This is a genomic window from Enterobacter sp. ku-bf2 (assembly GCF_001742765.1).
Taxonomy (GTDB): Bacteria; Pseudomonadota; Gammaproteobacteria; order Enterobacterales; family Enterobacteriaceae; genus Enterobacter; species Enterobacter quasiroggenkampii.
Genome location: NZ_MDVW01000001.1, coordinates 1419458 through 1477128, shown reverse-complemented (window position 1 = coordinate 1477128; position 57671 = coordinate 1419458). Strand labels below are relative to the sequence as shown.

Below are 57671 nucleotides of genomic sequence, written 5' to 3'. Positions count from 1 at the left end.
ATGAGGCCCAGCCGGTTTAACAAATGGAGGGTGCACTGCCGTACAGGCAGCTTAGAAAGGTGGTCGTAACCAGCAAGTACGACCGACAACGTGCACTGCCGTACAGGCAGCTTAGAAATAGCACATCTGTTCGTATTCGGTAACCCGCCCGTGCACTGCCGTACAGACAGATTAGAAAGGCAACAGCCAGCTCACGCGTAGGGAAAGAAGGTGCACTGCCGTACACGCAGTTTAGCAAAATAGAAAATAAGGTCTCCCTTTACTCTCTACACTGTCGAACAGACAGCCCTGAAGCTGGAACGAACGGCTAAATAATTGTTCAAATAATCAACTGCACCACAAAAAAATAAAGCCGGGGAAAACCCCGGCCTTATTTAATATTCATCTGCCATTACAGGCGAAAACAATTAGCGACTACGGAAGACAATGCGGCCTTTGCTCAGGTCGTACGGGGTCAGTTCAACAGTCACTTTGTCGCCCGTCAAAATGCGGATGTAGTTTTTGCGCATTTTACCGGAGATGTGCGCAGTTACCACGTGACCGTTTTCCAGCTCTACGCGAAACATGGTATTAGGCAACGTATCAAGTACGGTACCCTGCATTTCAATATTGTCTTCTTTGGCCATCTAATCCTCTGGGGTATCACTACCAAGTTTTGAACCGGCAAGATAATGCCGAAATTCATCAATTAAGTAAAGAATTGCGCGATTAAAACGCAGCAAAACAGTTTCGGCGCATTGCCCAAGCGTCACGGTACAACCGAACAGGAAGCGCATTCGTAAAGGGGAGACAACAGGATAAACGTCAGGACGTTATCTGAAGCGAGGGTCCCAAACGGCGGCGGGGCAACAGGCAGAAGCTACTCTGCGGCATAATTATAACACCCTCACAAAAAATATGCGGAAAACATTTAGGCATTGGGCATAAAGAGCGTTCTCGGTATCCAGAAGTCGCGGGGGAGCTTCTCCTGACGACTGGCATCCAGATGCTCGATGTACTGGCGTCTCGGGATCTCAACGGCGCCGAGAGAAGCCGTGTGCTCATTGAGCACCTGACAATCGATCAGGCGTCCACCGCGCTGGGCAAATGCCTGGCTGAAGACCAGCAGCGCCGTTTTCGAGGCATTCACCGCGCGGGAGAACATCGACTCGCCGCAAAACAGCGTCCCCTGTGCCACGCCATACATGCCGCCGACGAGTGCTCCACCGTCCCAAACCTCGATGGAGTGAGCGTAGCCAAGCTCATGAAGCTGGTGGTAGGCGGTAACGATATCGCGGGTTATCCATGTTCCCTCAAAGCGGTCTTCGGCACAGCCTTCAATGACCTGTCCAAAGGCGTGGTTGAGGGTGACGCGGTAGGGGGATTTCGCATGGAAACGCTTCATGCTGCGGCTCAGGTGAAACTGCTCTGGCCACAGCACGGCACGCGGATCGGGAGACCACCATAAAATGGGGTCGCCGGGAGAAAACCAGGGGAAGATACCGCGCTGGTACGCCATCAATAGCCGCGCAGGGCTGAGGTCACCGCCAAGGGCCAGCAGCCCATTGGGCTCACGCAGCGCCCCTTCCGGAGAAGGGAACGCGATATTATGACGAGAAAGCTGGACCAGGCGCATGACAGCAAAACTCCAGTACGCGAGTGAGGACGCTACAAATATAGTCTACAGACGCTGTTTAAACTGGTAGTAGCGACCCTGTTTCGCCAACAGCTCTGCGTGACTACCTTGCTCAATAATGTGTCCGTTGTCCATCACAATTATCCGATCAAAACTCGCCAGTCCGCGCAGGCGGTGCGTGACCATCAGGACGGTTTTACCGGTCATGACATTGGCCAGCAAATCAAGGATTTGGCTCTCGGTCGTGGCATCCAGCCCTTCGGTGGGCTCGTCAAGCAGCATCAGCGGCGCATCGTGCAGCAACGCGCGCGCAATGGCCAGACGGCGCAGTTCACCGCCGGAGAGTTGACGGCCACCTTCGCCCAGCCAGCTGTTCAATCCCTCGTCCTCAAGCAGCTTATGCAGACCGACCTGTTCCAGCATGGCGCGAAGCGCATCATCCGTGGCCTCTGGGGCTGCCAGCAGCAGGTTATCGCGCAGGGTGGCGCTAAACAGATGCACGCGCTGCGGAACGACGCTGACCGTTTTGCGCAGTGCCTGCTCGCTGAAATCAGTCAGCGACGTGTTATTAAAACGAATCTGGCCGCGCTGCGGATCCCAGGCACGGGTCAGCAGCTGAAGCAGCGTCGATTTACCGCAGCCGGTACGGCCGAGGATCGCAATCCGCTGACCGGCATTAACAGAAAGGGTAATACCGTCCAGCGCGTTCTGCGCCTGTTTGTCGTAGCTGAAGGTGACATCTTCAAGCGTCAGCGCAACCTGCCCAGGTACCACGGTCTGCCCGGCACTGAACGTGACTTCAGGTTTCTGCTCGGCAATCTGGGTGATGCGCAGGGCAGAAGCGATGACCTGCCCCAGATGCTGGAAGGCGCCCGTCACCGGGGCCAGCGCTTCAAACGCGGCCAGCGCACAGAAGACGAAAAGGGCAATAAGCGGACCCGGCTGTGTATTTCCCCCGATATCGCCGGATGCCAGCCACAGCATGGCTATCACCGCCACGCCGCCGATCAGCATCATCAGCGCCTGAGAGAAGGCCGTCAGTTCCGACTGGCGGCGCTGGGCTTCATGCCAGTTCAGCTCCGTACTTTCCATGCGGGCGCGGTAGCGCTTGCTGGCACCAAAAATGGTCAGCTCCGCCTGCCCCTGAAGCCAGGCGGTCAGCTGCTGACGGTAGTCCCCGCGCAGGCGCGTCAGGTTTTCCCCGGTGGATTTCCCGGCGCGGTAAAACAGCGGCGGCAGAATGATAAGCGTCAGCAGCATGATCCCACCCAGCGTCAGCGCAACGGGGACATCCAGAACAGACAGCCCCAGCGTGACCACCACAATCACCACAAACGCGCCCACGATCGGGGAAATCACCCGCAGGTAAAGGTGATCCAGCGTGTCGACATCCGCCACCACGCGGTTAAGCAACTCGCCCTGACGAAAACGCGCCAACCCGGCAGGGGAGAGGGGCAGCAGTTTGCTAAAGGTATAGATACGCAGGTGCTGCAGCACGCGGAAAGTGGCGTCGTGGCTGACCAGCCGTTCGAAATAGCGTCCGGCAGTACGGGTGATGGCGGTACCGCGAACCCCGGCAGCCGGAAGCATGTAGTTGAAGCTGTATAAACCGGCGAACCCCGCGACGGCCGAGGCCGACAGGAACCAGCCGGAAAGCGTGAGCAGGCCGATGCTGGCGAGCAGCGTGACAATAGCCAGCACAATACCCAGCGTCAGCATCCATTTGTGGCGTTTATAGAGCGCCAGGTAAGGTAGCAGAGCGCGCATCAGATATCCTCCTGACGGTTCGCCAGCAGGGTAGCAAATGGCCCCTGGGCGGCAACGAGAGAGGCGTAATCGCCTTGCTCAACAATACGGCCGTTTTCCATGACCCAGATCTGGTCCCAGTCGGCAATCCCTTCCAGCTGGTGGGTGACCATCAGGGTGGTTTGCTGCAGGGAGGCGGCGTTAAGCGCTTCCATGACGCGCTGCTCGCTGTGTGCGTCAAGGCTGGCTGCAGGCTCGTCCAGCAGCATCAGCTGGCATGGGTTGAGCAGCGCGCGGGCAACGGCCACACGCTGCGCCTGCCCGACCGACAGCCCGGCGGACTGGTCGCCGACAACGGTATCCACCCCTTGCGGCAGCAGCGGCAGAAACTCGCTGACCCAGGCGCGGTCGAGAACCGACTGCAGTTCATCTTCACGCGCGTCAGGGCGCGCCAGTAGCACGTTTTCACGCAGCGTAGATGCCGGGAGCTGGGGATTTTGGCCTACCCAGCTGAGCTGTTTACGCCAGGCGTCAGGGTCGAGATTGCGCAGTTCGGTTTTGTTGATCCGAAGTGAACCGGTGTAGGCCATAAAACCGGACAACGCGTTCAGCAGAGAACTTTTCCCGGAACCGCTGATGCCGACAAGGACCACGCGTTGTCCGGCAGGTAAGGTAAAGTTCAGCGGACCGGCGAGCACTTTGCCTTCGGGCGACAGAATGGAAAAGTCCTGCGCTTCAATGGTCACCGGATCTTTCGCATTCAGCGTCACGTCACCGCGCTCCGGGTGGGCTAGCGGCGTTTCCAGGAACGTTTTAAGGCTATCGGCGGCGCCAACCGCCTGAGCTTTGGCGTGATAGAAAGTTCCCAGATCGCGAAGCGGCTGGAAAAATTCCGGCGCCAGGATCAGCGCCAGGAAACCGGCGGAAAGGGTCACCGCCGTGCCGTAATGGCCGAAATCCAGCGCACCGAGGTAGGAGAAGCCGAAGTAGACCGCCACAAGGGCAATCGACAGCGAGGTGAAGAATTCCAGAACGCCTGAAGACAGGAAGGCGAGGCGTAGTACTTCCATGGTGCGCTGACGGAAGTCCTGTGACGCCAGGCGAATATTTTCGGTTTCCGCTTCACCGCGGCCAAAAATGCGTAACGTCTCCATGCCGCGCAGACGATCGAGGAAATGACCGCTTAAGCGACCCAGTGCGAGGAAGTTACGGCGGTTGGCATCCGCAGCCCCCATGCCGACCAGCGCCATAAACAGCGGGATCAGCGGGGCGGTGCCCATCAGAATCAGCGCCGCCATCCAGTTCACCGGGAAGATGGCGATCACGATCAGCAGCGGAACGAAGACGGCAAGGGCCATCTGCGGCAGATAGCGCGCATAGTAGTCGTGCATATCGTCAATCTGCTCAAGGATCAGCGTCGCCCAGCTACCGGCTGGTTTACCCTGGATCCACGCGGGCCCGGCTTCCTGAAGCCTGTCGAGCACCTGACGGCGGATCTCGTAGCGGATGTGCTGTCCGGCGTGAAAACCGACACGCTCACGCAGCCACACCACCCAGGCGCGCAGGATAAAAATCAGGATCAGGACAATAAAGGGCAGCAGGAGCGCTTCGCGTGGAATGTTCTCCATGATCATGTGATTAAGAATGCGGGCCAGCAGCCATGCCTGGGCAACAATCAACAGACCGCTAACGAAACCCAAAAGACGGGAAATCGTAAGCCAGCGGCGGGAAAGAACGCTTTGCTGTTTCAGCCAGCGTGTTAACTCTTGTTGACGGGTTTTTTCCATTGCGTACTTTGCAGGTGACGTTATTAGAAGTTGGGCAGCGCAATGTTACAACGGGGAGACAATAAAGGCGACTTATCGCCGCCTTTATTTACGTTTGTTACTGACTTGTAAAGATTATTTACCTTGTTCAGCCAGTCCATCGAGGTAGCGTTCAGCGTCCAGCGCGGCCATACAGCCGGTGCCCGCAGAGGTGATCGCCTGACGATAAATATGGTCCATCACGTCGCCAGCCGCGAATACGCCCGGGATGCTGGTTTGAGTCGCATTACCGTGAATGCCGGACTGCACTTTGATGTAGCCGTTTTCCAGCTCAAGCTGACCGTCGAAGATTGCGGTGTTCGGGCTGTGACCGATGGCCACAAACAGACCCGCCACTTCCAGCGTTTCGACATTATCGGTGTTCTGGGTATCACGAATACGCAGACCGGCAACGCCCATCTGGTCGCCCGTCACCTCTTCCAGCGTACGGTTGGTGTGCAGCACGATGTTGCCGCTCGCCACTTTGTCCATCAGACGTTTGATCAGGATCTTCTCCGCGCGGAAGGTCTCGCGGCGGTGGATCAGGTGCACTTCAGAGGCAATGTTCGCCAGATACAGCGCTTCTTCCACGGCAGTGTTGCCGCCGCCGATGACCGCGACCTTCTGATTGCGATAGAAGAAACCGTCGCAGGTGGCGCAGGCAGAAACCCCTCGGCCTTTAAACGCTTCTTCGGATGGCAGGCCGAGATAGCGGGCAGAGGCACCGGTTGCAATGATCAGCGCGTCACAGGTGTATTCACCGCTGTCACCCGTCAGGCGGAACGGACGGTTCTGCAGGTCGACCTTATTGATGTGATCGAACAGAATTTCGGTTTCGAATTTAGCGGCATGCTCGTGCATACGCTCCATCAGCAGCGGCCCGGTCAGGTCGTTCGGGTCGCCTGGCCAGTTTTCCACTTCGGTGGTGGTGGTCAGCTGACCGCCTTTTTCCATGCCGGTGATTAATACCGGGTGCAGGTTAGCGCGTGCAGCATAGACCGCCGCGGTATATCCCGCAGGTCCAGAACCAAGGATTAGCAGCTTACTGTGTTTGGCCGTGCCCATGAGATCCCCATTGTTGTTGGCAGACATTTTGCTGGATTGTAGGGAATTTGTTGTCGTAAAAAAAGAGCGCAGCAATTTTGATATCAATCTGTGTAATAGCCATGGACGATGAATCGCGCCCGATAACATCACGCTTTCTCCAGAAAAGCGGTCGTTTGTAAGGCAATAAAATGAGGATTAATACCCTGCCGCAATGAATATCCGGCATGTTGTACTAAAAAACGATGTTTTGCTTTGACAATCCCCTGCGCTTTTGCGAAAACATTCAAGGAAGAAAAAAAACCGCGTTAACCGTATGCCGCATAGGCATGCACGTAAATGCCATTTTTACCGGGTCAGTGAAATCTACGCATGGCGTGGACAGACGCCATACGTGATGTCGGTGACTGCCTTCGGGCAACGGTCTTCTTACCAACAGAACCCGAATCCGCATCGCGTCTATTACATAATCAGGCGATGTGATGACTAACGGGTACAGGCTCTGAACAGTGATGTGCACAGGGTCCAGGCAGGAGTAGGGAAGGAATACAGAGAGACAATAATAATGGTAGATAGCAAGAAGCGCCCTGGCAAAGATCTCGACCGTATCGATCGTAACATTCTTAATGAATTGCAAAAGGATGGGCGTATTTCCAACGTCGAGCTTTCAAAACGTGTGGGACTTTCCCCGACGCCGTGCCTTGAGCGTGTGCGCCGACTGGAAAGACAGGGTTTTATTCAGGGCTATACGGCTCTGCTGAACCCGCATTATCTGGATGCCTCACTTCTGGTATTTGTTGAGATTACTCTGAATCGTGGTGCGCCGGATGTGTTTGAGCAATTTAACGCCGCTGTACAAAAACTTGAAGAAATTCAAGAGTGTCATCTGGTGTCCGGTGATTTCGACTACCTGTTGAAAACCCGTGTGCCTGATATGTCCGCCTACCGTAAGCTGCTGGGGGAAACCCTGTTGCGTCTGCCGGGCGTGAACGACACCCGTACGTACGTGGTGATGGAAGAGGTCAAACAGAGCAATCGTCTGGTTATTAAGACGCGCTAACACGGAACAGGTGCAAAATCAGCGTAGTTTGATTACACTCCTGTTAATCCATACAGCAACAGTGCCGGGGAGTCCCGGCGCTGTTGTCCGTTTTAGCAAACAGGCAGGATATGCCTGATACCTGGAGAGCCTTTCTTGAGCCAGGAATACACTGAAGACAAAGAAGTCACACTATCGAAGCTAAGCAGCGGACGTCGTCTCCTCGAGGCTTTGCTGATTGTTATTGCCCTTTTTGCCGTCTGGCTGATGGCAGCCTTACTCAGTTTCAACCCCTCGGATCCCAGCTGGTCACAAACTGCATGGCATGAGCCTATCCATAATTTGGGCGGTGTCCCCGGTGCCTGGCTTGCGGACACGCTGTTCTTCATTTTCGGTGTGATGGCCTACACCCTTCCCGTCATTATCATTGGCGGATGCTGGTTTGCGTGGCGTCATCGTCAGAACGATGATTACATCGACTATTTCGCCGTCTCGCTGCGCCTGATTGGCGCGCTGGCGCTGATCCTCACCTCCTGCGGGCTGGCGGCGATTAACGCCGATGATATCTGGTACTTCGCCTCTGGCGGGGTGATCGGCAGCTTATTAAGTTCTGCGCTGCAGCCGATGCTGCACAGCAGCGGCGGCACGCTGGCGCTGCTGTGCATCTGGGCCGCCGGGCTGACGCTGTTTACCGGCTGGTCCTGGGTGAGCATTGCCGAGAAAATTGGCAGCTTTATCCTCACCATTCTGACTTTTGCCAGCAATCGTACCCGCCGTGACGATACGTGGGTGGATGAAGATGAATACGAAGATGAAGAGGAAGACGATGCGCCTGTGCAGCGTCGCGAGTCTCGTCGTGCCCGAATTCTGCGCGGCGCGCTGGCGCGTCGCCAGCGTGTGGCCGAGAAATTTGCCAACCCACTGGGCCGTAAAACCGATGCGGCGCTCTTCTCCGGTAAACGCATGGATGAAGACGAGCAGGTGGCGTATCGCGCTGCGGGTGTCGCCGTCGATCCTGACGATGTGCTCTTCTCCGGCAGCCGGGCCACGCCCGGGGACTTTGACGAATACGACCCGCTGTTAAACGGCCACTCGGTCACCGAACCGGTAGCAGCCGCGGCCGCCGCGACGACTGCAGCCCAGGCGTATGCCGCGCCTGTCGACGCCGTGATGCCATCCGCGCCGGTCCCGCCACCGGAATCCGTTATTCAGCAGCCTCAGGTTGAGTGGCAGACTGCGCCGGGTGTTCACACGCCAGAGCCCGTTATTGCGCCTGAACCTGAAAGCTACATCCCCGTGCAGCAGGAACAGTGGCAGCAGCCTTATCAGCCGCCGCAGCCTGAGTATGAACCGCAGCAATATCAGCAGCCAGTGGCTCAACCGTATCAGGAGTACGTGCCTGAACCGGTTGAACCTGTGCAGCCTTACGTTGCACCGCAGCCTGAACCTGAGCCTGAAATCGTGGAAGAGGTGAAGCCTGCCCGTCCACCGCTGTACTATTTTGAAGAAGTCGAAGAGCGCCGCGCGCGTGAGCGCGAACAGCTGGCCGCCTGGTATCAGCCTGTGCCTGAACCGGTGCAGGAGCCGGTTACGAAAGCGCCTTCTGTTTCTGTTCCACCTGTCGACCCGACGCCTGCTGTTGCACCCGTAGCGGAAAGCGTGAAGCAGGCTACCGCAGCGGCGGCCGTGGCTGCACCCGTCTTTAGCCTGGCAACCGGGGGTGCACCTCGTCCTCAGGTGAAAGAGGGGATTGGTCCGCAGCTGCCTCGTCCTAACCGCGTCCGCGTGCCAACCCGCCGTGAGCTTGCTTCTTATGGCATCAAGCTGCCTTCCCAGCGTATGGCTGAAGAAAAAGCCCGCGAGTCTGAGTACGACGATGATGCTGATGAAATGCAGCAGGACGAGCTGGCCCGCCAGTTCGCTGCCCAGCAGAATCAGCGCTACGGTGAAGAGTATCAGCACGATGAACCGGCGCTGGAAGACGACGATGATGCCGCAGAAGCGGAACTGGCGCGTCAGTTTGCCGCCACCCAGCAGCAGCGCTATTCTGGTGAACAACCGGCTGGTGCAAATCCGTTCTCGCTGTCGGACTTTGAATTCTCGCCGATGAAAGATCTGGTGGATGATGGCCCAAGCGAGCCTTTATTTACCCCGAGCGTGATGCCGGAAGCTGAGCCTGTGCGCCAGCCACCGGCACCGCAGGCCTACGCGCAGCCGCAACAGCCCGTTCAGCAGCCGTATACACAGCCGCAGCAGCCACCACAGCCGCCGCAGTTCCAGCAGCCTGCGCCTCAGCCTCAGGAGAGCCTGATTCACCCGCTGCTGATGCGTAACGGTGACAGCCGTCCGCTGCAGCGTCCAAGTACGCCGCTGCCGTCTCTGGATCTGTTAACGCCGCCGCCGTCAGAAGTTGAACCGGTTGATACCTTCGCGCTGGAGCAGATGGCGCGTCTGGTGGAGGCCCGTCTGGCTGACTTCCGTATCAAGGCGGACGTGGTGAACTACTCACCGGGTCCTGTGATCACCCGTTTTGAACTGAACCTGGCGCCGGGCGTAAAAGCCGCGCGTATTTCCAACCTGTCCCGCGACCTGGCGCGTTCGCTGTCGACCGTGGCGGTGCGCGTGGTGGAAGTGATACCGGGTAAACCTTACGTTGGTCTTGAGCTGCCGAACAAGAAACGTCAGACCGTTTACCTGCGTGAAGTGCTGGATAACACCAAGTTCCGCGATAACCCATCCCCGCTGACCGTGGTGCTGGGTAAAGATATCGCTGGCGATCCGGTGGTGGCAGACCTCGCAAAAATGCCTCACCTGCTGGTCGCGGGTACTACCGGTTCCGGTAAGTCCGTCGGTGTGAACGCCATGATCCTCAGCATGCTCTATAAAGCGCAGCCGGAAGATGTGCGTTTCATCATGATTGACCCGAAAATGCTCGAACTGTCGGTCTATGAAGGTATTCCTCATCTGCTGACCGAAGTGGTCACCGACATGAAAGACGCCGCCAACGCTTTGCGCTGGAGCGTGAATGAGATGGAGCGTCGCTACAAGCTGATGTCTGCGTTGGGCGTACGTAACCTGGCCGGCTATAACGAGAAAATCGCTGAAGCGGCGCGTATGGGACGTCCGATTCCGGATCCATACTGGAAGCCGGGTGACAGCATGGATGCCCAGCATCCGGTGCTGGAAAAACTGCCTTATATCGTGGTGCTGGTCGATGAATTCGCTGACCTGATGATGACCGTCGGTAAGAAAGTGGAAGAGCTGATTGCCCGCCTGGCGCAGAAAGCGCGTGCGGCCGGTATTCACCTTGTGCTGGCGACCCAGCGTCCTTCCGTGGACGTCATCACCGGTCTGATTAAAGCGAACATTCCGACGCGTATCGCCTTTACCGTATCGAGCAAAATTGACTCGCGTACTATTCTTGACCAGGGCGGTGCAGAGTCGCTGCTGGGTATGGGTGACATGCTCTATTCCGGTCCGAACTCTACCTCTCCGGTGCGTGTTCACGGCGCGTTCGTGCGCGACCAGGAAGTGCACGCGGTTGTGCAGGACTGGAAAGCGCGCGGTCGTCCGCAATACGTCGATGGCATCACCAGCGACACGGAAAGTGAAGGTGGCGGCGGTGGCTTTGACGGCGGTGAAGAGCTGGATCCGTTATTCGATCAGGCGGTTAACTTCGTTACCGAAAAACGTAAAGCGTCTATCTCCGGCGTACAGCGTCAGTTCCGCATCGGCTATAACCGCGCTGCGCGCATCATCGAGCAGATGGAAGCGCAGGGCATTGTGAGTGAGCAGGGGCATAACGGTAACCGCGAGGTGCTGGCACCGCCACCGTTTGATTAACCTTCCGCAATTGCAAAGAAGGGTAAATCAGCCAAAATTAAGCATTTTCTTCTGTCGCCTGCCTTCGGGCAGGTCCAGAATAGAAGACGGAACCCCCCTATCGGGAAGACGTATTTTAAGGAATAACAATGAAAAAAATCGCCATCGCCTGTGCATTACTCACCAGTTTTGTCGCCAGCAGCGTCTGGGCTGATGCGGCCAGCGACCTTAAAAGCCGACTGGATAAAGTAAGCAGCTTCCACGCCAGCTTCACTCAAAAAGTGACGGACGGCAGCGGCAACGCGGTGCAGGAAGGTCAGGGAGATTTGTGGGTAAAACGCCCCAATCTCTTCAACTGGCACATGACCCAGCCGGATGAGAGCATCCTGGTCTCTGACGGTAAAACCCTATGGTTCTTCAACCCGTTCGTTGAGCAGGCCACGGCGACCTGGCTGAAGGATGCGACCAGCAATACGCCGTTTATGCTGATTGCCCGTAACCAGGCCAGCGACTGGCAGCAGTACAATATTAAACAGACAGGTGACGAATTTGTCCTGACGCCGAAAGGCAGCAACGGCAACCTGAAGCAGTTCACCATCAATGTCAGCACCAACGGTACCATTAATCAGTTCGGCGCGGTTGAGCAGGACGATCAGCGCAGCAGCTATCAGCTCAAGTCTCAGCAGAACGGCGCCGTTGATGCATCGAAATTCACCTTTACCCCGCCGAAGGGCGTAACGGTGGACGACCAACGCAATAAGTAAGAGGCGTGAGTGGGCAATCTGTCGCTCGATTTTTCAGATAACGCGTTTCAACCTCTGGCCGCACGTATGCGGCCAGAAAATTTAGCGCAGTACATCGGCCAGCAGCACCTGCTGGCTGCCGGTAAGCCCTTGCCGCGCGCCATTGAGGCGGGGCATTTGCACTCCATGATCCTCTGGGGGCCACCCGGCACCGGTAAAACGACCCTCGCTGAAGTGATTGCCCGCTATGCCAACGCAGACGTCGAACGTATCTCGGCGGTGACGTCCGGCGTGAAGGAGATCCGCGAAGCGATCGAGCGTGCGCGGCAGAACCGCAATGCCGGGCGGCGCACCATTCTCTTTGTGGACGAAGTCCACCGCTTCAACAAGAGCCAGCAGGATGCCTTCCTGCCGCACATTGAAGACGGCACGATCTTCTTCATCGGCGCGACCACCGAAAACCCGTCGTTTGAGCTGAACTCGGCGCTACTTTCCCGCGCGCGCGTTTACCTGCTCAAATCGCTGACGACCGAGGATATCGAAAAGGTTCTTACTCAGGCGATGGACGACAAATCGCGCGGCTACGGGGGGCAGGATATCGTTCTGCCTGACGAGACGCGTCGTGCGATTGCGGAACTGGTTAACGGCGATGCGCGTCGGGCGCTGAACACGCTGGAGATGATGGCCGATATGGCCGAGGTCGACGATGCTGGCAAGCGGGTGCTAAAACCGGAACTGCTCACCGAAATTGCCGGGGAACGCAGCGCGCGTTTCGATAATAAAGGTGACCGTTTTTACGATCTCATTTCGGCCCTGCATAAGTCCGTGCGCGGCAGCGCGCCGGATGCAGCGCTGTACTGGTACGCGCGTATTATCACTGCGGGCGGCGATCCGTTATACGTCGCGCGCCGCTGTCTGGCAATTGCCTCAGAAGACGTCGGCAATGCCGATCCTCGCGCCATGCAGGTCGCGCTGTCGGCCTGGGACTGTTTCACCCGGGTTGGACCTGCGGAAGGCGAGCGCGCCATTGCGCAGGCAATTGTCTATCTGGCCTGTGCGCCGAAAAGCAATGCCGTCTATACCGCGTTTAAGGCCGCGATGTCTGACGCACGCGAACGCCCGGACTACGATGTACCGGTTCATCTGCGTAATGCGCCGACCAAACTGATGAAAGAGATGGGGTATGGGCAGGAGTACCGCTACGCTCATGATGAACCCAATGCCTACGCCGCCGGGGAGGAATATTTCCCGCAGGAGATGGCACAAACGCGCTATTATCACCCCACAAACAGAGGTCTTGAAGGCAAGATTGGTGAAAAGCTCACCTGGCTCGCCGGACAGGATCAAAATAGCCCTATAAAACGCTACCGTTAGTTCAGTCGTTGCGGTAATGTTGGCAATTGTATCCTTGTGACCGCAGGCTGTGGTCACATTTCCTATTTTAATTCGATAAGCACAGGATAAGCATGCTCGATCCCAATCTGCTGCGTAATGAGCCAGACGCAGTCGCTGAAAAACTGGCACGCCGGGGCTTTAAGCTGGATGTAGATAAGCTGCGCGCTCTTGAAGAGCGTCGTAAAGTTCTGCAGGTACAAACTGAAAATCTGCAGGCAGAGCGTAACTCTCGATCGAAATCCATCGGCCAGGCGAAAGCGCGCGGGGAAGATATTGAGCCATTACGCCTGGAAGTGAACAAGCTGGGTGAAGAACTGGATCAGGCGAAAGCGGAGCTGGATGTTCTTCAGGCCGAAATTCGTGATATTGCCCTGGCTATCCCGAATATTCCTGACGACAGCGTGCCTGTCGGCAAAGATGAAAACGACAACGTTGAAGTGAAACGCTGGGGTACGCCTCGTGAGTTTGACTTTGAAGTGCGCGATCACGTGACGCTGGGCGAAATGCACGCGGGCCTGGATTTTGCGGCAGCGGTTAAGCTGACCGGTTCTCGCTTCGTGGTGATGAAAGGCCAGATTGCCCATCTGCACCGCGCGCTGGCGCAGTTCATGCTGGATCTGCACACCGAGCAGCATGGCTACAGCGAAACCTACGTGCCGTATCTGGTCAACCACGATACGCTGTACGGTACGGGCCAGCTGCCGAAATTTGCCGGCGATCTGTTCCATACCCGTCCGCTGGACGAAGAAGCAGACAGCAGCAACTACGCGCTGATCCCAACCGCGGAAGTGCCGCTGACTAACCTCGTGCGTGATGAGATCATCGACGAAGACGATCTGCCGATCAAACTGACGGCGCACTCTCCGTGCTTCCGTTCTGAAGCCGGTTCTTACGGTCGCGACACGCGCGGTCTGATCCGTATGCACCAGTTCGACAAGGTTGAGATGGTGCAGATCGTTCGTCCTGAAGAGTCCATGGACGCGCTGGAAGAAATGACCGGCCACGCGGAGAAAGTGCTGGAGCTGCTGGGTCTGCCGTACCGTCGTATGGCGCTGTGCACCGGTGATATGGGCTTTGGCGCCTGCAAAACCTTCGATCTGGAAGTGTGGGTGCCTGCGCAGAACACCTACCGTGAAATCTCCTCCTGCTCTAACGTCTGGGATTTCCAGGCGCGCCGCATGCAGGCACGCTGCCGCAGCAAATCTGACAAGAAAACCCGTCTGGTGCATACCCTGAACGGTTCTGGTCTGGCTGTGGGCCGTACCCTGGTTGCCGTGCTGGAAAACTACCAGCAGGCAGACGGTCGTATCGAGATCCCTGAAGTGCTGCGTCCATACATGAAAGGCCAGCAGTACATCGGTTAATATTTGCCTTAAAACAAAAAAGCGCCTCGGGGCGCTTTTTTTATGCCTTTGATTTGATACGACGCAATAACCCCTCCCTCTAAAGTAGTAATACTCCTCCGAATGAAAGTCAGCATAAAACGCTGATAACGAAAAAATTCGTTATATATAAAACTACATAGCGGTTTGCGCCGCCTCTCTTTTCTTTGTGAGCAACCAAAGTGAGTCTCTATGAAAATCAACGCGCCTGAAGCATTAATGGCTGCCGAGGTCACTCGCCGTGGGTTGATGAAAACCACGGCCATAGGCGGCCTGGCCGTAGCCAGCAGTGCCTTCACGCTCCCCTTTACCCGACTGGCGTCTGCGGCAGAGGCTCTGTCTCCGGCCACTTCGCCGGAAAAAGTGGTGTGGAGTGCCTGTACCGTCAACTGCGGTAGCCGTTGTCCGCTGCGTATGCATGTGGTGGACGGTGAAATTAAATATGTCGAAACCGACAATACCGGGGATGATAACTACGAAGGGTTACATCAGGTCCGTGCCTGCCTGCGTGGTCGTTCCATGCGTCGTCGCGTCTATAATCCGGACCGTCTGAAATACCCGATGAAGCGCGTCGGTAAGCGTGGGGAAGGGAAATTCGAGCGGATTAGCTGGGACGAAGCCTACGATATCATCGCCACCAACATGCAGCGTTTGATTAAAGAGTACGGTAACGAATCTATCTACCTGAACTACGGTACCGGGACGCTTGGCGGCACGCTGACCCGCTCCTGGCCACCGGGAAAAACGCTGGTGGCGCGCCTGATGAACTGCTGCGGCGGTTATCTTAATCACTATGGCGACTACTCCTCTGCGCAGATCGCGGCAGGACTGAACTACACCTACGGCGGCTGGGCTGACGGCAATAGCCCGTCCGATATCGAAAACAGTAAGCTGGTCGTGCTGTTCGGTAACAACCCGGGTGAAACCCGCATGAGCGGTGGCGGGGTGACCTACTACCTCGAACAGGCACGCGCCAAATCCAATGCCCGCATGATCATCATCGATCCGCGCTATACCGACACCGGTGCCGGACGTGAAGACGAGTGGATCCCAATCCGTCCGGGTACCGATGCCGCGCTGGTCTCCGCGCTCGCGTGGGTGATGATCACCGAAAACCTTGTTGATCAGCCTTTCCTGGATAAATACTGCGTCGGCTATGACGAGAAAACGCTGCCCGCCAGCGCGCCGGCAAACGGTCACTACAAGGCGTATATTCTCGGACAGGGCAGCGACGGCGTGGCGAAAACGCCGGAGTGGGCCTCCACCATCACCGGCATCCCGGCAGAGCGTATCGTTCAGCTGGCGCGTGAGATTGGCTCAGCCAAACCGGCCTATATCAGCCAGGGCTGGGGTCCGCAGCGTCATGCGAACGGCGAAATCGCGACCCGTGCCATCTCCATGCTCTCCATTCTGACCGGCAACGTCGGCATTCACGGCGGTAACACCGGCGCGCGTGAAGGTTCATATGAAGTGCCCTTCGAACGTATGCCGACGCTGGATAACCCGGTTCAGACCAGCATCTCCATGTTTATGTGGACCGATGCGATTGAGCGCGGCCCGGAAATGACCGCTCTGCGCGACGGCGTTCGCGGCAAGGACAAGCTGGACGTGCCGATCAAGATGATCTGGAACTATGCCGGTAACTGTCTCATCAACCAGCACTCTGAAATCAACCGCACCCATGAAATCCTGCAGGACGACAAGAAGTGCGAGATGATTGTGGTGATCGACTGCCACATGACCTCCTCGGCAAAATATGCCGATATCCTGCTGCCGGACTGCACCGCCTCTGAGCAGATGGATTTCGCGCTGGACGCCTCCTGCGGCAACATGTCCTACGTGATCTTTACCGACCAGGCGATTAAACCGCGCTTTGAGTGCAAAACCATTTATGAGATGACCTCTGAGCTGGCGAAACGTCTTGGCGTTGAGCAGCAGTTTACCGAGGGACGTACTCAGGAAGGGTGGATGCGCCATCTGCATGAACTCTCCCGCAAGGCGATCCCGGACCTCCCTGACTTCGATACCTTCCGCAAGCAGGGGATGTACAAACAGCGCGATCCGGAAGGGCACCACGTGGCGTACAAAGCGTTCCGTGAAGATCCGCAGGCGAACCCGCTGACCACGCCGTCGGGCAAAATCGAAATCTACTCCGAAGCGCTGGCAAACATTGCGTCAACCTGGGAGCTGCCGGAAGGGGACGTCATCGATCCGCTGCCGATCTACACGCCGGGTTTTGAAAACTATAACGATCCGCTGACGGCGAAATTCCCGCTGCAGCTGACCGGCTTCCACTACAAAGCGCGTGTTCACTCTACTTACGGTAACGTCGACGTGCTGAAGGCCGCCTGCCGCCAGGAAATGTGGATTAACCCGATGGACGCGAAAGCGCGCGGCATCAGCAATGGCGATCGCGTGCGTATCTTCAACGGTCGCGGCGAGGTGCATATTGAAGCCAAAGTCACCCCACGCATGATGCCCGGCGTGGTGGCGTTAGGGGAAGGGGCCTGGTACAGCCCGGATGCCAACCGCATCGACCAGGCAGGCAGTATTAACGTACTGACCACACAGCGTCCGTCGCCGCTGGCGAAGGGTAACCCATCCCACACAAACCTTGTCCAGGTTGAAAAGGTTTAAGGAGTAACCGATGACAACTCAGTATGGATTTTTTATTGATTCCAGCCGTTGTACCGGGTGCAAAACCTGCGAGCTGGCCTGTAAAGACTACAAAGACCTGACGCCGGACGTGAGCTTCCGTCGCATCTACGAATACGCCGGGGGCGACTGGCAGGAAGATAACGGCGTCTGGCATCAGAACGTCTTTGCGTATTACCTGTCGATTGCCTGTAACCACTGTGAAGATCCTGCCTGCACGAAGGTTTGTCCGAGCGGGGCGATGCACAAGCGCGAAGATGGCTTTGTGGTGGTGGATGAAGATGTCTGCATCGGCTGTCGCTACTGCCATATGGCCTGTCCATACGGCGCGCCGCAGTACAACGCTGCCAAGGGCCATATGACCAAATGCGATGGCTGCCACACCCGCGTAGCGGATGGCAAAAAGCCGATTTGCGTCGAGTCCTGTCCGCTGCGCGCGCTGGACTTCGGCCCGATTGAAGAGCTGCGTCAGAAACACGGTCAGCTCGCCGCCGTGGCACCGCTGCCGTCTGCGCACTTCACGAAGCCGAGTATTGTGATTAAACCTAACGCCAACAGCCGTCCTACAGGTGATACCACCGGCTACCTGGCAAACCCGAAGGAGGTGTGAGATGGGAAGTGGATGGTATGAATGGCCGCTGATGATCTTCACGGTCTTTGGTCAGTGCGTGGCGGGCGGCTTCATTGTTCTCGCGCTGGCGTTGTTGAAAGGTCAGCTCAATGCTGAACAGCAGCAGCGTTTAGTGTTGAGCATGTTTGGCCTGTGGGTGCTAATGGGGATTGGCTTTATCGCCTCAACGCTGCACCTGGGCTCGCCGATGCGCGCGTTTAACTCTCTGAACCGCGTGGTGGCCTCATCACTGAGTAACGAGATTGCCAGTGGCGCAATTTTCTTTGCCGTCGGTGGGCTAGGCTGGCTGCTGGCCGCTATGAAGAAGTTGCCTGCGGGTCTGCGCAGCCTGTGGCTGATCCTGACCATGGTGCTGGGCGTGGTGTTCGTGTGGATGATGGTGCGTGTCTATAACACCATTGATACCGTCCCCACCTGGTACAGCGTCTGGACGCCAATGAGCTTCTTCCTGACGATGTTTATCGGCGGGCCGCTGCTGGGCTACCTGCTGCTGCGCGTGGCGGGTGTCGACGGATGGGCTATGCGTTTGCTGCCCGCTGTTTCGCTTCTGGCGCTGGTAGTGAGTGCGATGGTCGCTCTGATGCAGGGTTCTGAACTGGCAACCATTCACAGCTCTATCCAGCAGGCCTCTGCCCTGGTGCCGGACTACGGTGCGCTGATGGCCTGGCGTATCGTCCTGCTGGTCGCTGCGCTGGTATTCTGGATTGCTCCTCAGCTTAAAGGCTATCAACCTGCGCTGCCGCTGTTGTCACTGGCTTTTGTGCTGGTACTGGCGGGTGAACTGATTGGTCGCGGCGTGTTCTACGGGTTGCATATGACTGTAGGTATGGCTATCGCCAGTTAATGTTGTATTTGGTTATATCAAGCCGGGCCTGAGTGCCCGGCTTTTTCTTTTTTCGATCATGAAATTTTTCGACTGTCGTGTTGTTTTAATTTTGCCCATTAATAAATGAAAACAGAGACATAATTAATATCTATAGCAGGCGTGGCATTAGCAGGATAAGTTTTTTAAATCGACAGGGAACATATTGTGCGAGGCGGCTAAATCAGTGGATTGACTTTGTTTTTGCCAGTGGCATGATGCGCACGAAATCTGAACTTCCTCACGGCTTTTTAATCCATGACCACCTATACCCGGCCAGTGCTGCTGTTGCTCTGTGGCCTGCTTCTGTTGACCCTGGCGATCGCAGTGTTAAATACGCTCGTCCCGCTGTGGCTCGCCCATGAAAACTTACCGACCTGGCAGGTGGGTATGGTCAGCTCATCCTTTTTTACCGGGAACCTGCTGGGGACGCTGGTGACCGGGAGCCTGATCAAGCGCTTTGGCTTTAACCGCAGCTATTATCTGGCTTCGCTGATTTTCGCCGCCGGATGTGCGGGGCTGGGCCTGATGGTCGGCTTCTGGAGCTGGATGGCATGGCGCTTTTTCGCCGGTGTCGGCTGCGCGATGATTTGGGTGGTCGTTGAAAGTGCGCTGATGTGCAGCGGCACCTCCCGCAACCGCGGTCGCCTGCTGGCTGCCTACATGATGGTTTATTACGTCGGCACCGTGCTGGGACAACTGATGGTAAGCAAGCTGCCAACCGACCTGATGAGCGTTCTGCCGTGGGTGACCGGTATGGTGCTGGCCGCGATCCTGCCGCTGCTCTTTACGCGCATTGTGAACCAGAACAGCGAACACCAGGAAGCAACCCACGTCTGGCCAATGCTGAGACTGCGTCAGGCGCGTCTGGGCGTTAACGGCTGCATTATCTCGGGGATTGTACTGGGCTCGCTCTATGGCCTGATGCCACTCTATCTGAACCATCAGGGCGTCAGCGACTCCGGAATTGGCTTCTGGATGGCGGTGATGGTGAGTGCGGGTATTGTGGGGCAGTGGCCAATTGGCCGTCTGGCTGATCGCTTTGGCCGTCTGCTGGTGCTGCGCGTTCAGGTCTTCGTGGTGATCATGGGCTGTCTTGCCATGCTCAGCAACGCTGCGATGGCGCCTGCGCTGTTCATTCTCGGGGCTGCTGGCTTTACGCTCTATCCCGTCGCGATGGCCTGGGCCTGTGAGAAAGTTGAGCATCACCAGCTGGTGGCAATGAACCAGGCGCTGTTACTGAGCTATACCATCGGCAGCCTGTTAGGGCCGACGTTTACCGCGATGCTGATGCAGAATTACTCCGACAATTTACTGTTTATCATGATCGCCAGCGTGTCGTTTATTTATCTGTTAATGCTGCTGCGTAAAGCGGGCGAACATCCAACGCCGGTGGCACATGCCTGATGAATTAAAAGCCTGTCGATGACAGGCTTTTTTGTCCCCATCACAACTCAGAGTTTTACTTATTGTTTGTTTATTGCGCCGGACGATAATTCAGGTGAGTCCTACCACAATAAGGCAGCAATCATGTCTATTCGTCGTTTTTCCACTACCGCACTGGCCGTAGTGTTGTCTTTAACGTTTGCAACGGCTCCGGTCATGGCTAATCCTGGCAACGGGAATGGCAATGGTCACGGAAACGGAGGCGGACAGGGTAACAGCGGCAATCATGGTAACGGGAATTCTGGTAACGCCGGTAACCATGGTAATAAACAAAATAACGGTCAGGATAACCCTGGTAAATCGGATAAGGGCGTTAAAAACAGCAAAGATGTCGGTAATGACGTTGATGCTCGCGTGAGCTTCGATCATGCCCGCCATCTGGCCGTGAATTACGGCTTAACGGGCTATAAGTCTCTGCCTCCGGGGATTGCAAAAAACCTGGCGCGCGGTAAACCACTGCCTCCGGGTATTGCGAAGAAGGCCGTGCCGGCCTCAATGCTGGACCAGCTTCCTTCCTATCCCGGTTATGAATGGCGCGTAGTGGGTGACGACCTGGTCTTAATTGCGCTGAGTACTGCCATTGTGACGTCCGTTATTAACGGCGTCTTTAAATAGAATATAAAAAGGCCCGGTTTTTACCGGGCCTTTTCTTTAATACATCACTTTGTGACCGTACTGTTCAAGAATACCTTTGACGCGTTCCATCGTCTCTTTTTTCGGCGGCTTCACGCCATCAAGCTTGTACTCTTCACCCATGGCCACCCATTTATGTTTACCCAGCTCGTGATAGGGCAGAAGCTCGATTTTCTCGACGTTGCCCATGTCGCGGGTGAATTCCCCCAGGCGGTGCGCGGAGTCGTCGTCATCTGACCAGCCTGGTACCACCACGTAGCGGATCCAGGTTTTGATGCCTTTATCGGCAATGTATTTGGCAAACTCCAGCGTGCGGTGGTTGGAGACGCCCACCAGGTTCTGGTGGATCTCATCGTTCATCTGTTTGAGATCGAGCATCACCAGATCGGTCACCTCGAGCAGTTCATCAATTACCGGATCGTAGCGACGTACAAAGCCATTGGTATCCAGGCAGGTATGAATGCCTTCTTTGTGGCAGGCGCGGAACCAGTCGCGGACAAATTCAGCCTGAAGAATGGCTTCACCGCCGGATGCGGTCACACCGCCACCGGAGGCGTTCATAAAGTGGCGATAGGTCACCACCTCTTTCATCAGATCGTCAACGATGACTTCTTTACCGCCGTGCGTGTCCCAGGTGTCGCGATTATGGCAGTACAGGCAGCGCATCAGGCAGCCCTGGAAAAAGGTGATAAAGCGGATGCCCGGGCCATCGACGGTGCCACAGGATTCAAAGGAGTGAATACGACCAATAGTTGACATTGCGGTGATATCTCCATCATCGGCCCGTCCCGGGCCTGTGTATGCACAGCTCAAAGCCGGCTGTGTTAAGTCTGTTTTGGCTGTTATCCATTCAGTATAGATAGCGGACAAAAGAGACTGAGGTGGAGAGGGTGCTAAAAAGGCCCCACTGACGTGGAGCCTTTATTGTACGCTTGTTAACGCGTGATTTCAGTCAATTCCACTTACATGGACTGAGTGAAAGTACGGGTGATAACGTCCTGCTGCTGTTCTTTAGTCAGGGAGTTAAAACGTACTGCGTAGCCAGATACGCGGATGGTCAGCTGAGGATATTTCTCAGGGTGTTCCATCGCGTCGAGCAGCATTTCACGGTTCATGACGTTCACGTTCAGGTGCTGACCACCTTCGATGGACGCTTCGTGGTGGAAGTAACCATCCATCAGACCCGCGAGGTTAGTTTTACGCACTTCGTCGTCTTTACCCAGCGCGTTTGGCACGATAGAGAAGGTGTAAGAGATACCATCTTTCGCGTAAGCAAACGGCAGTTTAGCAACGGAAGTCAGAGAGGCAACCGCACCTTTCTGGTCACGACCGTGCATTGGGTTTGCACCTGGGCCGAATGGCGCGCCAGCACGACGACCGTCTGGGGTGTTACCGGTTTTCTTACCATACACAACGTTAGAGGTGATGGTCAGAACAGACTGAGTCGGGATAGCGTTACGGTAGGTAGTCAGTTTCTGAATTTTCTTCATGAAACGTTCTACCAGGTCAACCGCCATGTCATCAACGCGAGAGTCGTTGTTACCAAACTGCGGATATTCGCCTTCGATTTCGAAGTCGATAGCCAGACCGTCTTCGTCACGAATTGGTTTAACTTTCGCATATTTGATTGCAGACAGGGAGTCAGCAGCAACGGACAGACCTGCGATACCACACGCCATGGTGCGGATAACGTCACGGTCGTGCAGCGCCATCAGAGAAGCTTCGTAGCTGTACTTGTCGTGCATGTAGTGGATAACGTTCAGCGCAGTGACGTACTGTTTCGCCAGCCAGTCCATGAAGTGATCCATGCGGTCCATCACTTCGTCGAAGTTCAGAACGTCGCCTTTGATCGGCTCAGACTTAGGACCAACCTGCATTTTCAGTTTTTCATCAACGCCGCCGTTGATAGCGTACAGCATGGTTTTCGCCAGGTTTGCACGCGCACCGAAGAACTGCATTTGTTTACCAACAACCATTGGGCTTACGCAGCAAGCGATAGCGTAATCGTCGTTGTTGAAGTCCGGACGCATCAGGTCATCGTTCTCGTACTGCAGAGAAGAGGTGTCGATGGACACTTTAGCGGCGAATTTCTTGAAGTTCAGAGGCAGTTTTTCAGACCACAGAACGGTGATGTTCGGCTCCGGAGAAGGACCCATGGTGTACAGGGTGTTCAGGAAGCGGAAGCTGTTTTTGGTCACCAGAGTACGGCCGTCAACGCCCATACCGCCGATGGATTCAGTTGCCCAGATTGGGTCACCGGAGAACAGCTCATCGTATTCAGGCGTACGCAGGAAGCGAACCATACGCAGTTTCATGACCAGGTGGTCAATCATTTCCTGAGCGTCTTGCTCGGTGATTTTGCCTGCTTTCAGGTCACGTTCGATGTAAGCATCCAGGAAGGTGGATACGCGACCGAAGGACATCGCTGCACCGTTCTGAGACTTAACTGCGGCCAGGTAGCCGAAGTAGGTCCACTGGATAGCTTCCTGAGCGTTGGTAGCCGGACCAGAGATATCGCAGCCGTATTTAGCCGCCATCTCTTTGATCTGACCCAGCGCGCGGTGCTGTTCAGCGATCTCTTCACGCAGACGGATAGTCGCTTCCAGGTTTACGCCGTTTTCCAGATCGGACTGCAGGGAAACAAACTGCGCGTACTTGTCTTTCATCAGGAAGTCGATACCGTACAGCGCAACGCGACGGTAGTCACCGATGATACGGCCACGGCCATACGCATCTGGCAGACCAGTCAGAACGCCAGATTTACGGCAGTTCAGAATGTCTTTGGTGTAAACATCGAATACGCCCTGGTTGTGGGTTTTGCGGTATTCGGTGAAGATTTTTTTCAGCATTGGGTCCAGCTCGCGGTTATACGCTTTGCAGGAACCTTCAACCATTTTAATACCACCGAACGGGATGATTGCGCGTTTCAGTGGTGCTTCAGTCTGCAGACCAACGATTTTCTCAAGGGCTTTGTTGATATAGCCAGCATCGTGAGAAGTGATGGTGGAAGCAACGGAGGTGTCAAAATCAACTGGCGCGTGAGTGCGGTTTTCCAGTTTAACGCCTTCCATTACGCTGTCCCACAGCTTGGTGGTCGCGTCAGTTGCGCCAGCCAGGAAGGATTCGTCACCTTCATACGGGGTATAGTTTTTCTGAATGAAGTCACGTACGTTTACTTCATTCTGCCAGTCACCTTTCGCAAAACCTTCCCAGGCTGTGGCTAACTTTTCATTAAGCTCGGACATGTAACACCTACCTTCTTAAGTGGATTTTTTATTTACTGCCTGAGAAAACCATCAATGATGATCGTCGCCACGCAGGTAAATGACCCAGTATGTCAACCCAACTAACAGACCCCCACCGATAATGTTCCCGATAGTGACAGGGATCAGGTTATCAGTAATGAAATTCATAATAGTCAGGTGAGAGAAACTTTCCGGGGATGAACCAACTGCGGTCCAGAACTCCGGGCTCGCAAAGTCGCGGATAACAATGCCCATTGGGATCATGAACATATTCGCGATACTGTGCTCAAAGCCGCTGGCAACAAACATCGCAACCGGCAGAACCATAATTAAGGCTTTGTCCATCAGGCTACGACCCGAGTAGCTCATCCATACAGCCAGGCAGACCATCAGGTTAGCGAGGATGCCGAGAGCAACGGCTTCGATAAATGTGTGGTGCATTTTGTGGTCGGCGGTTTGCAGGACGTTAAGGCCCCAGCCACCGTTGGCGGTCATGTACTCGCCAGAAAGCCACATCAACAAAACAAAGAGCAGACAGCCAACCAGGTTACCCACGTAAACATTAAGCCAGTTACGTGCCAGCTGACCCCAGGTAATTCTTCCGCTGGCCTTTGCCACGACAATCAGCACCGTTGAGGTGAAGAGGTCGGCGCCGCAAATGACGCAAAGAATCAGACCCAGTGAGAAACAAATGCCGCCAATCAGTTTGGCCATGCCGAAAGGCATTCCGGCAGTACCGGTGGTGGCGGTGATGTAGAAGACGAAAGCGATAGATATGAACACACCAGCCGTGATCGCCAGATAGAACGTCTTCATCGGGTGTTTCGTTGCTTTATAGACACCTGCTTCTTCGGCAACTTTGGCCATCGCAGCAGGGAGTAAAAGATCAAAAGGGTTGTCAGCTTTCACACTAACTCTCTCTTTATTAAGTCGGCGACGAGATACTAACAAAGCATTATAGAAGAGAAATTGATATAGATCATATCTCGCCTGGCTTATAGGCCCGCAGTGTGTATGGATTTACAGCAAATGCGGAGTAAGTGTTTGATTATCCGTATAAAAATAAATTTTAAAAGTTATGAAAAGAGTTGAATTTTTTCGTTCAGCCACCTCTTTATCAGTTAATTAATATGGAGTATTAACCATAAAAAGTAACAGTAAAGCCCAGATCAATATTATTATATTTACCCGTGTTTAACTTTATTATTACAATCAACAATCATTGCCGAAGAAAATAAAAAACGGGGCAATGAAATTGCCCCGTAATATAGCCCAGACGATTGAATACGCCTACTGCTGGTAATGTTATGTGCGCTTATTTTGACCAGTAAGCAGCTTTTGCTTTCTGCAGCTTTTCGTAGGCCTTCAGCAGTGACTGATGCGCCGGGAAGGCTTTCAGATCGCTATCAACAGCCTGCAGGCCATAGAACGGCGCTTCGCCGCTCAGGGCCGCGCTGGCTGCTTCAACGGCCTCAGCCCCGTACATACGCACGAAAGCATTCAGGTATTGCAGCGGTTCGCGATCCTCTTCCTGTGCAAGCAGCAGCAGGGTTTGCAGGCAACGGTAATAATTGGTGCGCTCGGCAGAGAAGACCGACTGGTTGAACTCCATGGTCCACTCGGTCCAGGCCAGGGCCTGATCCAGATCGCCACCCGCAAGTGCCAGCATTGCTTTCAGTTCACCGATACGCAGGGTATACCAGCCGTTATCTTTACCGGTCGCCAGACCCAGGAGTTCGCGTACGCGGGTGAAGTCATCGTGGCCTTCTTCGTCCAGTTGGGCGATCAGGTTCAGATAATCTTCTTTCTCCCATTCACTGCCCGGCAGAGCCAGCAGCGTTTCGCGCAGATGGGCGCCCATGCTGTTGTTTGCCAGCCACAGGTCTTCCGCTGGATAGATATCAGACATGCCAGGCACGATGATGCGGCACGCGTAAACGCCCAGGTGCTCGTAGTCGGCAATGTACACTTCCTGGTCTTCCGCGTTGAAGATCGCCATCAGCGTGGCGAACTCTTCTTCCGTGGTACCGGCGAAGCTCCAGTCCACGAACGGATAGTCCGCGTCCTGCTTGAACATATCCCAGGAAATTAAGCCGCTGGAATCGATGAAGTGGGTTTCGAGGTTGGTATGCTCGGCCACTTCTTCATCGTCAAACGTTGGCGGCGTAAACACGTCGAGATCTTTCAGGCTACGGCCCTGCAGCAGCTCAGTGACGGTACGCTCCAGCGCCACGCCGAAGTCCGGGTGCGCGCCGAAGGAGGCGAAGCAGGTACCGTTGGTCGGGTTAAACAGCACGACGCAGATCACCGGATACTTGCCGCCCAGCGAGCCGTCATACGCGAAGATTGGGAAACCTTCTGCTTCCAGTTTGGCGATGGATTCCACCACGCCCGGGTAGCGCGCCAGCACGTCTGCCGGAATTTCAGGCAGGCTGATGGATTCGGCAATAATGCGGTTTTTGATGTGGCGCTCGAAGACTTCAGACAGACCCTGTACGCGCGCTTCATTGCGGGTGTTACCGGCGGACATGCCGTTAGACACATACAGGTTGCCGACGATGTTCATCGGGATATAGACGGTCTGCTCGTCAGACTGACGGGTAAAGGGCAGGGCGCAAATACCGCGATCGTCGTTTCCGGACTGCAGATCGATCAGCATGCTGGCGGTCAGTTCGTTTTCCGGATCGTAGAAAGCGCGCAGACGCGCGTCGAGAATACCTTCCGGCAATTCGTCATCTTCCGTCAGTGGGAACCACTTTTCGTTCGGATAGTGAACGAACGGGCCGTTGGCGATGGTTTCGCCCAGCCAGAAGTCAGCGAAGAAATAGTTGGTGGACAGACGCTCAAAATACTCACCCAGCGCGGAGGCCAGTGCCGCTTTTTTCGTCGCGCCTTTACCGTTGGTAAAGCACAGGGCACAGTCTTTATCGCGAATATGCACGGACCAGACATGAGGCACCGGATTGAGCCAGGAGGCTTCTTCGATGTTAAAACCCAGGTCGGTCAGTTTCTGCTGGAAGCGAGCGATGGAATCTTCCAGAGCGGCGTCTTTGCCGGGGATAAACGTTTGAGTCATGGCGTTCACTTTTATCGTACGTAAAGCGCGCAATGATACGGGTTTTGCGTGACGGGTGCTATCTTCGGCGAAAATAAATGCCTGAGCTATGCTTACACTCAGTAACCTACTGTTAAGGCATAGAAAAATGAAAGCGTTTGATCTCCAGCGGATGGCGTTTGATAAAGTCCCTCCAGAGTTTTTAGGCGAAGTCGCGCTTCGCAGCCTGTATACCTTCGTCCTCGTGTTCCTGTTTCTCAAAATCACGGGCCGCCGTGGCGTAAGGCAGATGTCGCTCTTTGAAGTATTGATTATCCTGACGCTGGGGTCCGCGGCGGGGGATGTCGCCTTCTATGATGATGTGCCGATGGTGCCGGTCTTCATCGTTTTTGTCTCCCTGGCGCTGCTTTACCGGCTTGTCATGTGGCTGATGTCGAAAAGTGAAAAGCTGGAAGATCTGCTTGAAGGGAAGCCGGTCGTTATCGTCGAGGACGGTCAGTTGGCCTGGGAAAACGTTCAGAGCGCCAATATGACCGAGTTTGAGTTCTTTATGGAGCTACGCCTCAACAGCGTGGAACAGCTCGGGCAGGTGCGTCTGGCGATCATGGAAACCAACGGGCAGATTAGCGTCTATTACTATTCTGACGATGAGGTGAGGCCGGGATTGTGCATCCTGCCGGATATGCTGATCGAGCGTTTCAGAACCATACCTGAGTCAGGCGAGTATGCCTGCGTGAGATGTAGCCATGTTGTCGCGATGCAGCCGGGGGATCGTCAATTATGCCCCCGCTGTGCAAATCCGGAATGGACGAAGGTTAGCCGGGCTAAACGCATCACCTGACAGCCATTTTGTCGGTTTTGTCCTGGCGAGGCGGCAGATTGTTTTGTGTGACGTGGGGCACATTTCACGGGTCATAAGTTTTAGACATTGCGGCGCGTGTCACTGAATGATAAAACCGATATCCACAGTTATAACTTATGGCTTTTAGCGTGGTGAGGGGAAATGGCTCAAGTCTTTAATTTCAGTTCAGGTCCGGCAATGTTACCGGCAGACGTGCTTAAACAGGCTCAACAGGAACTTTGTGACTGGAACGGTCTGGGAACGTCGGTGATGGAAATCAGCCACCGGGGTAAAGAGTTTATTCAGGTGGCGGAAGAGGCAGAAAAGGATTTTCGCGATCTGCTGAATATTCCCTCGAACTACAAAGTATTGTTCTGTCACGGCGGCGGGCGCGGCCAGTTTGCGGGCGTACCGCTGAACATCCTGGGCGATAAAACGACGGCAGACTACGTTGACGCAGGCTACTGGGCGGCCAGTGCGGTGAAAGAAGCGCACAAATACTGCACGCCGAATGTGATCGACGCCAAAGTGACTGTTGACGGCCTGCGCGCCGTGAAGCCAATGAGCGAGTGGCAGCTTTCTGATAACGCCGCGTATCTGCACTACTGCCCGAACGAAACCATTGACGGCATTGCCATCGACGAGACGCCAAACTTCGGCAGCGATGTCGTGGTTGCCGCTGACTTCTCCTCCACCATTCTGTCTGCGCCAATTGACGTCAGCCGTTATGGCGTGATCTACGCGGGCGCACAGAAAAATATCGGCCCTGCAGGCCTGACGATTGTTATCGTGCGTGAAGATCTGCTGGGTAAAGCGCATACATCCTGCCCGTCGATTCTTGATTACACCGTGCTGAACGACAACGATTCTATGTTCAACACCCCACCGACGTTTGCCTGGTACCTCTCCGGCCTGGTCTTCAAATGGCTGAAGCAAAACGGCGGCGTGGCGCAGATGGACAAAGTGAATCAGCAGAAAGCCGAACTGCTGTATGGCGTGATCGACAAGAGCGATTTCTACCGCAACGATGTGGCGAAAGCTAACCGTTCCCGCATGAACGTGCCGTTCCAGCTGGCGGACAGCAACCTGGATAAAGTGTTCCTGGAAGAGTCCTTCGCGGCAGGCCTGCACGCGCTCAAAGGTCACCGTGTCGTGGGCGGCATGCGTGCCTCCATCTATAACGCGATGCCGCTGGAAGGCGTTAAAGCTCTGACCGATTTCATGATCGACTTCGAACGTCGCCACGGTTAATTGCGCTGTTTTCACCCCCGTAGCCCTGCTGCGGGGTTTTTATTATGTTGAGTTGAGAGTTAAGTTTTCATGGAATCCCTGACGTTACAACCTATCGCGCGGGTAGATGGCACCATTAATCTGCCTGGTTCAAAAAGTGTCTCGAACCGCGCTCTGCTGCTGGCAGCACTGGCAAACGGCACCACCGTCCTTACAAACCTGCTGGACAGCGATGACGTGCGCCATATGCTCAATGCGCTGAAAGCGTTGGGCGTTCATTACACTCTCTCCGACGATCGCACCCGCTGCGAAGTGACCGGCAACGGCGGCGCGCTGCAGACGGGTGAAGAGCTTGAGCTGTTTCTGGGCAACGCGGGTACCGCGATGCGTCCGCTGGCGGCGGCTCTGTGTCTTGGGCGCAACAACATTGTGCTGACCGGTGAGCCGCGCATGAAAGAGCGTCCGATTGGTCATCTGGTGGATGCCCTGCGTCAGGGCGGCGCGCAGATTGAGTATCTGGAGCAGGAAAATTATCCGCCACTGCGTCTGCGCGGGGGCTTTACCGGCGGTCACGTCGAGGTTGACGGCAGCGTTTCCAGCCAGTTCCTGACCGCGCTGCTGATGGCCGCGCCGCTGGCACCGCAGGATACGGTAATTACGATTAAAGGCGAGCTAGTCTCCAAACCGTATATCGATATCACGCTGCATCTGATGAAAACCTTCGGCGTCGAGGTGGAAAACCAGTCTTATCAGCGCTTCGTAGTACGTGGGGCGCAGCAGTACCAGTCTCCGGGCAGCTATCTTGTTGAAGGCGACGCCTCGTCGGCTTCCTACTTCCTGGCGGCGGGCGCGATCAAAGGCGGTACCGTGAAGGTGACCGGTATTGGCCGCAACAGCGTGCAGGGCGATATCCGTTTTGCGGACGTGCTGGAGAAAATGGGCGCGGTTGTGACCTGGGGCGATGATTTCATCTCCTGTACCCGCGGCGAGCTGAAGGCCATCGACATGGACATGAACCATATTCCGGATGCGGCGATGACCATTGCCACAGCGGCGCTGTTTGCAAAAGGCACCACCACGCTGCGTAATATCTACAACTGGCGCGTAAAAGAAACCGACCGACTGTTCGCGATGGCGACTGAGCTGCGTAAGGTCGGCGCTGAGGTGGAAGAGGGCGAAGACTACATTCGCGTCACGCCTCCTGCAAAACTGCAGGTTGCCGAGATCGGAACCTACAACGATCACCGTATGGCGATGTGCTTCTCGCTGGTGGCGTTGTCAGACAAGCCTGTCACCATTCTTGATCCAAAATGTACGGCGAAAACGTTCCCGGACTACTTCGAACAGCTGGCACGCATTAGCACGCTGGCCTGATAACGCCTGCCGCATCACCCGATGCGGCATTTCCTTACGCTTCCTGACGAACACTTCCGTTCATTTCTTCTACACTCTGCTTCAATCAATCCGTAATTTGCACGCAAAGGTAACAGTTGCGCACGTTGACGCGTATAATGCGCGGCGTTCATGTAAACGGTATGCCTTATTTAAGGAGAAAAAGATGACGGCAATTGCCCCGGTAATCACCATTGATGGGCCGAGTGGCGCAGGGAAAGGGACTCTGTGCAAAGCGATGGCGGAAGCGTTGCAATGGCATCTTTTAGATTCGGGAGCAATCTATCGCGTGCTGGCTCTGGCTGCGCTGCATCATCATGTGGACGTGGCGTCTGAAGAAGCGCTGGTTCCGCTGGCTGCGCATCTTGATGTGCGTTTCGTGTCGACCGATGGCAACCTGGAAGTCATCCTTGAAGGGGAAGACGTGAGCGGGGAAATTCGTACCCAGGAAGTGGCGAATGCGGCCTCCCAGGTAGCAGCCTTCCCGCGCGTTCGTGAGGCGCTGTTACGTCGTCAGCGCGCGTTTCGTGAAGCACCGGGCTTGATCGCAGACGGACGCGATATGGGAACCGTGGTATTCCCTGATGCACCTGTGAAAATTTTCCTTGACGCCTCTTCGGAAGAACGTGCTCAACGCCGCATGCTTCAGTTGCAGGAAAAGGGGTTTAGTGTTAACTTTGATCGCCTTTTATCCGAGATAAAAGAGCGCGATGACCGCGATCGTAACCGCGCCGTCGCCCCACTTGTTCCAGCAGAAGATGCATTAGTTCTGGATTCAACCAGTTTAACTATTGAGCAAGTGATTGAAAAAGCGCTACAATATGCGCGCCAAAAACTGGCACTCGCGTAATCGCGACCGATTTAGCAGTACCCCCGCTGCAAGGGATTGACGGCGGGTATGTGAAACAACCCCATCCGGCACGGAGCCAGGTGGACGTTAATATTAACCTGAAGATTAAACATGACTGAATCTTTTGCTCAACTGTTTGAAGAATCCTTAAAAGAAATCGAAACCCGCCCGGGTTCCATCGTTCGCGGTGTTGTTGTTGCTATCGACAAAGACGTAGTACTGGTTGACGCCGGTCTGAAATCTGAGTCCGCCATTCCGGCAGAGCAGTTCAAAAACGCCCAGGGCGAGCTGGAAATCCAGGTTGGCGACGAAGTTGACGTTGCTCTGGACGCAGTAGAAGACGGCTTCGGTGAAACCCTGCTTTCTCGTGAGAAAGCGAAACGTCACGAAGCATGGATCACGCTGGAAAAAGCTTACGAAGAAGCTGAAACTGTGGTCGGTGTTATCAACGGCAAAGTTAAAGGTGGCTTCACTGTTGAGCTGAATGGTATTCGTGCGTTCCTGCCAGGTTCTCTGGTAGACGTTCGTCCAGTTCGTGACACTCTGCACCTGGAAGGCAAAGAGCTTGAGTTCAAAGTAATCAAGCTGGACCAGAAGCGTAACAACGTTGTTGTTTCCCGTCGTGCCGTTATCGAATCCGAAAACAGCGCAGAACGCGATCAGCTGCTGGAAAACCTGCAGGAAGGCATGGAAGTCAAAGGTATCGTTAAGAACCTCACTGACTACGGCGCATTCGTTGACCTGGGCGGCGTTGATGGCCTGCTGCACATCACCGACATGGCGTGGAAACGCGTTAAGCACCCAAGCGAAATCGTGAACGTGGGCGACGAAATCACTGTTAAAGTGCTGAAGTTCGACCGTGAGCGTACTCGTGTATCCCTCGGCCTGAAACAGCTGGGCGAAGATCCATGGGTAGCTATCGCTAAGCGTTACCCAGAAGGTACTAAACTGACTGGTCGCGTAACCAACCTGACTGACTACGGCTGCTTCGTTGAAATCGAAGAAGGCGTTGAAGGTCTGGTGCACGTTTCCGAAATGGACTGGACCAACAAAAACATCCACCCATCCAAAGTTGTTAACGTTGGTGATGTAGTGGAAGTGATGGTTCTGGATATCGACGAAGAACGTCGTCGTATCTCCCTGGGCCTGAAGCAGTGCAAAAACAACCCATGGCAGCAGTTCGCGGAAACCCACAACAAGGGTGACCGTGTTGAAGGTAAAATCAAGTCTATCACTGACTTCGGTATCTTCATCGGCCTGGACGGCGGCATCGATGGCCTGGTTCACCTGTCTGACATCTCCTGGAACGTTGCAGGCGAAGAAGCAGTTCGTGAATACAAAAAAGGCGACGAAATCGCTGCAGTTGTTCTGCAGGTTGACGCAGAGCGTGAGCGTATCTCCCTGGGCGTTAAACAGCTCGCAGAAGATCCGTTCAACAACTGGGTTGCACTGAACAAGAAAGGCGCAATCGTAAACGGTAAAGTGACTGCAGTTGACGCTAAAGGCGCAACCGTAGAACTGGCTGACGGCGTTGAAGGTTACCTGCGCGCTTCTGAAGCTTCCCGTGACCGCGTTGAAGATGCCACTCTGGTTCTGAACGTAGGCGACGACGTTGAAGCTAAGTTCACCGGTGTTGACCGTAAGAACCGTGCAATCAGCCTGTCTGTTCGTGCTAAAGACGAAGCTGATGAGAAAGATGCAATCGCAACTGTTAACAAACAGGAAGATGCAAACTTCTCTAACAACGCAATGGCTGAAGCTTTCAAAGCAGCTAAAGGCGAGTAATATCAGGTTCTCAGCATCATGTGCGCTGTAATGCATTTACAGCGCGAAGGATGAGGAGCAAACTTGACAGATTACAGGATTCGTCCTGTAATCAATAACAAAGGGCGGCTACGGCCGCCCTTGTTTAATGAGCTGTTCAGCTAATTGGTTTGAAAGGAACCGGAGGAATCATGACCAAGTCAGAATTGATTGAAAGACTTGCCAGTCAGCAACCGCATATCCCTGCCAAAGCAGTGGAAGATGCCGTAAAAGAGATGCTGGAGCATATGGCCTCCACTCTTGCCCAGGGCGAGCGCATTGAAATCCGCGGTTTCGGTAGTTTTTCTCTGCACTATCGTGCTCCACGTACCGGGCGTAACCCGAAAACTGGCGATAAAGTCGAGCTGGAAGGTAAGTACGTTCCACACTTTAAGCCGGGTAAAGAACTGCGCGATCGCGCCAATATTTACGGCAACTGAGTTTAGCCAGCCGGTTAAACTGGGTTCGAAAGAAAGCACCTGCGGGTGCTTTTTTTGTACCCGTCGCTTTCTTTCTGAAGGTGCCCCGCATTTTCCGTTTCGTTTTCTGCAACCCGTAAAATACCTTGCTGCGCTTGCTGTAAATCGCATCCTTCACACCTGACGACCCGCTCAACCTGCTTGCATACTGCCACCCTGAAACAGGGAGGTAGCAATGGGAATTCCCGCGCTTAGTGTCTGCGCCATGCTGGCGATAGTTCCGTTACTCTGGTTACCTGAATTGCCGTCACCTTACGCCGTGTGGGTCATGGTGGCTGGCGGGATAGTGCTTGCTGCATGGCAAAACCGTCGAGTGAAGTATGCTGGTATCACGCTGTTATTTTGTGCGTGGGGCATTCTGGCCGCGCAAGAGAGCGTCTGGCCGATGCAGCATTTAACAACGGGGGCCGTGCAGGCTGAGGTAGAGCTCACCGCGACCGACGGTGCCACTTTGCATCAGGGAAACATTCGCAGCGTCGATGGCAAGCGCTGGTGGGCCTCCACCGGCGTAACGCTGTATGGCAATTATCTGCCGCAGAAAGCCTGTGCCGGTCAGCGCTGGACCATGACGCTCAGGCTCAGGCCTGCACACGGCGAACTGAACGACGGCGGTTATGATGCTCAGCGCAGCGCTTTTGCCCGACATCAAACATTGAGCGGGCGCTTCACCCGTGCGGAACTCGTCGACGGGCGCTGCAGCCTGCGAGCGCAATATCTGCTGTCGTTGCAAAACCGACTTTCAGCTTATCCATGGGGAGCGGTTATCCTGGGCCTTGGGATGGGGGAACGCCTGGATGTACCGCGGGAAATAAAAGATCTGATGCGGGAAACCGGCACGCTGCATTTGATGGCGATTTCGGGTCTGCATATCGCACTGGCAGCCTCTCTCGTCTGGTTACTTGCACGTGGACTCCAGTTTTTATTACCCAGCCATCGGGTACACTGGCAAATGCCTCTCCTTGCCGGGTTAATCTTTGCTGCTTTCTACGCCTGGCTTACCGGCCTGCAACCGCCTGCGCTGCGGACGGTCATCGCACTTGCTGTGCTTGCCATGTTGCGGATCGCTGGCCGTCAATGGTCGCCCTGGCAGGTATGGGGGTGCTGTATCGCGGCGATACTGTTAAACGATCCGTTAGCCGTACTTTCGCAGAGTCTGGCTTTGTCAGCCTTTGCCGTCGCCGCGCTGATTTTTTGGTTTCAGTGGCTGCCGCTTCCTGACTGGCAGTGGGCAAGACGTATACAGCCGCTAGTGAACCTGATTTATCTGCAGGTCGGCATGTTGCTTCTGCTCATGCCGTTACAGGTTCTGATTTTCCATGGCTTCAGCCTCTCATCCCTGGTCGCGAATCTCTTTGCCGTGCCCCTGGTAACGTTTGTCTCCGTCCCGCTGATCCTGCTCGGTATGCTGCTCCATCTGCTACCGCTGGCAGCGGTTGAAAGTGCCATCTGGTTTGCTGCCGATAAGTCGCTTGCGGGACTCTTCTGGCTACTGATGCGCCTGCCTGATGGCTGGCAGAATGTCGATCAACGCTGGCAAACCATGGCATTACTGCCGTGGTTGATCATCATTGCCTGGCGTTTTCGTGCCTGGAAAACCGTTCCTGCCGTTTGTCTTGCAGGCAGCGTCTTACTGACGTTTCCCGTCTGGCGAGCGGCAAAAAGCGAGAGCTGGACGCTGCATATGCTGGACGTGGGGCAGGGGCTGGCCATGGTTATTGAAAGGCAGGGAAAAGCCATTCTTTATGATACCGGGCTCGCCTGGCCGGACGGAGTCAGCGCGCAGCGGTTAATTATTCCCTGGCTTCGCTGGCATCACCTGCGGCCAGACGGGGTGATTCTCAGTCATGAACACCTCGACCATGCAGGAGGCCTCGTTTCGTTGCAAAAAGCATGGCCGGATATATGGATAAGAAGCCCGTTGCGCAGGACGGGACACCGCCCCTGTTTTCGTGGGCAGAAATGGGAATGGCAGGGGTTAACCTTCACCGTCCACTGGCCCCCTGAAAATTACCCGGCCCAGGGGAATAACCGTTCCTGCGTGGTAAAGGTGGACGACGGGGAGCAAAGTGTTCTGTTAACAGGAGATATTGAAGCGCAAGCGGAACAGGCTATGCTTAGCCATTACTGGCGCTATATGACGTCCACGTTGATACAGGTGCCCCATCATGGCAGCAATACCTCGTCTTCATTGCCGCTGGTACAGCGGGTGGGAGGACAGATTGCCCTGGATTCCGCGGCCCGCTATAACGCATGGCATTTCCCGTCGCCAAAAGTTGTCCGACGCTATCGAAAAGAGGGGTATATCTGGCACGATACCCCTCACTCAGGACAAATATCGGTGACATTCTCGCAACATCACTGGCAAATCCGGCGCTTGCGAGAGCAAATTTTACCACGTTGGTATCATCAGTGGTTTGGCGCGCCCGTCGATAACGGGTAGAATATGCGGCTATTTCAACAATGCTGGTTTTTTGAATGCATAACGACAAAGATCTCTCCACGTGGCAAACGTTCCGCCGACTCTGGCCGATGATTGCCCCTTTTAAAGCAGGCTTGATCGTGGCGGGTGTAGCGTTAATCCTCAACGCAGCCAGCGATACTTTTATGCTATCGCTTCTTAAACCGTTACTGGATGACGGTTTTGGTAAAACGGATCGCTCAGTGCTGCTATGGATGCCTCTGGTGGTTATCGGACTGATGATCTTACGCGGTATCACCAGCTATATCTCAAGCTACTGCATTTCCTGGGTATCCGGGAAAGTGGTGATGACCATGCGCCGTCGACTGTTCAGTCACATGATGGGCATGCCGGTTGCGTTCTTTGACAAGCAGTCAACCGGGACGCTGCTGTCGCGTATTACCTACGACTCCGAGCAGGTTGCTTCTTCCTCTTCCAGCGCGCTGATTACCGTTGTGCGCGAGGGCGCGTCGATCATCGGCCTGTTCGTGATGATGTTCTACTACAGCTGGCAGCTGTCGCTTATCCTTATCGTTCTGGCACCGGTGGTTTCCATTGCTATCCGCGTCGTGTCAAAGCGCTTCCGCAATATCAGTAAGAATATGCAGAACACGATGGGGCAGGTGACCACCAGCGCAGAGCAGATGCTGAAAGGGCATAAAGAAGTGCTGATTTTTGGTGGTCAGGACGTCGAAACCAAACGCTTTGATAAAGTCAGCAACAAAATGCGTCTGCAGGGGATGAAAATGGTCTCGGCCTCTTCCATCTCTGACCCGATTATTCAGCTGATTGCCTCGCTGGCACTGGCGTTCGTCCTGTATGCAGCAAGCTTCCCGAGCGTCATGGAGACGCTGACGGCGGGTACCATTACCGTGGTCTTCTCCTCAATGATTGCCCTGATGCGTCCGCTGAAGTCACTGACGAACGTGAATGCCCAGTTCCAGCGTGGGATGGCCGCCTGCCAGACCCTGTTTAGCATTCTGGATTCCGAGCAGGAAAAAGATGAAGGCAAACGCGTCATTGAGCGCGCGAACGGCGACGTTGAGTTCCGCAATGTGACCTTTACCTATCCTGGCCGCGAAACACCGGCTCTGCGCAATATCAACCTGACCATTCCGGCGGGGAAAACCGTTGCGCTGGTAGGCCGTTCTGGCTCGGGGAAATCGACCATTGCCAGCCTGATCACCCGTTTCTACGACATTGACGAAGGTGAAATTCTGTTAGACGGCCACGACCTGCGGGAGTATACCCTGCAGTCGCTGCGTAATCAGGTAGCGCTGGTCTCTCAGAACGTGCACCTGTTCAACGATACCGTGGCAAACAATATTGCCTATGCGCGTACTGAAGAGTACAGCCGCGAGCAGATTGAGAACGCCGCGCGTATGGCTTACGCGATGGACTTTATCAACAAGATGGATAACGGTCTGGATACCATCATCGGTGAGAACGGCGTACTGCTCTCCGGTGGGCAGCGTCAGCGTATCGCCATTGCCCGTGCGCTGTTGCGCGACAGCCCGATCCTGATCCTGGACGAAGCGACCTCTGCGCTGGATACGGAATCTGAACGCGCGATTCAGTCCGCGCTGGATGAGCTGCAAAAGAACCGTACCTCGCTGGTGATTGCGCACCGTCTGTCGACTATCGAGCAGGCTGATGAAATCGTCGTGGTTGAGGACGGTATCATTGTTGAGCGTGGAAGCCATGCTGACCTGCTGGAACACCGCGGCGTTTACGCTCAGCTTCATAAGATGCAGTTCGGCGAATGATTGCACGCATCTGGTCCGGTGAATCCCCGCTGTGGCTGCTGCTTTTGCCGCTCTCCTGGCTCTACGGCCTGGTGAGCGGCATCATCCGCCTGCTTTATCGTCTGGGGGTGAAGCGGGCCTGGCGCGCGCCGGTGCCGGTTGTGGTTGTCGGTAATCTTACGGCGGGCGGCAACGGCAAAACGCCGGTGGTGATCTGGCTGGTAGAGCAGTTACAAAAACGCGGTATACGCCCGGGCGTGGTATCGCGCGGATATGGTGGTCAAGCGTCGCATTACCCGCTGTTGCTGACGGCGGAAACCACGACGGCTGAAGCGGGTGATGAACCGGTATTGATTTTCCAGCGTACCGGCGTACCGGTCGCGGTTTCCCCGGTGCGCAGCGATGCCGTACAGGCACTGCTTGCCGAACACGCGGTACAAATCATCATCACTGACGATGGTCTGCAGCATTACGCCCTGGCGCGTGATAAAGAGATTGTGGTCATCGACGGCGTTCGCCGTTTTGGTAACGGCTGGTGGTTACCTGCCGGGCCCATGCGCGAACGCGCTTCACGTCTGAAATCCGTTGATGCGGTGATCGTGAACGGGGGGGAGGCGAAAACGGGTGAAATCCCGATGCACCTGCAGCCGGGTCTGGCAATCAACCTGGTGACGGGGGAACGCCGGTCGGTTTCAGAGTTGCCTTCACTGGTAGCGATGGCGGGCATTGGTCATCCGCCGCGCTTCTTCGCGACGCTGGAACAGTGTGGTGCCCGGCTGGAAAAACGCGTTCCGCTGGCCGACCATCAGGCGCTGGTGGAAGGGCAGGTAGACGCCCTGACCGCACCCGGGCAGTCGCTGATCATGACCGAAAAAGATGCGGTGAAATGCCGCGCCTTTGCGAAAGATAACTGGTGGTATCTGCCGGTTGACGCCGAACTCAGCGGTGAGCAGCCGGAACATTTGCTCAAGGAACTGATTGCGTTGGTGCACTAAAGGCTTACGCGGTTCTGGTGGCGCTTTGACTGACAGGAAAACGCATGTCTCTACCGCAACTCTCGCTTTCAGCCGCACGTAATCTCCACCTGGCCGCGCAGGGGCTGCTCAAAAAGCCCCGCCGCCGCGCGCAGCCTGCCGATATCCTCTCTACCGTACAGCGCATGTCGCTCCTCCAGATCGACACCATTAATATTGTGGCCCGCAGCCCTTACCTGGTGCTGTTTAGCCGCCTGGGGAGTTATCCTTCCCAGTGGCTGGATGAGGCGCTCAGCAAGGGGGAGTTGATGGAGTATTGGGCGCATGAAGCCTGCTTCCTTCCTCGCAGCGATTTTGCCCTGGTGCGTCACCGTATGCTTGCGCCGGAAAAGATGGGCTGGAAATACCGACAGGCCTGGATGCAGGAACATGCGGCTGAAATAGAGCAGCTCATCGCGCATATTCAGGAAAACGGTCCTGTACGCTCTGCCGATTTTGAACACCCGCGCAAGGGGGCAAGCGGCTGGTGGGAGTGGAAGCCGCACAAACGTCATCTCGAAGGGTTATTTACCTCTGGGAAAGTCATGGTGATTGAGCGGCGTAACTTTCAGCGCGTCTACGATCTGACGCATCGCGTGATGCCGCACTGGGACGACGAGCGCGACCTGCTTACCCAGGAGGCGGCCGAGGCCATTATGCTGGAGAACAGCGCCCGCAGTCTGGGGATTTTTCGCGCGCAGTGGCTGGCAGATTATTATCGCCTGCGCCAGCCCGTGCTGAAACCGCTGCTGGACATGTGGCAACACGAGCAGCGCGTTATTCCCGTTACCGTGGAAACGCTGGGCGAAATGTGGCTGCATGCGGATCTCCTTCCGTTATTGCCTCAGGCTCTGGAGGGGAAACTTCAGGCAACCCACAGCGCGGTATTGTCGCCGTTCGATCCGGTCGTCTGGGACAGAAAACGCGCCGAGCAGCTCTTTGATTTTAGCTACCGGCTGGAATGTTATACCCCGGCCCCAAAGCGCCAGTATGGCTACTTTGTTTTACCGCTGCTGCATAAAGGACAGCTGGTCGGGCGCATGGATGCCAAAATGCACCGCAAGACCGGCACGCTTGAAATCATTGCGCTTTATCTGCAAGAGGGCGTCAGGGTGACGGCGAGCCTGGAAAAAGGATTAACGTCCGCCATTAGTGAATTCGCGCGTTGGCAGGGGGCCGACGACGTGACGCTGGGCCGGGTACCTGATGGATTGTTTACATCCTGTCGAAGTGGCTGGGAAACAGGCACGTCCTGAAAAGGGAATGTGTTAAGCTTTAGCGATTACCCATACGGAGGAACTATGGATCACCGTTTACTTGAAATTATTGCCTGCCCGGTATGCAACGGCAAACTTTACTACAGCCAGGACAAACAAGAGCTCATTTGCAAGCTGGACAGTCTGGCTTTCCCGCTGCGTGACGGTATTCCGGTATTGCTGGAAAATGAAGCCCGTTCCCTGGTGGCAGAAGAGAGCAAGCCATGAGTTTTGTCGTCATTATTCCTGCGCGTTATGCCTCAACGCGTCTGCCGGGTAAACCGCTGGTGGATATTAACGGCAAGCCGATGATTGTGCATGTCCTCGAGCGCGCGCGTGAATCGGGTGCTGACCGCGTGATTGTTGCCACCGACCATCCGGATGTCGCTCGTGCGGTTGAGGCCGCAGGCGGAGAGGTGTGCATGACTCGCGCCGATCACCAGTCCGGCACCGAACGTCTGGCGGAAGTGGTTGAGAAATGCGGTTTCAGTGATGATACGGTCATCGTAAACGTGCAGGGTGACGAGCCGATGATCCCCGCGGTCATTATCCGTCAGGTGGCCGAAAACCTGGCGCAGCGTCAGGTCGGAATGGCGACGCTGGCGGTACCCATTCATCATGCAGAAGAAGCTTTCAACCCGAATGCGGTGAAGGTCGTCATGGATGCGGAAGGCTATGCGCTTTATTTCTCCCGCGCCACGATCCCGTGGGATCGCGATCGCTTTGCGCTCTCTAAAGAGACCATCGGTGATACCTTCCTGCGTCATATTGGGATCTACGGCTATCGCGCGGGCTTTATTCGCCGCTATGTGGCCTGGGCGCCGAGCCCGCTGGAGCATATCGAAATGCTGGAGCAGCTTCGCGTGCTCTGGTACGGCGAGAAAATTCACGTTGCCGTTGCTGAGGAAGTCCCCGGCACGGGCGTAGACACCCCTGAAGATCTTGAGCGCGTTCGCGCCGAATTGCGTTAATCTTACCGGCATCTCTCCGCAGGGAGGGATGCACTCTCCGCTTTATTTTTCACTTTCTTTTTCCTGATTGATCTCTTCCGGGTGACATCTTCATTAAGGACGCTCATTATAAAAGCAGTAGTCTTAATGGGGGTAATCTCATATGGAACAGCTGCGTGCCGAACTTAGCCATCTGCTGGGTGAAAAGTTAAGCCGGGTCGAATGCGTGAGTGAAAAAGCCGATACCGCGCTCTGGTCGCTTTACGACAGTCAGGGTAACCCGATGCCGCTAATGGCAAGAAGTTTCACGTCACCCGGCGTTGCCAGGCAGCTTGCATGGAAAATGTCGATGCTGGCGCGGGAGGGAACCGTGCGTATGCCGACGGTGTATGGTGTGATGACCCATGAGGAACACCCCGGCCCGGACGTACTGCTGATTGAACGTTTACGCGGTGTGCCCGTTGAAGCGCCCGCGCGAACGCCGGAACGCTGGGAGCAGCTGAAAGATCAGATTGTCGAGGCGCTGCTGGCCTGGCACCGTCAGGATAGCCGTGGACTTGTCGGACCGGTTGACAGCACCCAGGAAAACCTCTGGCCGCTGTGGTACCGCCAGCGGGTTGAAGTGCTGTGGGGAACGCTTAACCAGTTCAACAATACCGGTTTAACCATGCAGGACAAACGTATCCTGTTTCGTACCCGGGAGTGCTTACCGGCCTTGTTCGAAGGTTTTAATGACAACTGCGTGCTGATCCACGGCAATTTTACCCTGCGCAGCATGCTCAAAGACGCCCGCAGCGATCAGCTTCTGGCAATGGTGGGGCCGGGCATCATGCTCTGGGCACCGCGCGAATATGAGCTGTTCAGGCTCAGCGACAGCGGGGCGGCGGAAGGCTTACTGTGGCATTACCTTCAACGCGCCCCCGTTGCGGAAGCGTTTCTCTGGCGACGCTGGCTCTACCTGCTCTGGGACGAAGTCGCGCAGCTGGTGAACACCGGACGATTCAATCGCGCAAACTTCGATCTGGCAACAAAATCACTCTTGCCCTGGCTCGCCTGAGGATCCTTTCAGCCACTGCCAGAGGCGTCCGAGCGTCTCGTAGCCGACGCGGTCGCTATGCATCAGCCATACCGGGGAGGGGATTGCCCGTTCCCACGGGTTGAGCGGTGCGTCGATGGCCATCTGGTTTGCCGGTGCGGGAAGCGGGTGCAGGCCTTGCTTCTCAAAGAAAATCATCGCGCGCGGCAGGTGTGAGGCGGAGGTCACCAGCAAGAACGGGGCATCGCCAATCGCCTGCTTCACTGCAGCAGCCTCTTCTTCGGTGTCTTTCGGGCTGTCCAGCGTGATGATCGAGGAACGCGGTACGCCGAGAGATTCCGCGACCCTGGCGCCCGCTTCAGCCGTACTCACCGGGTTCGTTTTCGCCGCCGCGCCGGTGAAGATCATTTTTGATCCCGGATTCGCCAGCCACAGGCGAATACCTTCGTTCAGCCGTGGCAGGCTGTTGTTGATCAGGTTTGAGCTCGGGGCCCAGTCAGGATCCCAGGTATATCCACCGCCCAGCACCACGATGTACGACACTTTCTGATTTCCCTGCCATGTTGGGTACCTGTTTTCGATGGGGCGTAACAGGCCATCCGCGACCGGTTGCAGGCTCAACAGCAGCAAGACCAGCCAGCCGAGCGTGATAAGCGTTTTGCCACTCTTCTGAAAGCGACTGAACCACACCAACGCCAGCCCCAGCGCGATGATGATGAGCAGCAGCGGAAGGGGAAGCATCATCCCTCCAATGTATTTCTTAAGGGTAAAAAGCATCCTTTTTGGTTCCTTTTTTGACCATATAGCAGGTGATTGCCGGTGATATTACACCAGAGAGGTTCATTCTCCGCGCGGCTGTGACAAAATAGCGGTTTTGCAGTTAGCGAGTGGAACTCTCCCAATGCGGGATCGCAATTTTGATGACATCGCGGAAAAATTTTCGCGCAACATTTATGGCACCACGAAGGGGCAGCTTCGTCAGACGATCCTCTGGCAGGATCTGGACACCATTCTGGCTACGTTCGGTGGCCAAACGTTGCGCGTGCTGGACGCCGGTGGTGGTGAAGGGCAGACGGCCATAAAAATGGCTGAACGCGGTCATCACGTCACGCTTTGCGATCTTTCTGCTGAAATGGTCGCCCGCGCGACGCGTGCGGCAGAAGAGAAAGGTGTGAGCGACAACATGCATTTTATACAATGCGCCGCTCAGGACATCGCACAGCATTTGGAAACCCAGGTTGATCTGATATTGTTTCATGCGGTGCTGGAGTGGGTTGCCGATCCGCAAAGCGTGTTACAAACCCTGTGGTCGATGTTGCGCCCGGGCGGCACGCTGTCGCTGATGTTCTACAATGCTAACGGCTTCCTGATGCACAACATGGTTGCGGGAAACTTCGACTATGTTCAGGTCGGGATGCCCAAAAAGAAAAAGCGCACGCTTTCCCCGGACTATCCGCGCGATCCACAGCAGGTTTATGGCTGGCTGGAAGCGATTGGCTGGCAGATTGTCGGGAAAACGGGCGTCAGGGTGTTTCATGATTATCTGCGTGAAAAACACAAACAGCGTGACTGTTTTGACACCTTAACAGAATTGGAAACGCGGTATTGCCGTCAGGAGCCTTTTGTCAGCCTTGGCCGCTATATTCACGTCACCGCGCACAAGCCGCAGATGCAAGGATAACCTATGAGTGAATTTTCCCAGACAGTCCCCGAACTGGTTGCCTGGGCCAGGAAAAACGATTTCTCCATCTCGCTGCCGGTAGACAGACTCTCTTTCCTGCTGGCGGTCGCCACGCTGAACGGCGAGCGGCTGGATGGTGAAATGAGCGAGGGTGAACTGGTGGATGCGTTCCGCCACGTCAGTGATGCGTTTGAGCAAACCAGCGAAACCATTAGCGTCCGTGCCAACAACGCGATCAACGATATGGTGCGTCAACGTCTGCTGAACCGCTTTACCAGCGAGCAGGCGGAAGGAAACGCCATCTATCGCCTGACGCCACTGGGCATCGGCATCACCGATTATTATATCCGCCAGCGTGAATTTTCCACGCTGCGTCTTTCCATGCAGCTGTCGATCGTGGCGGGTGAGCTTAAGCGCGCCGCCGATGCGGCAGATGAAGACGGTGACGAATTCCACTGGCACCGAAACGTCTATGCACCGCTGAAATATTCGGTGGCGGAAATCTTCGACAGTATCGATCTGACCCAGCGCCTGATGGACGAACAGCAGCAGCAGGTGAAAGACGATATCGCACAGCTGCTGAATAAAGACTGGCGAGCGGCCATCTCCAGCTGTGAACTTCTGCTGTCAGAAACCTCCGGTACGCTGCGTGAGCTGCAGGATACGCTGGAAGCCGCAGGGGATAAGCTGCAGGCGAACCTGCTGCGCATCCAGGACGCGACGCTGGCGCACGACGATCTGCACTTTATCGATCGTTTAGTGTTCGACCTGCAGAGCAAACTGGACCGTATTATCAGCTGGGGCCAGCAGTCGATCGACCTGTGGATTGGCTATGACCGACACGTGCATAAATTTATCCGTACCGCGATCGATATGGATAAGAACCGCGTCTTTGCCCAGCGTCTGCGCCAGTCGGTGCAGACCTATTTCGATGCGCCGTGGGCGCTGACCTACGCCAATGCCGATCGTCTGCTGGATATGCGCGACGAAGAGATGGCGCTGCGCGATGAAGAGGTGACCGGTGAACTGCCGCCGGATCTGGAATATGAAGAATTTAACGAAATTCGCGAGCAGCTTGCGGCGATGATCGAAGAACAGCTCGCGGTCTATAAAACCAGACAAGCTCCGCTGGATCTTGGACTCGTGGTGCGCGACTATCTGGCGCAATATCCGCGCGCGCGCCACTTCGACGTTGCCCGCATTGTGGTAGACCAGGCGGTTCGCCTGGGTATCGCGCAAGCAGACTTCACCGGACTGCCGCCGAAGTGGCAGCCAATTAACGATTACGGAGCCAAGGTACAGGCGCATGTCATTGACAAATATTGAACAAGTGATGCCGGTTAAGCTGGCACAGGCGCTGGCGAATCCGTTATTTCCGGCGCTGGACAGCCAGCTGCGTGCCGGTCGTCACATTGGCTTAGACGAGCTGGATAATCACGCCTTTTTGATGGACTTCCAGGAGTACCTGGAAGAGTTTTACGCACGCTACAACGTGGAGCTTATCCGCGCGCCGGAAGGGTTTTTCTACCTGCGCCCGCGCTCCACGACGCTGATCCCGCGTTCCGTGCTCTCCGAGCTGGATATGATGGTCGGCAAAATTCTTTGCTACCTCTACCTCAGCCCGGAACGTCTGGCGAATGAAGGGATCTTCACCCAGCAGGAGCTTTACGACGAGCTGTTGACGCTGGCAGATGAGAGCAAGCTGCTCAAGCTGGTGAACAACCGCTCCACGGGGTCGGATCTTGACCGTCAGAAATTACAGGAAAAGGTTCGCTCTTCCCTGAACCGTCTGCGTCGTCTGGGGATGGTCTGGTTTATGGGTCACGACAGCAGCAAATTCCGCATTACGGAATCTGTCTTCCGCTTCGGCGCCGACGTGCGTGCGGGCGATGACGCGCGTGAAGCGCAGCTTCGCATGATCCGCGACGGTGAAGCGATGCCGGTGGAAAACCATTTGCAGCTCAATGATGAGCATGAAGAGAATCTGCCGGATAGCGGGGAGGAAGAGTAATGATTGAACGCGGTAAATTTCGCTCACTGACGCTGATTAACTGGAACGGCTTCTTTGCCAGAACGTTCGATCTGGATGAGCTGGTCACGACGCTTTCCGGCGGTAACGGTGCGGGTAAATCCACCACCATGGCGGCCTTTGTCACGGCGCTGATCCCTGACCTGACGCTGCTTCACTTCCGTAACACCACCGAAGCGGGGGCCACAAGCGGTTCCCGTGATAAAGGGCTGCATGGGAAGCTGAAGGCCGGCGTCTGTTATTCGGTTCTGGACGTCATTAACTCCCGCCATCAGCGCGTGGTGGTGGGCGTACGCCTGCAGCAGGTTGCCGGTCGCGATCGTAAAGTCGATATTAAACCATTCGCCATCCAGGGGCTGCCAACGTCCATGCAGCCAACGGCGCTGCTGACGGAAACCCTGAACGAACGCCAGGCGCGCGTGCTGACGCTCCAGGAGCTGAAAGATAAGCTCGAAGCGATAGAAGGCGTTCAGTTCAAGCAGTTCAACTCGATTACCGACTACCACTCGTTAATGTTCGATCTGGGCGTGGTGGCGCGTCGTCTGCGCACGGCATCAGACCGCAGCAAATACTATCGCCTGATTGAAGCGTCTCTGTACGGCGGTATCTCCAGCGCCATTACCCGCTCCCTGCGCGACTACCTGCTGCCGGAAAACAGCGGCGTGCGTAAGGCCTTCCAGGATATGGAAGCGGCGCTGCGTGAAAACCGCATGACGCTGGAAGCGATTCGCGTTACCCAGTCTGACCGTGACCTGTTTAAACACCTGATCAGCGAAGCCACCAACTACGTGGCGGCGGACTACATGCGCCACGCCAACGAGCGCCGCGTCCACCTCGATCAGGCATTAGAATATCGCCGCGAGCTGTTTACCTCCCGTAAACAGCTGGTGGCCGAGCAGTACAAGCACGTCGAAATGGCGCGCGAGCTCGGTGAGCACAACGGTGCCGAGGGCGACCTGGAAGCCGACTACCAGGCCGCCAGCGATCACCTGAACCTGGTGCAAACTGCGCTCCGTCAGCAGGAAAAAATCGAGCGCTATGAAGCGGACCTCGACGAGCTGCAGATCCGTCTCGAAGAGCAAAATGAAGTGGTGGCCGAAGCCGCCGAGATGCAGGAAGAGAACGAAGCCCGCGCCGAAGCGGCTGAGCTGGAAGTGGATGAGCTGAAAAGCCAGCTTGCCGATTACCAGCAGGCGCTGGACGTGCAGCAGACGCGCGCGATCCAGTACACCCAGGCACTGCAGGCATTACAGCGCGCGAAAGAGCTATGCCATCTGCCTGACCTGACGCCGGAAAGCGCCGACGAGTGGCTGGATACCTTCCAGGCCAAAGAGCAGGAAGCCACTGAGAAACTGCTGTCCCTCGAACAGAAAATGAGCGTTGCGCAAACGGCACACAGCCAGTTTGAGCAGGCTTATCAGCTGGTTGTGGCGATTAACGGCCCGCTGGCGCGTAACGAAGCCTGGGACGTTGCCCGTGAACTGCTGCGCGACGGCGTGAACCAGCGCCATCTGGCCGAGCAGGTTCAGCCGCTGCGTATGCGTCTGAACGAGCTGGAACAGCGCCTGCGCGAGCAGCAGGAAGCCGAGCGTCTGCTGGCGGAATTCTGCAAACGTCAGGGCAAAAATTACGATTTTGACGAGCTTGAGGCCCTGCATCAGGAACTCGAGGCGCGTATCGCTGCGCTTTCAGACACGGTCTCCAGCGCCAGTGAACAGCGTATGACCCTGCGTCAGGAGCTGGAACAGCTGCAGTCCCGTTCGCAAGCGCTTCTGCAGCGTGCACCGGTCTGGCTGGCGGCCCAGAGCAGCCTTAACCAGCTCAGCGAACAGTGCGGCGAGCAGTTTGAATCCAGTCAGGAAGTGACCGAATACCTGCAGCAGCTGCTGGAGCGTGAGCGCGAAGCCATTGTTGAGCGTGATGAAGTCGGCACGCGCAAGCGTGAAGTCGACGAAGAAATTGAACGCTTAAGCCAGCCGGGCGGTGCGGAAGACCCGCGTCTCAATGCCCTGGCGGAGCGTTTTGGCGGCGTGCTGCTGTCCGAGATTTACGACGATGTCGGTCTGGACGATGCGCCATACTTCTCCGCGCTGTACGGTCCATCCCGTAATGCGATTGTGGTGCCGGATCTGTCGCTGATTTCTGAGCAGCTTGCCGGCCTGGAAGATTGTCCGGAAGATCTTTACCTGATCGAAGGGGATCCGCAGTCGTTCGATGACAGCGTATTCAGCGTCGACGAACTGGAAAAAGCGGTGGTGGTGAAAATCGCTGACCGTCAGTGGCGCTATTCCCGCTTCCCGGAACTGCCGCTGTTTGGCCGCGCCGCGCGCGAAAGCCGCATCGAAAGCCTGCACGCCGAGCGTGAAACGCTATCTGAACGTTTTGCGACGCTGTCGTTTGACGTGCAGAAAACCCAGCGCCTGCATCAGGCGTTTAGCCGCTTTATCGGCAGCCATCTGGCCGTGGCCTTTGAAGCTGACCCTGAAGCGGAAATTCGCAAGCTCAATACCCGTCGCGGCGAGCTGGAGCGGGCGATTGCCAGTCATGAAAGCGACAACCAGCAGAGCCGCGTCCAGTTCGAGCAGGCGAAAGAGGGCGTCGCGGCCCTTAACCGCATTCTGCCGCGCCTGAATCTGCTGGCGGATGACACGCTGGCCGATCGCGTGGACGAGATCCAGGAGCGCCTGGATGAAGCGCAGGAAGCCGCGCGCTTCGTGCAGCAGCACGGCAATCAGCTGGCGAAGCTGGAGCCGGTTGTCTCTGTCCTGCAGAGCGACCCGGAACAGTTTGAGCAGTTGAAAGAAGACTATGCCTGGTCGCAGCAGGTGCAGCGCGAGGCGCGTCAGCAGGCGTTCGCCCTGACGGAAGTGGTGCAGCGTCGCGCCCACTTCGGCTACTCCGATTCGGCAGAAATGCTGAGCGGTAACAGCGATCTGAATGAAAAGCTGCGTCAGCGCCTTGAGCAGGCGGAAGCGGAACGTACCCGCGCCCGCGAAGCAATGCGCAGCCATTCCGCTCAGCTGAACCAGTACAACCAGGTGCTGGCCTCGCTGAAAAGCTCCTTCGATACCAAGAAGGAGCTGTTAAACGACCTGCAGAAAGAGCTTCAGGACATCGGCGTTCGTGCCGACAGCGGGGCAGAAGAGCGCGCGCGTATTCGTCGTGACGAGCTGCATGCTCAGCTGAGCAACAACCGTGCACGTCGCAATCAGCTGGAAAAAGCGCTGACCTTCTGCGAAGCAGAAATGGATAACCTGACCCGTCGCTTGCGCAAGCTGGAGCGCGACTACTTTGAGATGCGCGAGCAGGTCGTGACCGCGAAGGCGGGCTGGTGCGCGGTGATGCGCATGGTGAAAGACAATAACGTTGAGCGTCGCCTGCACCGTCGCGAGCTGGCATATCTTTCTGCCGATGAGCTGCGTTCCATGTCGGATAAGGCGTTGGGTGCCCTGCGTCTGGCGGTGGCGGATAACGAACACCTGCGCGATGTTCTGCGCATGTCCGAAGATCCGAAACGTCCTGAACGTAAAATCCAGTTCTTCGTGGCGGTTTACCAGCACCTGCGCGAACGTATTCGTCAGGACATCATTCGTACTGACGATCCGGTCGAGGCTATCGAACAGATGGAAATCGAACTGGGTCGTCTGACGGAAGAGCTGACCTCCCGCGAGCAGAAGCTGGCGATCAGCTCTCGCAGCGTGGCGAACATCATCCGTAAAACCATTCAGCGCGAGCAGAACCGTATCCGCCAGCTCAACCAGGGTCTGCAGAGCGTGTCGTTTGGCCAGGTGAACAGCGTGCGCCTCAACGTTAACGTGCGCGAAGCGCATGCCACCCTGCTGGAAGTGCTGTCTGAGCAGCACGAACAGCATCAGGATCTGTTCAACAGTAACCGTCTGACCTTCTCTGAAGCGCTGGCGAAACTGTATCAGCGCCTGAACCCGCAGATTGATATGGGCCAGCGTACGCCGCAAACCATCGGTGAAGAGCTGCTGGATTACCGTAACTACCTGGAAATGGAGGTAGAGGTAAACCGTGGTTCAGACGGCTGGCTGCGTGCGGAGTCCGGAGCGCTCTCAACCGGTGAAGCGATCGGTACCGGTATGTCAATTCTGGTGATGGTGGTACAGAGCTGGGAAGACGAAGCGCGCCGCCTGCGCGGCAAAGACATCTCCCCATGCCGACTGCTGTTCCTGGATGAGGCGGCGCGTCTTGATGCGCGCTCCATTGCCACGCTGTTTGAGCTTTGCGAACGTCTCGATATGCAGCTCATCATTGCGGCACCGGAGAACATCAGTCCTGAAAAAGGGACAACCTACAAGCTGGTGCGTAAAGTGTTCCAGAACAGCGAACACGTCCACGTTGTGGGGCTGCGTGGCTTTGCGCCGCAGCCGCCAGAGTCACTGCCAGAAACCACGGCGGACGCTTCCTGACGCGTTTTCCGATCCGAAGCGGCGCCCTGGCGCCGCTTTTTTTTTAAACTTAACTTGTGCTTAGGGCTGCGTTATCTTTAAACTTCTTTACATAAGGTAAGGCAACAGCTTAGCCGTCTACCTATAATGAAAGAAAGCCCCAACGTGATGGGCATGTCGTGAAAACAGGGGGCAAGGGATGTTGCTTAAGAAAGAATGTGGTCGTCAGCTGTCGGCGCTTAGTTTATGCCTGGCAGTGATGTTTGCTCCACTGTTAACCGCCCAGGCCGACGAGCCTGAAATTGTGCCGACTGACAGCTCGGCAACGACAGGCACGCAGCCTACGTCGTTGTCCCAGCCGCTGGAACAGTCTCCGGCGACGGCTATCATGGCCGGTATTAAGCCGCTGCCGGAAGGCATCGATGCCGAATCGCTCAGCCAGCAGCTGCAGTCAGGGCTGCCGTCAGGCTACACGCCGGTCTATATCAATCAGCTCACGCTCCTCTATGCTGCCCGCGATATGAAACCGATGTGGGAAAACCGCGATGCCGTGCGCGCCTTCCAGCAGCAGCTGGCGGAGGTCGCGATTGCAGGGTTTCAGCCACAGTTTACAAAGTGGGTTGAGCTGTTAACCGATCCTGCCGTGTCCGGTCAGGCTCGGGACGTCGTGCTTTCCGATGCCATGATGGGCTATCTGCAGTTTGTGGCGGGTATTCCTGTCAATGGCAACCGCTGGCTGTACAGCGACAAGCCGTATAAGCTGGCGACGCCAGCGCTGTCGGTGATTAACCAGTGGCAGTTAGCCCTGGATAACGGCGAACTGCCGCGCTTTATTGCCAGCCTTGCACCGGCGCATCCACAATATGCCACTCTGCACGAGTCGCTTCTCGCGCTGGTGGGCGACTCGCGTCCATGGCCGCAGATGCGCGGCACCGCGACGCTGCGTCCGGGGCAGTGGAGCAGCGATGTGCCTGCTCTGCGTGAGATCCTGACTCGCTCCGGTCTTCTTGATGGCGGGCCACATATCGCTCTGCCTGGTGACGATCCACAAAACGCGGCGGTCAGCCCGTCAGCGCCCGTGAAAGAGAAAAAAGCGATTGCCGTCAGCAATAAACCCGCAGCATACGATCGTGAGCTGGTTGCGGCAGTGAAGCAATTCCAGGCCGCTCAGGGACTGGGAGCCGATGGCGTCATTGGCCAGACGACACGAGACTGGCTGAACGTATCGCCTGCGCAGCGGGCTGGGGTGCTGGCGCTCAATATCCAGCGTTTGCGCCTGCTGCCTGGAACCCTCTCTACCGGGATTATGGTTAACATTCCTGCGTATTCACTGGTCTATTACCAGGACGGTAGCGAAAAACTGGCGTCACGCGTGATTGTCGGGCGTCCGGATCGCAAAACGCCGATGATGAGCAGCGCGCTGAATAACGTGGTGGTTAACCCGCCGTGGAACGTGCCACCGACTCTGGCGCGTAAAGACATTCTGCCGAAGGTCTGGAACGATCCGGGTTATCTGGAACGTCATGGTTATACGGTGATGCGTGGCTGGAACAGTAAAGAGGCCATCGATCCTTATATGGTCGACTGGTCGACAATCACGGCTTCTAACCTGCCGTTCCGTTTCCAGCAGGCACCGGGGGCGCATAACTCTTTAGGGCGTTACAAATTCAATATGCCGAGTTCTGACGCTATCTATCTGCACGATACGCCGAACCACAATCTCTTCCAGAAAGATACGCGCGCGCTGAGTTCTGGCTGCGTGCGCGTGAACAAAGCCTCGGAGCTGGCCAATATGCTGCTGCAGGACGCGGGCTGGAACGATACGCGCATTTCGGATGCCCTGAAGCAGGGAGATACGCGTTACGTTAATATTCGACACAATATTCCGGTCAATCTTTACTATCTGACGGCGTTTGTTGGCGAAGACGGGCGTACCCAGTACCGTACAGATATTTACAATTATGATCTCACCGCGCGATCCGGCGCACAAATTTTGCCAAAAGCGGAACAATTAATCAGGTAAATGAAGCAGTTCGGGAAAAATGATTGTCGTAAGTTAGGGTGAATAAGGGGCTATATCGCTGCAAGCCGCGTATTCACTGGGGTTGGGCGCCTTGACGTACCCGGTTTTGCCAGTTAAGGTGCCCTTCGTGCGCTAAGCATATTACGATTTCTTTTACCTGTAGACCTGATTATCATGGACAAATTTGACGCTAATCGCCGCAAACTGCTGGCGTTAGGTGGTGTTGCGCTTGGCGCAGCGGCCATCTTGCCGACGCCAGCATTTGCCACCCTCTCGACACCTCGTCCGCGAGTTTTAACGCTCAACAATCTTCATACCGGTGAGTCGTTAAAAGCGGAGTTCTTCGATGGCAGAGGCTATATTCAGGATGAATTAGCAAGACTTAACCATTTTTTCCGTGATTTCCGCGCGAATAAAATTAAAGCCATCGACCCAGGACTGTTTGATCAGCTTTTCCGCCTTCAGGGCCTGCTGGGTACCAGCAAGCCGGTGCAGCTTATTTCTGGTTATCGCTCGGTTGATACCAATAATGAACTGCGCGCCCACAGTCGCGGGGTAGCGAAAAAAAGCTATCACACGAAGGGCCAGGCAATGGATTTCCATATTGAGGGCGTTTCGTTAGCCAATATTCGCAAAGCTGCGTTATCTATGCGCGCAGGTGGTGTAGGATATTACCCCAGCAGCAACTTTGTGCATATTGATACCGGTCCGGTTCGGCACTGGTAATAACGAAACACAGGAGCAGTATGAACTATCGTATTATTCCGGTTACCGCGTTCTCCCAGAATTGTTCACTCATCTGGTGCGAACAAACTAAACTGGCCGCGCTTGTCGATCCCGGCGGTGACGCTGAGAAGATCAAGCAGGAAGTCGCCGACAGCGGCGTGACGCTCATGCAGATTTTACTGACGCATGGTCACCTCGACCATGTGGGCGCAGCGGCTGAACTGGCTGAACACTACGGCGTGCCGATTGTCGGTCCGGAAAAAGAAGATGAGTTCTGGCTGCAGGGGTTACCTGCCCAAAGCCGCATGTTTGGCCTTGATGAGTGTCAGCCTCTGACGCCCGATCGCTGGCTGGATGAAGGAGAGCGCGTTAGCATAGGGAATGTGACTTTACAGGTGTTGCATTGTCCTGGGCATACGCCAGGCCATATCGTCTTCTTTGATGACCAGTCCCGTCTGCTGATCTCCGGCGATGTGATTTTCAAAGGTGGCGTAGGACGCAGCGATTTTCCGCGCGGCGATCACGGACAGCTGATTCAGTCGATTAAACAGAAGTTATTGCCGCTGGGTGATGATGTGACGTTTATCCCTGGGCACGGTCCGATGTCGACGCTGGGCTATGAACGGCTCCATAATCCGTTCCTTCAGGATGAAATGCCTGTCTGGTAACCCGCATAAAAAAAGCCTGCATAATGCAGGCTTTTTTATAGGCGCAAATTACAGTACGGCGACAATCGCTTCGCACAGCGGCGCCATGTTGTCAGGCGTCATGCCTGCAACGTTCACGCGGCCAGACGCCACGGCGTACACGCCGAACTCTTCACGCAGACGCAGAACCTGCTCTTTGGTCAGGCCGCTGAAAGAGAACATGCCGTTCTGTTTGATGATAAAGCTGAAGTCGCGATCCGCGCCTTTCTCCGCCAGGGTGTTCACAAACAGCAGGCGCATGCGCTGAATACGCTGACGCATATCGTTCAGCTCTTGTTCCCAGATAGCGCGCAGCGCATCGTTGCTCAGGATAGTCGCAACAACAGATGCACCGTGTGCCGGTGGGTTAGAGTAGTTAGCGCGGATAACGGATTTCATCTGGCTGAACGCGCGATCGACGGTCTCATCGTTAGCCGCAACCAGCGTACAGGCACCTACACGCTCATTGTACAGACCAAAGTTCTTGGAATAGGAACTGGCAACGATCAGCTCCTGATGCACGGCGGCGAACGCGCGCAGGCCTTCAGCATCTTCTTCCAGACCACGGGCGAAGCCCTGGTAGGCAAAGTCAAACAGCGGCAGCCAGCCTTTCTCTACGGACAGCTTCGCCAGGTGTTCCCACTGCTCAAGCGTTGGATCGATACCGGTTGGGTTGTGGCAGCAGCCGTGGAACAGCACCACGTCACCCGCCTGCGCTTCGCTCAGGCTTGCCAGCAGGCCGTCAAAGTCCAGAGAGTGGTTTGCTGCGTCGTAGTAGGCGTATTCACGCACTTCCAGACCCGCAGAGTTAAATACGCTCTTGTGGTTCGGCCAGCTTGGATTGCTTACCCAGACACGCTTCACAGAGGTGTTTTTCGCAAGGAAATCCGCCGCCACGCGCAGCGCGCCGGTACCGCCCGGGGTCTGAGCTGTACGGGCACGTTTGTCACTCACAATTGCGCTGCCTTTACCGAACAGCAGCTCCTGGGTGCAGCGACCAAATTCAGGGATACCATCAATACCGAGGTAGTTTTTGGTGGTTTCGTTTTCCAGCAGATACTGCTCAGCTTTCTTAACGCTGGTCAGTACCGGAGTTTTGCCGGTTTCATCTTTATATACACCAATACCCAGGTTGATTTTGCCAGGGCGGTCGTCGGCACGAAACAGATCGGCCAGGCCCAGAATCGGGTCGGCAGGAGCGGCGGTAATGTTCTCAAACATGACGAAGTTCCATTGTGATTACAGAAGTGAAATCCGCTATCAGGTTAACGGTAGATTTACAAAATGCCAACCGTTTGCGACGAAAAGCGTGCGGCTTTTCAAAAGTCGCCATTATTTTCTGTCACGCATAAAAAAACAGGGCCGTAGCCCTGTTCATTAAGCATATAACAAAGTGGTGTACTGATTAGAACTGGTAAACGAGACCCAGTGCTACGATGTCATCGTTGCTGAGACCCAGTTTGTTGTCATCTTTCAGCTGGTTGATCTGGTAGTCAACATAGGTGGACATGTTTTTGTTGAAGTAGTAAGTCGCGCCAATGTCGATGTAGTTGATGAAATCTTCATCACCAATGCCTTCAACGTCTTTCGCTTTAGATTTGTAGTAAGCGATGGATGGACGCAGACCGAAGTCGAACTGATACTGAGCGACAACAGAGAAGTCCTGAGATTTGTTAGCGAAACCGCTGCTGCCCAAACGTGCGGCGTTGTGCATTTCGCCGTACAGCGCTGCCAGGTAAATGTTGTTTGCGTCATACTTCAGGCCAGTTGCCCACTGCTCAGCTTTATCGCCTTTACCCCAGGCCAGAGTCTGCTGGTTGTTGGTACGGTCAGCTGCGCCGTACGCACCTACAACGCCAAAGCCTTCGAAATCATAGCTGACTGAAGTTGCCCAGCCGTCACCGTTAGAACGTACTGCATCAGCACGGTCATTTTTGCCCAGGTACTGAACGCCAAAGTTCAGACCGTCAACCAGGCCGAAGAAGCCGCTGTTACGGTAAGTCGCCAGACCACCATTACGGCTGGAGAAGAAGTTATCGCTCTTGCCAGTGTCGCCACCGAACTCTGGCAGCATATCGGTGATGCCGATTGCATCATACACCAGGCCATAGTTACGACCGTAGTCGAAGGAGCCTGCATCACCGAATTTCAGACCTGCGAACGCCAGACGGGTTTTGTTACCGGTCTGAGCATCGGCGCCTTCAGAGTTGTTACCCTGGAAGTTGTATTCCCACTGGCCATAACCGGTCAGCTGGTCGTTAATTTTTGTTTCGCCTTTGAAGCCCAGACGAGCATAGGTCTGGTCGCCATCGTTGCTGTCATCATCAGAGAAGTAATGCAGACCAACTGCTTTCCCGTAAAGATCCAGTTTATTAGCGTCTTTGTTATAAATTTCTGCAGCGTTCGCTGCACCGGCTACCAGCAGGGCAGGGATTACCACTGCCAGAATATTGCGCTTCATCATTATTTATTACCCTCATTGGTTTTTTTATGACACTCGCCACTGCCGTCAATAAATTCTGTCAATAAATATTTCCGGAACTATTGATGAGAGTTTGGTGTCTTTATGTATCTGACAGGCATCTTTCCATTCGCCGAAGCGTTTCGCTAGCCTGAAAGTGCTACAATTCTCAAGATTGGGTAACCAAAAGAAAATATGTGTAACTAAATATGTATTTTTGGGAACTTTGTGAACCACCTCAAACTTCAGAGCGTCCTGGCGAATTAAGCGACAGGACATATCCTATATATATGAATTTCTTATGATTAATTTGGATAAAGGCATTTCATATAAACAGACGCTAAACGACTCGTTTTTTCTTATGGCGCCGAAAAGCCTTCTGGATGGCTGTAAAACTGGTTGAAATTTGTGCTATCGCTTGAGAATGTAATAATCGCAATAAGAATAGGGTTTATTTTTTGTGGCTGGATATTTCGTGGAAATAAAACGTAACAACCAGGGATTGTGACGGGGTGATGGTTTAAAGAAGCTGACTTTGCGCTGACGAAAACTGACAATGCAGAATAAAATAATGGCCAGCATAAGCTGGCCATTTTAGTCTTTACTGATTAGAAGCTGGCGTTACGTGGTGTACGTGGGAACGGAATCACGTCACGAACGTTCTGCACACCGGTCACGTAGGCGATCAGACGCTCGAAGCCCAGACCAAAACCAGCGTGCGGTACGGTACCGTAACGACGCAGATCGCGGTACCAGCTGTAGTCCGCAGGGTTGAGACCCATCTCTTCCATACGCGCGTCCAGCACGTCAAGACGCTCTTCACGCTGAGAGCCACCGATGATTTCACCGATGCCCGGCGCCAGGACGTCCATCGCCGCCACGGTTTTACCGTCTTCGTTAAGGCGCATATAGAAGGCCTTAATGTCTTTCGGATAGTTTTTAACGACAACCGGCGCTTTGAAATGCTTCTCGGCCAGATAGCGCTCGTGCTCAGACGCCAGGTCTACGCCCCAGTAAACCGGGTTCTCGAACTTCTCACCGCATTTCTCGAGGATCGCCACCGCATCGGTGTAGTCCACCTGCGCAAAATCGGCAGAGACGAAGCGCTCCAGACGAGCTACTGCGTCGCTGTCTACGCGCTCGGCGAAGAATTTCATGTCGTCCGGACGCTCTTCCAGCACCGCTTTGAAGACATACTTCAGCATCGCTTCCGCCAGACCCGCAACATCGTCCAGGTTGGCGAACGCCACTTCAGGCTCCAGCATCCAGAATTCCGCCAGGTGACGGCTGGTGTTGGAGTTTTCGGCACGGAAGGTAGGGCCAAAGGTGTAGATTTTAGACAGCGCGCAGGCGTACGTTTCGCCGTTGAGCTGACCGGATACGGTCAGGAAGGCCTCTTTACCAAAGAAGTCTTTGTCATAGTCCACTTTACCTTCCGGGGTGCGCGGCAGGTTTTCGAGATCCAGCGTTGAGACGCGGAAC

General features: G+C 55.4%; 43 protein-coding genes and 1 CRISPR repeat array (2 of these 44 running past the window's edge). Of the genes, 30 read left to right on the top strand and 13 right to left on the bottom strand.

What is annotated here, in order from left to right; translation table 11 throughout:
* A CRISPR array of direct repeats spans positions 1-238; the repeat unit is 28 nt; unit sequence GTGCACTGCCGTACAGGCAGCTTAGAAA (it extends 1110 nt beyond the left edge of the window).
* A 169-nt stretch (positions 239-407) separates the two neighbouring features.
* The 5 genes from infA to trxB all read right to left on the bottom strand — a co-directional run bounded on the left by infA (position 408) and on the right by trxB (position 6231).
* Positions 408-626, bottom strand: coding sequence for a translation initiation factor IF-1 (infA, locus tag BFG58_RS07060; protein WP_002211347.1), 219 nt, complete (start codon positions 624-626; stop codon positions 408-410).
* 284 nt (positions 627-910) lie between these two features.
* Positions 911-1615, bottom strand: a complete 705-nt coding sequence (gene aat / locus BFG58_RS07055; protein ID WP_069719513.1) for a leucyl/phenylalanyl-tRNA--protein transferase — start codon at positions 1613-1615, stop codon at positions 911-913.
* A 45-nt stretch (positions 1616-1660) separates the two neighbouring features.
* Positions 1661-3382, bottom strand: coding sequence for a cysteine/glutathione ABC transporter ATP-binding protein/permease CydC (gene cydC, locus BFG58_RS07050; RefSeq protein WP_069719512.1), 1722 nt, complete (start codon positions 3380-3382; stop codon positions 1661-1663).
* Positions 3382-5148, bottom strand: a complete 1767-nt coding sequence (gene cydD, locus BFG58_RS07045; RefSeq protein WP_069719511.1) for a cysteine/glutathione ABC transporter permease/ATP-binding protein CydD — start codon at positions 5146-5148, stop codon at positions 3382-3384. Before cydD ends, cydC begins: the two co-directional genes overlap by 1 nt.
* A gap of 114 nt (positions 5149-5262) precedes the next feature.
* Entirely contained in the window at positions 5263-6231 is a 969-nt protein-coding gene (trxB, locus tag BFG58_RS07040) for a thioredoxin-disulfide reductase (RefSeq protein ID WP_032638969.1), read from the bottom strand.
* Between the two features lie 544 nt (positions 6232-6775).
* On the opposite strand from trxB, the gene lrp reads away from it, so the two are divergent.
* The 10 genes from lrp (at position 6776) to BFG58_RS06990 (ending at position 20800) form a co-directional block, all read left to right on the top strand.
* The gene (gene lrp / locus BFG58_RS07035; protein WP_000228469.1) at positions 6776-7270 is read left to right on the top strand and encodes a leucine-responsive transcriptional regulator Lrp; all 495 of its coding nucleotides are present in this window, start codon (positions 6776-6778) and stop codon (positions 7268-7270) included.
* A gap of 135 nt (positions 7271-7405) precedes the next feature.
* Positions 7406-11092: a DNA translocase FtsK 4TM domain-containing protein gene (locus BFG58_RS07030; protein ID WP_069719510.1), complete on the top strand. Its 3687-nt coding sequence runs from the start codon at positions 7406-7408 to the stop codon at positions 11090-11092.
* A gap of 128 nt (positions 11093-11220) precedes the next feature.
* Positions 11221-11835, top strand: coding sequence for an outer membrane lipoprotein chaperone LolA (gene lolA / locus BFG58_RS07025; protein ID WP_024907806.1), 615 nt, complete (start codon positions 11221-11223; stop codon positions 11833-11835).
* A gap of 9 nt (positions 11836-11844) precedes the next feature.
* A complete protein-coding gene (gene rarA, locus BFG58_RS07020) occupies positions 11845-13188 on the top strand; it encodes a replication-associated recombination protein RarA (protein ID WP_008499984.1) in 1344 nt (447 codons plus the stop codon).
* A 92-nt stretch (positions 13189-13280) separates the two neighbouring features.
* Entirely contained in the window at positions 13281-14573 is a 1293-nt protein-coding gene (gene serS / locus BFG58_RS07015) for a serine--tRNA ligase (protein ID WP_008499983.1), read from the top strand.
* A gap of 210 nt (positions 14574-14783) precedes the next feature.
* The gene (gene dmsA / locus BFG58_RS07010; RefSeq protein WP_069719509.1) at positions 14784-17228 is read left to right on the top strand and encodes a dimethylsulfoxide reductase subunit A; all 2445 of its coding nucleotides are present in this window, start codon (positions 14784-14786) and stop codon (positions 17226-17228) included.
* Positions 17229-17238: 10 nt separating this feature from the next.
* Positions 17239-17856 (top strand): DMSO/selenate family reductase complex B subunit, encoded by a 618-nt coding sequence (locus BFG58_RS07005; RefSeq protein WP_021240882.1) that lies wholly within the window; start codon positions 17239-17241, stop codon positions 17854-17856.
* Between the two features lies 1 nt (position 17857).
* Entirely contained in the window at positions 17858-18721 is an 864-nt protein-coding gene (locus BFG58_RS07000; protein ID WP_069719508.1) for a dimethyl sulfoxide reductase anchor subunit family protein, read from the top strand.
* A 276-nt stretch (positions 18722-18997) separates the two neighbouring features.
* Positions 18998-20146: an MFS transporter gene (locus BFG58_RS06995; RefSeq protein ID WP_069719507.1), complete on the top strand. Its 1149-nt coding sequence runs from the start codon at positions 18998-19000 to the stop codon at positions 20144-20146.
* Between the two features lie 123 nt (positions 20147-20269).
* On the top strand, positions 20270-20800 hold the full coding sequence (locus BFG58_RS06990; RefSeq protein WP_024907800.1) for an anti-virulence regulator CigR family protein: 531 nt from the start codon (positions 20270-20272) through the stop codon (positions 20798-20800).
* A 36-nt stretch (positions 20801-20836) separates the two neighbouring features.
* On the opposite strand, the gene pflA is transcribed toward BFG58_RS06990, so the two are convergent.
* The 4 genes from pflA to ycaO all read right to left on the bottom strand — a co-directional run bounded on the left by pflA (position 20837) and on the right by ycaO (position 27139).
* Positions 20837-21577, bottom strand: coding sequence for a pyruvate formate lyase 1-activating protein (pflA, locus tag BFG58_RS06985; RefSeq protein WP_069719506.1), 741 nt, complete (start codon positions 21575-21577; stop codon positions 20837-20839).
* 203 nt (positions 21578-21780) lie between these two features.
* Complete coding sequence (pflB, locus tag BFG58_RS06980; RefSeq protein ID WP_023310992.1) at positions 21781-24063, bottom strand: formate C-acetyltransferase; 2283 nt, start codon at positions 24061-24063, stop codon at positions 21781-21783.
* Positions 24064-24114: 51 nt separating this feature from the next.
* Positions 24115-24972 carry a formate transporter FocA gene (gene focA, locus BFG58_RS06975; RefSeq protein WP_008499974.1) on the bottom strand — a complete coding sequence of 286 codons (858 nt, stop codon included), beginning with the start codon at positions 24970-24972 and terminating at the stop codon, positions 24115-24117.
* A gap of 406 nt (positions 24973-25378) precedes the next feature.
* Entirely contained in the window at positions 25379-27139 is a 1761-nt protein-coding gene (gene ycaO, locus BFG58_RS06970; RefSeq protein ID WP_045417297.1) for a 30S ribosomal protein S12 methylthiotransferase accessory factor YcaO, read from the bottom strand.
* Positions 27140-27266: 127 nt separating this feature from the next.
* Here ycaO and BFG58_RS06965 point away from each other — a divergent pair, with 127 nt between their 5' ends.
* From BFG58_RS06965 to BFG58_RS06905, 13 genes are all read left to right on the top strand, one after another.
* Positions 27267-27959, top strand: a complete 693-nt coding sequence (locus BFG58_RS06965) for a DUF421 domain-containing protein (protein ID WP_069719505.1) — start codon at positions 27267-27269, stop codon at positions 27957-27959.
* Positions 27960-28121: 162 nt separating this feature from the next.
* Positions 28122-29210 (top strand): 3-phosphoserine/phosphohydroxythreonine transaminase, encoded by a 1089-nt coding sequence (gene serC, locus BFG58_RS06960; RefSeq protein WP_045908388.1) that lies wholly within the window; start codon positions 28122-28124, stop codon positions 29208-29210.
* A gap of 69 nt (positions 29211-29279) precedes the next feature.
* Positions 29280-30563 carry a 3-phosphoshikimate 1-carboxyvinyltransferase gene (aroA, locus tag BFG58_RS06955; protein WP_069719504.1) on the top strand — a complete coding sequence of 428 codons (1284 nt, stop codon included), beginning with the start codon at positions 29280-29282 and terminating at the stop codon, positions 30561-30563.
* A gap of 184 nt (positions 30564-30747) precedes the next feature.
* Positions 30748-31431, top strand: a complete 684-nt coding sequence (gene cmk / locus BFG58_RS06950) for a (d)CMP kinase (protein WP_024907794.1) — start codon at positions 30748-30750, stop codon at positions 31429-31431.
* Positions 31432-31542: 111 nt separating this feature from the next.
* Positions 31543-33216 carry a 30S ribosomal protein S1 gene (rpsA, locus tag BFG58_RS06945; protein WP_008499966.1) on the top strand — a complete coding sequence of 558 codons (1674 nt, stop codon included), beginning with the start codon at positions 31543-31545 and terminating at the stop codon, positions 33214-33216.
* A gap of 170 nt (positions 33217-33386) precedes the next feature.
* Positions 33387-33674 (top strand): integration host factor subunit beta, encoded by a 288-nt coding sequence (gene ihfB / locus BFG58_RS06940; protein WP_008499965.1) that lies wholly within the window; start codon positions 33387-33389, stop codon positions 33672-33674.
* A 214-nt stretch (positions 33675-33888) separates the two neighbouring features.
* Complete coding sequence (locus BFG58_RS06935) at positions 33889-36153, top strand: ComEC family protein (RefSeq protein ID WP_069719503.1); 2265 nt, start codon at positions 33889-33891, stop codon at positions 36151-36153.
* A gap of 35 nt (positions 36154-36188) precedes the next feature.
* Positions 36189-37937 (top strand): lipid A ABC transporter ATP-binding protein/permease MsbA, encoded by a 1749-nt coding sequence (msbA, locus tag BFG58_RS06930; protein ID WP_045908385.1) that lies wholly within the window; start codon positions 36189-36191, stop codon positions 37935-37937.
* Complete coding sequence (lpxK, locus tag BFG58_RS06925) at positions 37934-38911, top strand: tetraacyldisaccharide 4'-kinase (RefSeq protein WP_045908384.1); 978 nt, start codon at positions 37934-37936, stop codon at positions 38909-38911. The genes msbA and lpxK overlap by 4 nt, the downstream gene beginning before the upstream one ends.
* Before the next feature lie 44 nt (positions 38912-38955).
* Positions 38956-40185: a winged helix-turn-helix domain-containing protein gene (locus tag BFG58_RS06920; protein ID WP_069719502.1), complete on the top strand. Its 1230-nt coding sequence runs from the start codon at positions 38956-38958 to the stop codon at positions 40183-40185.
* Positions 40186-40230: 45 nt separating this feature from the next.
* Positions 40231-40413, top strand: a complete 183-nt coding sequence (gene ycaR / locus BFG58_RS06915; protein ID WP_006174474.1) for a protein YcaR — start codon at positions 40231-40233, stop codon at positions 40411-40413.
* Positions 40410-41156 (top strand): 3-deoxy-manno-octulosonate cytidylyltransferase, encoded by a 747-nt coding sequence (gene kdsB / locus BFG58_RS06910; protein ID WP_008499959.1) that lies wholly within the window; start codon positions 40410-40412, stop codon positions 41154-41156. Before ycaR ends, kdsB begins: the two co-directional genes overlap by 4 nt.
* Before the next feature lie 142 nt (positions 41157-41298).
* Positions 41299-42192, top strand: coding sequence for a YcbJ family phosphotransferase (locus BFG58_RS06905; RefSeq protein WP_048027209.1), 894 nt, complete (start codon positions 41299-41301; stop codon positions 42190-42192).
* Here BFG58_RS06905 and elyC read toward each other — a convergent pair.
* Positions 42169-42948, bottom strand: a complete 780-nt coding sequence (gene elyC / locus BFG58_RS06900; protein ID WP_048027210.1) for an envelope biogenesis factor ElyC — start codon at positions 42946-42948, stop codon at positions 42169-42171. The two genes, BFG58_RS06905 and elyC, sit on opposite strands and share 24 nt — an antisense overlap.
* A 124-nt stretch (positions 42949-43072) precedes the next feature.
* Here elyC and cmoM point away from each other — a divergent pair, with 124 nt between their 5' ends.
* From cmoM to BFG58_RS06865, 7 genes are all read left to right on the top strand, one after another.
* On the top strand, positions 43073-43852 hold the full coding sequence (gene cmoM, locus BFG58_RS06895) for a tRNA uridine 5-oxyacetic acid(34) methyltransferase CmoM (protein ID WP_032649174.1): 780 nt from the start codon (positions 43073-43075) through the stop codon (positions 43850-43852).
* Positions 43853-43855: 3 nt separating this feature from the next.
* Positions 43856-45178, top strand: coding sequence for a chromosome partition protein MukF (gene mukF, locus BFG58_RS06890; protein ID WP_008499955.1), 1323 nt, complete (start codon positions 43856-43858; stop codon positions 45176-45178).
* A complete protein-coding gene (mukE, locus tag BFG58_RS06885) occupies positions 45159-45863 on the top strand; it encodes a chromosome partition protein MukE (RefSeq protein ID WP_008499954.1) in 705 nt (234 codons plus the stop codon). The genes mukF and mukE overlap by 20 nt, the downstream gene beginning before the upstream one ends.
* Positions 45863-50314, top strand: coding sequence for a chromosome partition protein MukB (gene mukB / locus BFG58_RS06880; RefSeq protein WP_063621312.1), 4452 nt, complete (start codon positions 45863-45865; stop codon positions 50312-50314). Before mukE ends, mukB begins: the two co-directional genes overlap by 1 nt.
* Positions 50315-50492: 178 nt before the next feature.
* A complete protein-coding gene (ldtD, locus tag BFG58_RS06875; RefSeq protein ID WP_045908379.1) occupies positions 50493-52316 on the top strand; it encodes a L,D-transpeptidase in 1824 nt (607 codons plus the stop codon).
* Between the two features lie 174 nt (positions 52317-52490).
* Positions 52491-53042, top strand: a complete 552-nt coding sequence (locus BFG58_RS06870) for a YcbK family protein (protein ID WP_014169403.1) — start codon at positions 52491-52493, stop codon at positions 53040-53042.
* 20 nt (positions 53043-53062) lie between these two features.
* On the top strand, positions 53063-53710 hold the full coding sequence (locus BFG58_RS06865; protein WP_063621313.1) for an MBL fold metallo-hydrolase: 648 nt from the start codon (positions 53063-53065) through the stop codon (positions 53708-53710).
* 48 nt (positions 53711-53758) lie between these two features.
* On the opposite strand, the gene aspC is transcribed toward BFG58_RS06865, so the two are convergent.
* The 3 genes from aspC to asnS form a co-directional block, all read right to left on the bottom strand.
* Complete coding sequence (gene aspC / locus BFG58_RS06860; RefSeq protein ID WP_008499949.1) at positions 53759-54949, bottom strand: aspartate transaminase; 1191 nt, start codon at positions 54947-54949, stop codon at positions 53759-53761.
* A gap of 184 nt (positions 54950-55133) precedes the next feature.
* Positions 55134-56192: a porin OmpF gene (gene ompF, locus BFG58_RS06855; protein WP_045908376.1), complete on the bottom strand. Its 1059-nt coding sequence runs from the start codon at positions 56190-56192 to the stop codon at positions 55134-55136.
* 605 nt (positions 56193-56797) lie between these two features.
* Positions 56798-57671, bottom strand: partial view of an asparagine--tRNA ligase gene (gene asnS, locus BFG58_RS06850; RefSeq protein ID WP_023615887.1) — the 3' portion only. It continues 527 nt past the right edge of the window; the window shows 874 of its 1401 coding nt (coding positions 528-1401); its start codon lies off the right edge, out of view; the stop codon is at positions 56798-56800.

Bases quoted from the DNA above. Each gene is read 5' to 3' on its own strand.
- infA (WP_002211347.1), bottom strand. From the start codon at position 626: ATGGCCAAAGAAGACAATATTGAAATGCAGGGTACCGTACTTGATACG.
- aat (WP_069719513.1), bottom strand. From the start codon at position 1,615: ATGCGCCTGGTCCAGCTTTCTCGTCATAATATCGCGTTCCCTTCTCCG.
- cydC (WP_069719512.1), bottom strand. From the start codon at position 3,382: ATGCGCGCTCTGCTACCTTACCTGGCGCTCTATAAACGCCACAAATGG.
- cydD (WP_069719511.1), bottom strand. From the start codon at position 5,148: ATGGAAAAAACCCGTCAACAAGAGTTAACACGCTGGCTGAAACAGCAA.
- trxB (WP_032638969.1), bottom strand. From the start codon at position 6,231: ATGGGCACGGCCAAACACAGTAAGCTGCTAATCCTTGGTTCTGGACCT.
- lrp (WP_000228469.1), top strand. From the start codon at position 6,776: ATGGTAGATAGCAAGAAGCGCCCTGGCAAAGATCTCGACCGTATCGAT.
- lolA (WP_024907806.1), top strand. From the start codon at position 11,221: ATGAAAAAAATCGCCATCGCCTGTGCATTACTCACCAGTTTTGTCGCC.
- serS (WP_008499983.1), top strand. From the start codon at position 13,281: ATGCTCGATCCCAATCTGCTGCGTAATGAGCCAGACGCAGTCGCTGAA.
- dmsA (WP_069719509.1), top strand. From the start codon at position 14,784: ATGAAAATCAACGCGCCTGAAGCATTAATGGCTGCCGAGGTCACTCGC.
- BFG58_RS07005 (WP_021240882.1), top strand. From the start codon at position 17,239: ATGACAACTCAGTATGGATTTTTTATTGATTCCAGCCGTTGTACCGGG.
- BFG58_RS07000 (WP_069719508.1), top strand. From the start codon at position 17,858: ATGGGAAGTGGATGGTATGAATGGCCGCTGATGATCTTCACGGTCTTT.
- BFG58_RS06995 (WP_069719507.1), top strand. From the start codon at position 18,998: ATGACCACCTATACCCGGCCAGTGCTGCTGTTGCTCTGTGGCCTGCTT.
- BFG58_RS06990 (WP_024907800.1), top strand. From the start codon at position 20,270: ATGTCTATTCGTCGTTTTTCCACTACCGCACTGGCCGTAGTGTTGTCT.
- pflA (WP_069719506.1), bottom strand. From the start codon at position 21,577: ATGTCAACTATTGGTCGTATTCACTCCTTTGAATCCTGTGGCACCGTC.
- pflB (WP_023310992.1), bottom strand. From the start codon at position 24,063: ATGTCCGAGCTTAATGAAAAGTTAGCCACAGCCTGGGAAGGTTTTGCG.
- ycaO (WP_045417297.1), bottom strand. From the start codon at position 27,139: ATGACTCAAACGTTTATCCCCGGCAAAGACGCCGCTCTGGAAGATTCC.
- BFG58_RS06965 (WP_069719505.1), top strand. From the start codon at position 27,267: ATGAAAGCGTTTGATCTCCAGCGGATGGCGTTTGATAAAGTCCCTCCA.
- serC (WP_045908388.1), top strand. From the start codon at position 28,122: ATGGCTCAAGTCTTTAATTTCAGTTCAGGTCCGGCAATGTTACCGGCA.
- aroA (WP_069719504.1), top strand. From the start codon at position 29,280: ATGGAATCCCTGACGTTACAACCTATCGCGCGGGTAGATGGCACCATT.
- cmk (WP_024907794.1), top strand. From the start codon at position 30,748: ATGACGGCAATTGCCCCGGTAATCACCATTGATGGGCCGAGTGGCGCA.
- rpsA (WP_008499966.1), top strand. From the start codon at position 31,543: ATGACTGAATCTTTTGCTCAACTGTTTGAAGAATCCTTAAAAGAAATC.
- ihfB (WP_008499965.1), top strand. From the start codon at position 33,387: ATGACCAAGTCAGAATTGATTGAAAGACTTGCCAGTCAGCAACCGCAT.
- BFG58_RS06935 (WP_069719503.1), top strand. From the start codon at position 33,889: ATGGGAATTCCCGCGCTTAGTGTCTGCGCCATGCTGGCGATAGTTCCG.
- msbA (WP_045908385.1), top strand. From the start codon at position 36,189: ATGCATAACGACAAAGATCTCTCCACGTGGCAAACGTTCCGCCGACTC.
- lpxK (WP_045908384.1), top strand. From the start codon at position 37,934: ATGATTGCACGCATCTGGTCCGGTGAATCCCCGCTGTGGCTGCTGCTT.
- BFG58_RS06920 (WP_069719502.1), top strand. From the start codon at position 38,956: ATGTCTCTACCGCAACTCTCGCTTTCAGCCGCACGTAATCTCCACCTG.
- ycaR (WP_006174474.1), top strand. From the start codon at position 40,231: ATGGATCACCGTTTACTTGAAATTATTGCCTGCCCGGTATGCAACGGC.
- kdsB (WP_008499959.1), top strand. From the start codon at position 40,410: ATGAGTTTTGTCGTCATTATTCCTGCGCGTTATGCCTCAACGCGTCTG.
- BFG58_RS06905 (WP_048027209.1), top strand. From the start codon at position 41,299: ATGGAACAGCTGCGTGCCGAACTTAGCCATCTGCTGGGTGAAAAGTTA.
- elyC (WP_048027210.1), bottom strand. From the start codon at position 42,948: ATGCTTTTTACCCTTAAGAAATACATTGGAGGGATGATGCTTCCCCTT.
- cmoM (WP_032649174.1), top strand. From the start codon at position 43,073: ATGCGGGATCGCAATTTTGATGACATCGCGGAAAAATTTTCGCGCAAC.
- mukF (WP_008499955.1), top strand. From the start codon at position 43,856: ATGAGTGAATTTTCCCAGACAGTCCCCGAACTGGTTGCCTGGGCCAGG.
- mukE (WP_008499954.1), top strand. From the start codon at position 45,159: ATGTCATTGACAAATATTGAACAAGTGATGCCGGTTAAGCTGGCACAG.
- mukB (WP_063621312.1), top strand. From the start codon at position 45,863: ATGATTGAACGCGGTAAATTTCGCTCACTGACGCTGATTAACTGGAAC.
- ldtD (WP_045908379.1), top strand. From the start codon at position 50,493: ATGTTGCTTAAGAAAGAATGTGGTCGTCAGCTGTCGGCGCTTAGTTTA.
- BFG58_RS06870 (WP_014169403.1), top strand. From the start codon at position 52,491: ATGGACAAATTTGACGCTAATCGCCGCAAACTGCTGGCGTTAGGTGGT.
- BFG58_RS06865 (WP_063621313.1), top strand. From the start codon at position 53,063: ATGAACTATCGTATTATTCCGGTTACCGCGTTCTCCCAGAATTGTTCA.
- aspC (WP_008499949.1), bottom strand. From the start codon at position 54,949: ATGTTTGAGAACATTACCGCCGCTCCTGCCGACCCGATTCTGGGCCTG.
- ompF (WP_045908376.1), bottom strand. From the start codon at position 56,192: ATGATGAAGCGCAATATTCTGGCAGTGGTAATCCCTGCCCTGCTGGTA.